Genomic DNA, 40,653 nt, shown 5'->3' with positions numbered 1-40,653 from the left:
TGACTGTGAAGGCTTCAGTCAGCGTTCGCGCAGGGCTTCGCGGGCACGGTTCAGCGGTTTGATCAGGTAATCGAGAATGGTTTTCTCACCCGTACGGATATCCACCGTGGCAATCATCCCCGGCACGATGGCGAAGTGCTTGCCGGCCTTGTTGGTCAGGCTGTCCTGCTCGGTGCGGATGAACACCCGGTAGTAGTAAATCTCCGGTTTCACCTCGTCCTGCAGGGTATCCGGCGAAATTCCCACCACCTTGCCGTCCAGCCCGCCATACACCGAGTAGTCATAGGCACTGATCTTTACCTTGGCCGCCTGGTCGGGGTGGATGAAGGCGATGTCCCGTGGGGCGATGCGGGTTTCGATCAGCAAGCGCTCATCCATCGGCACGATCTTCATCACTTGCCCACCAGGCTGCACCACGCCGCCCAGGGTGTTGACCTCGATATCCTTGACGATACCGCGTACGGGCGAGCGCAGGGTCAGGCGTGTCAGCGAGTCGCTGCGCCCGCGGATCACTTCCGACAGGCTGTCGGCTTCGGCACTGGCCTTGGCCAGTTCTTCGCGCGCGCGCACCAGGTAATCGGAGCGCGCTTCGTTGGCCTTGAGCTCCAGCTCCGAGCGCTGGCGGTTCAGGCGGATCACTTCGACCCGGCTGGAGGCGCCCATCTTGGCCAGGTTCTCAGTAATCTTCAGCTCCGCGCGCACCAGCCGCAGCGAGTCTTCGATGCCGGCCAGGGTCTGCTCCAGGCCCCGGCGGCGGGTTTCGTACAGCGCCGTCTCGGCATCGATCAGGTCGGGCGAATCGCGCAGGCTTTCGGGGAAGCTCAGCGGCTTGCCGGTGACCTCGGCGCGCAGGCGCGCCACGCTGGCCTTGGCCGCCCGGTACTTGGCCTCGCTCTCGCCAACGCTGGAGGCGGTCTTGGTCGGGTCGAGCTGGGCCAGCACCTGCCCGCGCTCGACCAGGTCGCCCTCGGCCACGTTCATCTCGGCGACGATGCCGCCTTCGAACGACTGGATCACCTGCTCGCGTGAACTGGGGATGACCTTACCGGTGCCGGTGGACACTTCCGTCACCTCGAACCAGGCGGCCCAGGCCAGGAACGCGGCGAGCAGGATTGCGCAAAGGGTGATGAGGCGGCCGGCGCGCAGCACGGCCTGGTCGTCCTGGCCGTCCAGGTAGGAGGCGGGGAGTTCGTGGTTGCTCATGCCTGCGCTCCTTGCAGCTTGCCCAGGGCGGCGTCGCGCTTGTCGTCGATGACGATGCGCCCACCGTCCAGCACGATGATGCGTTCGACCCGCTGCAGCACGCTCAGGCGGTGGGTGGCGATCACCAGGGTGCGGCCCTGGCAGAAGCGGTCGAGGTTATCCAGCAGCTTGCGCTCGGTGATGTCGTCGAGCGAGGCGGTGGGCTCGTCGAGCAACAGCACCTGCGGTTGGCGTACCAGCAGACGCGACAGCACCAGGGCCTGGCGCTGCCCGCCGGACAGGCCTTGGCCGCCTTCGAGGATCAGGTGGTCGAGGCCCTTGGGCAGGTGGCGGACGAACTCCAGCGCGCCGGTGGCGGCCAGCCCGGCCACCAGTTCCTGGTCGCTGGCCTGGCCGGCGCCGAGGGTGAGGTTTTCCCGCAGGGTGCCGTGGAACAGCCGGGCGTACTGGGCCAGCAGGCCGACGTCACGACGCAGGTCAGCGGGGTCGAGGTGGTCCATGGCAATGCCGTCGAGGGTGACTTCGCCCTGGCTCAGGTCCATGGCGCCGCCCAGCGCCTGTAGCAGGGTCGTTTTGCCGGCACCGTTGCGCCCGAGCACCGCAATGCGCTCGCCGGGCTGGATACTCAGCTGGCCGATGCTCAAAACCGGTGGCGCCTCCGGGCTGTAGCGAAAGGTCGCCTGGCGCAGCGCGTACTCACCGCGAATGGCTGGCAAGTGCACCCGGGCTTCACCTTCAGGATGGTCGACCGGCGACTGCATCAGTTTGTCCAGGCCCTGCAGGGCCACCTTGGCCTGTTGCCAGCGGGTCAGCACGTGGGTCAGCTGCGCCAGCGGCGCCATCATCCGTGACGACAGCATCGAGGCGGCCACCAGGCTACCGGTGGTGAGGTCGCCGGCAATCACCATCGGCGCGCCGATCACGATGACCACGGCAAACACCGCCCCCTGTACGTTCTGGGTCCAGGTCACCAGGCCGTTGGTCAGGGTGCGCAGGCGCAGGTTGGTGTGCGCGCAGGCGGCGTTGTACTGGTTCCACTGGCGCTCGAAACGTGCCTCGGCCTGCAGCGCCTTGATTTCGTCCAGGCCCTGGATGCTCTCCACCAGCATGGCGTTGCGCAGCGACGACTCGCGCATCGAGGCATTGGCCAGCGCCGCCAGGCGCCGTTGTGCGAGCAGCCCCGGGATGACCATGGCCAGCAACGCCGCCAGCGGGATGAACACCAGCACCCCACCGATCAGCCAGAACACCAACAGGAACAGCAGGAAGAACGGCAGGTCGGCCAGTGCCGTGGCGGTGCTCGACGTGATCAGGTCGCGGATCGACTCCAGCTCGCGCAGCTGCGAGATGAACGAACCGGTGGATTTCGGCCGCGCCGAGTTGCGCAAGCGCAGTGCATGGCCGTAGACCAGGTCGGACACCCGCAGGTCGGCCCGTTTGCCCAGCAGGTCGGTGACCTTCAACCTCAGCAGGCGCATGCTGAAGTCGAACACCAGCGCCAGCACCACGCCACCGAACAGCACATACAAAGTCGGCAGGGACTCGGCAGGGATCACCCGGTCATACACCTGCATCGAAAACAGCACGCCAGCCAGGGCCAGTACGTTGGCCACCAAGGATGCGACCATCACCTGCCCATACGGGCGCAGGTCGCGCAGCACGATGCGGGCGAACCAGTGCCGGTCATAGGGCGCGGTGTAGTCGTCGGTGCGCACATCGCGCAGCGGCCGGGCGGGGCGCATCAAGGCCACGCGGTTGATGCGCCCTTCGAGCGCTTCACGGGGCAGGCGCGAGGTCAAGCGCTGGTCGCCGGCGAAGACCACCGCCAGCTCGTTTTCCTCGGTCACCGCCTCGACCGTGGCCAACTGGCCATCGTCGAGTTCCAGCACCAGCGGCGTGCGCCACTGACGCAAGGCCTTGGCGTCGTAGCGCACGAAGCGCAAGGTCAGGCCGGCCTGGCGCGCCATGTGCCGGAGGATTTCATCCAGCGGGCGCGCATCCTCGACCGCCGCCAGGCGGATGCGCTGGGGCGAGACGTCCAGCCGATAGTGATGGGCGACCTGCAGCATCACTTCCAGCCAGGGGCCCAGATCGGGCCGGTGTTCTACCGGCTGCTCCGGGTTCTGCGCCTGATCGGCCTGGGTCAGCTTGACGGTATCGTTCATGGCTCGATTTCCACCCCTTGCAGGTTGCGCCCTTCCAGCCCGAAGGCGGTACGCAGGGCGCCGGTGTTGTACAGGCAGTCGACATCCAGGCGCAGCAGGTCGGAGCGGGTGCCGGCGAGTTCGAAACGTGACTGATAGATTTCCTGCTCGGCGTTGAGCAGGTCGAGCAAGGGGCGGGTGCCCAGGTCCAGGTACTGCCGGCCATACAGTGCGCGGGCTTCCTGAATACTGGTCTGGCGCGCCTCCAGCGAACTCAGGCGCCGGCCCAGACCGGACGTCTGTGCCATGGCTTCGGCCAGGCCGCGGCGGGCCTGCAGGCGCGCGGCATCTTCGGCGGAGTCGGCGGCGCTCAGGGCATGCCCGGCGGCGCGGGTGCGGGCGCTGATGGCGCCGCCTTGGTAGATCGGCACCTCGACGTTCAGGTAGATGCCCGCCTGGGTGCGGTCCAGGCTGCGGTTGTCGCGGTTGTAGTCGTTGTCCAGGTAATGGTTGACCTGGGGTTGCAGCGACAGCGTGGGGTAGGCTTCGGCCTTGGCCTGGGCCAGTTCGGCCTGGCTCTGGGCGCGCAAGGCCAGGGCCATCAGCACGGCTGGCAGGCGGTCGCCAGCGCCTGAGGAGCGCTTACAGGCCTGGTTCAGTTCTGGTGGCGGCTCCTCGGCCAGGGCCGGCGGCGCCATGCGACCCAGCAGTTCGGCCAGGGTCGAACGCCAGCGTTCGTACTGCGATTGGTATTCCTCGAGGGTGGCGCGGGCGCCTTCAACCCGCGACTCGGCCTGGACCACATCGGAGCGGGTGCTGGCGCCCATGTCGCTGCGCTGGCGGGCCATGCCGGCGATGTCGCCGACGCCACGGATCTGGTCGCGAGCAATGACCATCAGCTGTTCATAGCGGCGGGTTTCGATCCAGGCGTAGGCGGTGTCGCGGGCGAGGTCGTCGACCACCAGCAGGATATTGGCCTGGGCCCGGGTAGCGGCGGCCTGGGCGGCACTGACGGCATGGTCGACCTTGCCGAAGTCGTAGAGCATCTGCTTCAACGAGAGGTTCAGCGCCTGGCTGTTGCGGTCGCCGCCGTAGCCGGTGTCATAACCGGTGCGCAGACCGCCGGAAATCTGCGGGTAGTAGCCGGCACGGGCGACGTTGATGCCCTCGCCCTGCTTGTACAGGTTGCCGACCGCTTCGGCGATGCTCGGGTGCCACTGTGCGGCGGTGAGTACCGCCTCGGCCAGCCCCAGGCGGTCGCCATTATCGTTGGCTTGGCCGGAAGGCGGGCGGGCGGGGATCGCATCGGGCGCGTCGCGCATCAATGACGGCCCGATGGTGCGCAGTCTGGGGTCTATGTCATCGGCTGCCTGGGCAACCGGGTTGGGGTTGAGCACCAGGAGCCCGAAGGCTCCCAGCCACAGCGGTGACAGCGTACTGCGTCGCTTCACGAAATTCCCTTACTGCTGGTCGTCCTTGCCGCCGGGCGGTGTGCCCGGCGGGTTTGCAGTGGCCTCACACGACATGGATGCTGTTCTGCACCCAAAGGTGGTGGCTCGGATCTTCCTGGGCCGTGTATTGGTTATAGTCGATGCCGTCGGTAGTTTGGGTCCCGACCAGGTTCCAGTTGTCCGTCATGTGCACCGAGTCTTTGGCATCCCCCTTGATGATCAGCGTGTCGTTGCCGATTTCGGTGATCGCCACCACGTCTGCCAGGTTGAGGGTCAGCGCCACCGCGCTGGTGTCGTTGAGGTCGATCACCTCGATGTTGTGGATGCGATCGGCCAGGGTCCCCAGGTCGATGCTGGCATCGCCGCCACCCCATAGCAGGGTGTCGGTGCCGGTGCCACCATCGACGCTGGCGAAATGCTGGTCGACCACTTCGAGGATGTCGTTGCCAGCGCCGCCTTCCAGGGTGATATGCCCGCCCTGGCTGCCCACCAGGTGGTCGTTGCCATCGGTGCCAGCGAGCAATTCGCTGGACGCAGCGGCCGCCACGCTGGCTACGGCGACGCTGTCGTCGCTGGTGTCGGCCACCAGCGCGGAGAAGGTGGAAACGCTGGCGGCGTTGTCCAGGTTGACGGTCAGCGTGGCGGTGTCGGTGGTGCCGTTGGGGTGGGTCAGCTCGTAGGTGAAGGTGTCGTGCTGGCCGATCACCGCCGAGGTCAGCCCGCTGTTGAGGGTGTAGGTGTAGCTGCCGTCCGCATGCACCAGCAGCGTGCCGTACGTACCGGCCACGCTGACCCCGTTGTAGCCGGGGATGGTGAAGGTGTTGGCCGCGGTCAGCACGCTGAGCACGGTCAGTGCCGAACCCAGGTTGTCGGTACCGGTCGGGTCGGTGATCAGGTTGCCGCTGGCCACCGTTGCGCTGCTCACCACGAACTCGGTGAGGTGCGTGGTGGTGGTGTTGAGGCTGGTGGTGATCGAGCTGGCCAGGCCGATGCCGCCGGCGCTGACCACGATGCGATAGGCGCCAGCACCCTGGTTCTGGAAGGTATAGCCGGCGCCGCCACCGAGCAGGCTGACCAGCGAACTGCCGCCAACCGTCTGTACCACGGTGTACTGGCCGGTGCTGGTGTTGAGCTTGAGCAACTGGAGGGTAGTGCCGTTGAGCAGGCTCAACAGGTTGGCCGAGTTGACCACCACTTGCAGGTTGGCGGTGGTGTCGGCGGCCACCGTGGTGGTGTAGGTGGCCGAGCGCGAGCCGACCAGCGGCAGGGTCAGCGAGCCTAGCGTGGCGCTGCTGCTGTCGACCCGGTTGGCCAGGGTAATCTGGCTGCTGTCGATGTCGTTGACCGCATCCACCACCGTGGCCGGTGCACTGAGGTTGCTGTCGTTCCAGGTCTCCGTGGCCTGCGGGCTGTCGATGCGCACGTAGAGGTTGGCTGCAGAGGTCAGCCCGTTCGGGTGCACCAGCTCGTAACTGAACACATCGACCTTGCCGACGCTCGATGGGCTGCCGCTGGGCGTGTAGGTGTAGCTGCCGTCGGCATGGATCACCAGCGTGCCGTACTGGCCCTGCACCGTGGTGCCCGCGCCACTGGCTGCGGTCACATAGGTGCCGTTGACCAGTATCTTCAGCACGGCGCCGCTGTCCGGGCCAAGGGAGTCGACCGCGCCATTGGTGCCCGGATCAGTGATGACGTTGCCGTTGGTGGCCGTACCAGTGCCAGTGAACTGGGTCAGGCTGGTGGCTTCGATGTCGAGGCTGGTGGTGACCTGGGTCACCAGGCCGATGCCGCCGCTGGCCACGGTCAGGCGGTAGTCGCCGGCCTGCAGCTTGCCAATGTCTACCTGCAGCCCCAGTGGCAGCACGATCAGATCGAGCAGTCCCTGGGTATTGCCAGTGGCGATGGTCACCCAGGCGCCGCTGGCATTCTTCACCTGCAGGGTAAATGTCGAGTTGTTGAGCAGCGCCAGCACGCTGTTGGTCGTTAATGTCAGGGTCGGGTCGACCGTGGTGCCCGGCGCTACAGTCCAGGTGTAGGTCTTGCTGAAGCCCGACAACAGGGTGGTGAAGCTGTCGGTGTAGGTGGTGGTGGCGGTGACCGGCGCCAGGTTGACGGTGGCGGTGGCCAGGTTGTTGCTGGCGACCACCGGGGCGTTGGCATCGACGTCCGGTGCGGTGATGTTGACGTTGCCGGAGACGTTGCTGCGTGGGTCGGTCAAGGTCACCGACAGCACCTGGCCGTTATCCTGGGCCGGGCTCAGGGTGACGGTGAAGGTACCATTGGCCTGCACCACGGCAGTTTGCAGCACGGTCCCGCTGCTGCTGCGCACGGTGACCGTGGCGCCGACCTCGCCGGTACCTGTGAGGGTGGTGCCGTCGGCGCTGATCACCAGGTTGCTGGCGTTGGCCGGAGGGGTCAGGTCCGGGGCGGTCAGCGCTGTGGCGCTGGAGGTGTTGCCCGCGGCATCGGTGAGGGTGACGCTCAGCGCCTGGAAGTTGATCTGCGCGGTGTTCAGGCTGACCACGTACAGGCCGTTGCTGCCCACCGTGGCGGTGCCGAGCACGCTACCGGCGCTGTTGCGCACGGTGACCGTGCTGCCGATTTCGCCGGAGCCGCTGACCGAGGTGCCGTTGGCGTTGATCGAAGCCACCGGTGCGGTTGGCGGGGTTGTGTCCGGCGCGGTGATGCCGGTGCTGCCGGACAGGTTGCCGGCGGCGTCGGCCTGGCGCACGACCAGGGCCTGGCCGTTGTTCTGCGTGTTGGTCAGGGTGATGCTGAAGGTGCCGTCGCCCTGCACGACGGCGCTACCGACCGTGCCACTTGGGCCTTGCACGGTCACGGTCGCGCCCGGCTCGCCGTTACCGGTGAGCACGGTACCCGCCCCATTGATCGCCAGGTTGGTCGGTGCCAGTGGCGCCTGGACGTCCGGTGCTGTGTAGCGGGTGGCGCCCGAGACGTTCTGCGCGGCGTCGGCTTGGGTCAGGCTGAGCACCTGGCCGTTGAGCTGGGCGCTGCTGAGGTTGATGCTGAACGACCCCGTACCGTTGACCAGGCCACTGCCAAGCACGTTGCCGCCGGCATCGCGCACGGTCACCGTGGCCCCGGCTTCACCGCTACCGGTCAGTACCAGGCCGTTGGCAGACAGCGCAGCAACCACCGGGTTGGCAGGCGCGGTGATGTCGGCGGCGGTGACGAACACCGGTTGCGATTCGCCACCGAGCAGCGACACCGAGGTCACCGACAGGTGTTGCCCATTGAGCTGCGCGGCGCTCAAGGTGATGGAGAAACCACCGTTGCCGAGGTTGGCCGAGCCGCTGCCGATCAGGTTGCCGGCCGCGTCGTAGATACGGATGGAGCTGCCGGTGGCGGCGGTCCCCGTGAGGGTCAGGCCGTCGGCGGCCAGTGTCACGTTGACCGGTGGCTCCGGTGGCGGTACCAGCGGCGTAACATAGGTCGCGCCCGCCGAGGTGTTGCTCGCGGCGTCGGTCTGAGTGACGGTCAGGGAGGCCGCCGAGCCGGGTGCCGGCTGAAGGTTGATCGAGAAGTTGCCACCGCTGTCGACCTGGCCGGTGCCAATGACCACGCTGCCGAAGCTGACGGTCACGGTCGCGCCGGCTTCGCCGCGCCCGGTGAGGATGTCGTAGGTGTTGTTGACCGCGAGGTTGGTCACGATAGCAGGCGGCGAGGTGTCAACGGTCTGGTACGAGGCGGGTGTCGAAGTGTTGCCGGCGCTGTCGCTGGCGATCACCGTCAGCAGTTGGCCGTTGTTCTGCGCCGAGTTCAGGGTCACGGTGAAGTTGCCGCCTGCCGGCACAGTGACGGTCCCGACCTCGGTACCGGACGGATCGCGCACACTGATCACGCTACCTACCTCACCGGTGCCGTTGAGCAGCGTGCCGTTGCCGGTCAGGGTCAGGTTGGCAGGCTGGGCTGGCGGTGTCAGGTCGGGGGCGGTGAGTTGCAGCGGTACAGATGGATTACCGGTGGCGTCCTGGGCAATGACGCTGAGCACCTGGCCATTGATTTGCGCTGACGTCAGGTTGAGCACGAAGGTGCCGGCGGGGTCGATGGTGCCCTGGCCGAGCATATTGCCCTGGCTGTCCATCACCGTGAGATGAGCTCCGGCTTCACCGACACCGGTCAGTTGAGTGCCACTGGCGTTGAGACTGGCGACTACCGTGGCCGGTGGTGTGCTGTCGATGGCGGTGACGGTGCTGATAGGCGAGATGTTGCCGCTGGCGTCTGCGAGGGTCACTTGCAGAACCTGGCCATTGAGCTGCGCCGCATTGAGGTTGACCACGAAGGTGCCGTTGGGCCCGACCGTGGCGGTGCCGATCTCGGTAGTGCCGGCATAAACACGCACGGTGCTGCCCGCTTCACCGGTACCGCCGAGCTGGTCGCCAGCAGCGTTGAGCCGCAGGTCGAGCGCCGCGGCCGGTGGCGTCAGGTCCGGTGCGTTGATCGTGACCGGCTCGCTGATGTTGCCGGGTGGGTCGGCCTGTTGCACCGACAGCACCTGCTGGTTGATTTGTGCAGGGCTGAGCTCGACCCGGAAGTTGCCATCGGCGAGCACCGTGGTGGTGCCCAGCAGCACGCCGGCGGCGTTGTTCACGGTGACTGTCGCGCCCGGCTCACCGCGGCCAACGACTACGCTGCCGTCGGCATTGATGACCACATTGGTGAGGAGGTCTGGTGGGGTGAAGTCCGGTGTCTGCAGGGTGGCCACCGGCGAGAGGTTACCGGCGCCGTCGGTCAGGGTGAAGCTGAGCACCTCGGCGTTGCCCAGGGCCGGGTTGAGGGTGAGGGTGAAGTGGCCGCTGGCGTCGACCAGGGCCGTGCCGATCTGCTGGCCCGCCGGGTTGGTCACGATCACCGTGGCCCCGGCTTCGCCACGCCCAGTGATGGTCGCGCCATCGCTGGAGATGGCCAGTTCGCTGGGGGCATTGGGCGGTGTGGTGTCGGGAGCGGTGATGGAGCCGGCGCTGGACTGGTTGCCAGCGGCATCGGTCAACACCACCTGCACGGCCTGGCCGTTGGCCAGTGGCGTATTGAGGGTGACCTGGAAGCTGCCGTTGCTCATCACCGTGGCGGTGCCCAGCACGGTGCCGTCGGCCGCGATGACCTTGACCGCGGCATTGGCTTCGCCAGTACCGTTGAGCAGGCTGCCGCCACCGGCGAATGCCAAATTGGCCGGCGCATTCGGCGCAGTGATGTCCGGTGCGGTGAGGCTGACGCTGTTGGACTCGTTGCCAGCCGCGTCAGTCTGCGCGGCGCTGAGCTGCTCCCCGTTCACCTGGGCGGCGGCGAGGTTGACGCTGAAGTTGCCATCGGCGCCAACCACGGCGGTGCCGAGGTCGGTCCCGCCGATACCGAGCACGGTCACGGTGGCACCTGGCTCACCGTGGCCGGTGAGCACCAGGCCGTCGTTGGACAGCACCAGGTTGCTCAGCGGTTGTGGCGCAGTGCTGTCAGGTGCCTGCAACTCGCCCGGCAGCGACGTGCTGCCGTCTGTGCCGGTAGCGCTGACCTGGAGAATTTCGCCATTGGCCTGGGTGCTGCCGAGGGTGACGCTGAAGGTGCCATTGTTGTTGACCGGGGCGCTGCCCAGCAGCACACCGTTGGGGCCGACCACGCTGATCGTGCTGCCTGGTGTGGCGATACCGGTGACCACCAGGCCGTCGGCGGACAGCACCAGGCTGCCGGGGACATCGGGTGCGGTATTGCCCGGGGCGGTGACGTTCTGCACCGGCGAAGCGTTGTTGGCGGCGTCAGCCTGCACGACGGCGAGTTGTTCACCCGCCGTTGCAGCCGGGGCGAGCGTGACCGAGAAGCGGCCGTCGCTGCCGACCTGCGCCGTGCCCAGCGGGGTGCCGTCCGCTGCGCGCACGGTGACCGTGGCACCGGCCTCGCCGGTGCCGGTCAGGGTGGCACCATTGGCCGAGACGGCCAGGTGGGCGACAGCGGCCGGAGGCGTGGTGTCGGCTGCGGTGTAGGCGGCCACGGGCGAGACGTTGCCGGCGGCATCGGTAGCGGTTACCTGCAGGGCCTGACCGTTGGTCTGCGGGCTGCTCAGGGTGACCTGGAAGGTGCCGTTGGCGGCAGCCACTGCAGTGCCCAGCACATTGCCCGCAGCATCGCGGACGGTGACCGCGCTGCCGGATTCGGCACTGCCGCTCAGTTGCAGACCGCTGCCGGCCAGGGCCAGGGCGGTGGGCGCCGCAGGCGGGGTATGGTCGGGGGCAGTCACCGCGACGGCGGCAGAGGTGTTGTTGCCAGCGTCGGTCTGGGTCACGCTCAGGCGCTCGGCGTTAAGCTGCGCGCTGGTGAGGGTGAGGGTGAAGCTGCCGTTGGCAGCCACCAGGCCGCTGCCGATGATGGTGCCGTCCGGGCCGCGCACGGTCACCGCGGCGCCGGCTTCACCCAGGCCGGTGAGGGTCAGCCCGTTGTTGTTGAGCACCACATTGGTCAGCGCCGCCGGGGCGCTCAGGTCGGTGGTGACGACAGTGACTGCCGGCGAGGTGTTGCCCGCAGCATCCAGCTGGGTCACGCCGAGCGCCTGGCCAGTGGCCTGGGAGGTGGCGAAGGTGACCGTGAAGCGCCCGTCGGCGCCCACGGTGGCGCTGCCAAGCACGGCGCCGCTGGCATCGCGTACCTGCACCGTGGCGCCCACCTCACCGCTGCCGGACAGCTGCCGGCCATCATTGCTGAGGGTTGCGTTGGCAATGGCTGCCGGTGGCGTGCGGTCAGGGGTCGCCAGGCTGGCCGGGCCGGATACGTTGCCGGCAGCATCGCTGAGGGTGACCTGCAGTGCGCTGCCGGTGGTCTGTGCGCTGGGCAGGGTGATCTGGAACTGGCCGCTCTGGTTCACCGTGCCAGTGGCGAGCACGGCGCCGCTGGCGTCGCGCACGGTAACCAGCGCACCGGCTTCGCCCTGGCCGCTGACCACGGTGGCGGCAGTGTTGAGGCTCAGGCCGGTGGCGGCATTCGGGGCCTGCAGGTCGGGCGCCTGCAAGGTTGCAGCCAGCGAAATATTACCCGCCGCGTCGGCCTGGGTAATGGTGAGGTTCTGCGCATTGGCCTGCGGTGGCACCAGGCTGACATAGAACAGGCCGTTGCTGCCGACGGTGCCGGTGCCAACCACGGTGCCGCTGGCGTCGGTCACGCTCACGGTCGCGCCGACTTCGCCGTGGCCGGTCAAGGTACTGCCGCTGGGGTTGATGGCGACCTGGGTCGGCGCATCGGGCGGGGTGTTGTCGGTGGCGACGATGGTCGCCGGCACCGAAGGGGCGCCGCTGGCCGACGCGCGGGCGCTGACGTGCAGGGTCTGGGCATTGAGCTGGGCATTGGCGAAGAAGATGCGGAAGATGCCGTCGCTGCCGACCGTGCCGGTGCCCAAGGTGGTGCCGGCGGAGGTGACGGTGATCAGCGAGCCGACCGTGCCCGCGCCGGTGAGCAGGAAGCCATCAGCGCTGATGGCCAGGTTGGTGGGTGCTGCGAGTTCGCTGCCGTCTGGCCCGTTGACGGTAATGCCGGTCTCGTTGTTGCCGGCGTCGTGCACCACCAGTTGCACGCTGTCGCCAGCGGCCAGCGGTGGGTTGATCTGAACTTCGAAGGTACCGTCCGGGTTGACCGTGGCGGTGCCCAGTTCGGTGCTGCCGTCGCGGACGATGATCGTGGAGCCGGGTTCGGCGGTACCGCTGATCAGGCTGCCATCGGGGCTGACCGCGAGGTCGGTGGCCGGTGCGGGGGGCGAGGTGTCTGCTGCGGTGATCGGGGTCGGCTCGGTGCTGTTGCCGGCGGCATCGGCGACCACCACGGTCACCGTCTCGCCATTGAGCAGGGCTGGCGACAGCGGCACGCTGAAGCTGCCGTCGGGGTTGACCGAAACCGTGGTTTCGACGCCGGTCGGGCTGATCACGGTGACAGACGCCGCGCCGGGCGCGTTGCCGCTCAGTGCCAGGCCATCGGCGCTGATCGCCAGGCCCGTGGGCAGCGCCGGCGGGGTGAGGTCTGGAGCGGTAGCCTGGCCTGCACCGGAGGCATGGCCTTCGGGGTCGGTCTGGGTGACGTCGAGGGTCTGGCCGTCCAGTTGCAGCGGGCTCAGCGAAACGCTGAAGCTGCCACTGGCCGGTACCACCACGCTGCCCAGCAGGGCGCCTGCGGCATTGCGCACTTCCACGGTGGCACCGGGCTCCCCGGTGCCCTGGACCTGGCTGCCGTCGGCGCTGACCTGCAATCCGCCCGGGGCGGCAGGGGCGCTGCTGTCGTCGGCGGTGAACGGTGCCGACGGCGAGGCGTTGCCAGCGGCGTCGGTGAGCACCACCGACACGGTTTCGCCGCTGGTTTGCGCAGGTGTCAGGGTGATGCTGAAGCTGCCGTCGCCATCGACCACGCCGCTACCGAGCAGTTGCCCGCCGGCACCGCGAACCTGCACAGTGGCACCCACTTCGCCCTGGCCGGTAAGGGTGATGCCATCGGCGCTGAGCCCAAGGCCTTGGGCGGGGAGCGGCGCTTCGCGGTCACTGGCGGTCAGGGTGTCGGCGGGCGAGGGGTTGCCGGCGCCGTCGCTCTGGATCACCGTCAGCACCTGGCCATTGAGTTGTGGTGGGTCGATGGTCACACGGAAGCTGCCGTCGGCTTCGACCGTGGCGGTGCCCAGCACTGCGCCGCCGGCGCCGGTCACCCGAACCTGCGCGCCGGGTTCGCCGCTACCGGTGAGCACCGTGCCGTCGGTGGACAGCGCAAGGCCTGTGGTGATGGCTGGCGCCTGGGTGTCCGGCGCCGTCAGGCCGACGGCGGCCGAGACGTTGCCGGTCGGGTCGCGTTGTTCGACGGTCAGGGCCTGGCCATTGCTCTGGGTTGGGTTCAGGGTTACTTGGAAGCTGCCGTCGCCGTTGACCACGGCGGTGCCCAGCACAGTGCCGTTCGGGCCGCGCACGGTGACGGTGGCGCCTGGCTCGCCAGTGCCGGAGACGCTGGTACCGCTGCCGTCGACGCTCGGGTTGCTCACGGCTTGTGGTGGCGTGGTGTCGGGGGCGGTAAAGCTGACCGGCCCGGCGCTGTTGCCCAGCGAGTCGGTGGCTTCGACGCTCAACGGTTCACCGTTGCGCTGGGGCACGTTGAGGGTGATGTCGAACTGCCCGTTGGCGGCGACGATGGCCGTGCCCAGCACGCTGCCGTCGGCAGCGCGCACGGTGACGATCGAACCCGCCTGGCCGGCGCCGGTGAGATGCAGGCCGGTGACGTCGACGGCCAGCGCCGAAGCTTGTAGCGGGCCATCCAGGTCAGGCGCGGTGAGGGTGGCGGTGGAGCTGTTGCCGGCGGCGTCGCGCAGCACCACGTCGAGCGCCTGGCCGTTGACCTGGGCGGGCGACAGCGTGACGCTGAAGTAACCGTTGGCCCCGACCGTGGCGGTGCCCAGTACCGTACCCTGGACATTGGTGACCTGCACGGTGGCGCCAACCTCGCCGCGGCCGGTGAGGGTCACGCCGTCGGCCGCCAGGTTCAGGTCGCTGGCCTGGTTCGGCGCAGTGATGTCCGCAGCGTTGATCTGGCTAGGCAACGAACTGTTGCCGTCGGCGTCGATGGCCACCACGTCGAGCAGTTCGCCATTGGCCTGGGCCGGGGCGAGCGCGATGGTGAAGGTGCCATCGTTACCCACCTGCCCGCTGCCGATGACCGTGCCGTTGGCATCGCGCACTTCCACCAGGCTGCCCACCGGGGCGGTGCCGCTGATGGACGAGCCGTCGGCGTTCAGCACCAGCCCATCAGGGCCTTCAGGCACAGCAGTGGCGGGGACGATGACAATGAGCGAGACCGAAGGGTTGCCGGCGGCATCGGTCTGTACCAGCGCGATGGCGTCCCCGGCGCTGACCGGGCCATTGAGGTCGACCAGGAAAGTGCCGTTGGCTGTTACCACGCCAGTACCGATGACCACGCCGTTGGCATCACGTACTTCCACCGTGGCCCCCGGCTCGCCTCGGCCGGCCACGACCAGGCTGCCGGCACCGATGATGACGTTGCTGATGATCGACGGTGGTGTGGTGTCCGGCACGGTGTAGTCCAGCAGCGGCGAACGGTTGCCAGCGGCATCGATTACGCTGATGGCCAGGTGTTCACCGTCGGTCTGGGCCGGGGCGAGGGTGAAGCTGAAGCGGCCATCCGGCCCGACGATGCCGCTGCCGATCAGGGTGCCGTCGGCATCACGCACTTCCACCCGGGCGCCTGCTTCGGCGCTGCCGCTCAGGGTCACGCCATTGGCCAGGTCGAGCCCGCTGGGTTGCCCTGGCGGCACCAGGTCCGGTGCGGTCAGCGGGTTGGGCGTCGAGACGTTGCCGGCGGCATCTGTGAGGGTGACCTGCAGCGATGAGCCATCGACCACCGGCGCGGTCAGTTGCAAGGTGAAGCTGCCATCGGCTTGCACGGTGCCGGTGCCGATCAGTTGGCCTTGGTCGTTCAGTACCTTGACCGTGGCACCGACTTCGCCACGGCCCGACACGGTGCGCCCGTCGGTGCTGATAATCACATCGCTGGGCGGGAGAGGCGGGGTGGTATCGCCACCGTTGTCGATATCCGGCGCGGTGACGGTGCTCGCAGCGGACGTGTTTTGTGCAGCATCGGTAGCCGTGACCTGCAGCGCTTGACCGTCGACCTGGGGTGGGTTGAGGGTAATGCTGAACTCACCGTTCGCGCCGACCACGACACTGCCCAGCACCGTGCTGCCATCGGCAGCCAGCACGCGCACGGTGCTGCCAGGTTCGGCACGGCCGGTGAGCACGGTGCCGTCGGGGCTGACGGCCAGGCCGGAAGGTACGGCCGGCGGAGTAATGTCGGGGGCATTGAACTGCAGCGCTGGGGACACGTTGCCTGCGGCATCGACCAGGCGAACACTCAGCGTTTCACCGTTGGCCTGGGCAGGGCTGAGGCTGACGTCGAAGTTGCCACTGCCATCGACCACACCGCTCCCGATCAGATTGCCAGCAGCATCGCGCACCTGCACGGTGGTGCCGGGTTCGCCGCGACCTGTGAGGTGTTGGCCAGCCTGGCCGACCGCCACGTCGGTGGGGGCATTCGGTGGCGTGGTATCGGGCGGGTTGCCGACGCCATCGTTCGGCGCGGTGATGTCAGCGGCAGATGAGGTGTTGCCCGCTGCGTCGGTGGCAGTCACTTCCAGCGCCTGGCCGTTGGTTTGCGGGGGTTGCAGGGTGATGCTGAACTGGCCGTCGTTGCCGGCCACGGCGGTGCCCAGCAAGGTACCGTTGGGGCCGCGCACCTGTACGGTGGAACCCGGCTCGGCGCGCCCGGTCAGGCGCAGGCCGTCGGGCGAAACCAGCAGGTCGATGGGTGTGGCCGGTGCTGTGGTGTCGCCAGGCGTGCTGCCGCCGCCACCGCCACCGCCACTGCTGTTGTTTGCCGCTGCCGCCACACCGCCGACGCCGAGCAGGCTGAGACCGGCGATGGCAAAGGTCGAGGTCTCGCTGCCAGCGGTGCCGATGCCGGCCACCAGCTCGTCGAGCGAGTTGACTTCCTCAAAGGTAAAGCCGGTGAAGGCCGTTGCGTCATAGTTGGCGTGCCACAGGGTGCCGTCTTCGCCGACGAACACCATGTCGCTGCCGACGCCTGCCTGGTCTACGGCAAAGAAGTTGCCGACGGTGATCTTTTCTCCGGATTTAAGCGTGACGATCAGGTCCTGGCCATGCCGGGTGACGGTGGCCACCTGGTCGGGCGCGACGGGCATCTGCACCACGCCTGGGCTTTTGAGGGTGAGATTGCCCCATGCATTCTGGGTGGCTACCGCGGTTTGCTTGTCGGCGACGACGATGTTGTCCATGAGTGCTCCCTGCTGGATTGCGGCACACGGGATCGCCCTCGCGATCCTTGGCTGGCGCAACCCGCCCGATGGGCGGAACGTGTTGCCCGCAGCTTGGCCAGGTAGCGGCCGCGTCACCGAAGATTAGGGAGATATAGCAGTCCAGCAGATTGCCACCAGATGGCTTTACGCATAGTCCTTTAGTGAATGTCGGCTCAGCGAAGCCCAAGGCGACGAGCCAAGCGGCTAAGGTTGGCGCGGTCCAGGCCGAGCTCGCGGGCCGCCGCGGCCCAGTTGTCCTGATGGCGTTGCAGGCAGGCATCGATCAACTGGCGCTGGTAATCATCGAGCGCTTCGCGCAGGCCACCTGCCGGTACCGCCAAGGCGGCAGGCGTGGCCTGGGAAAGGGGGGCAGTCGTAGCGGGCTGGGCGACATGCAAATCGAGGTCGCTGGCTTCCAAGGTGAGAATACGCGGGCGTTCCGGGTGTTGGCCCATGGCCTTGAGAGCCGAGCGACCGATCAGGTGTTCGAGCTCGCGCACGTTACCTGGCCAGTCATACGCCAGCAGGGCCGCTTGCGCTTCACTGCTCAGTCGGAGGCTGTTCAAACCTAGCCGCGATCGGTTCTGTTCGAGGAAATAACCGGCAAGAAGCAGCACATCGCGGCCACGTTCGCGCAGCGGCGGGACCTGCAGCGGGTACACGCTGAGGCGGTGGTAGAAGTCGGCGCGGTAGTTGCCGGCGCGCACTTCGGCGGCCAGGTCACGGTTGGTGGCAGCGATCAGGCGGACGTCGACGCGGTGCTCGCGGTCCGAGCCCAGGCGTTGCAGCTGGCCACTTTGCAGCACGCGCAGCAGCTTGGCTTGCACGGCCAGCGGCAACTCGCCCACCTCATCGAGAAACAGCGTACCGCCGTTGGCCAACTCGAACTTGCCACGCCGCTCGCCGTGGGCACCGGTGAAGGCGCCGCGCACATGGCCGAACAGTTCGCTTTCCACCAAGGTGTCGGGCAGGGCTGCACAGTTCAGGCTGACCAGGGGTTTGTCGGCCCGGTTGCTGGCTTGATGCAAGGCCATGGCCACCAGCTCCTTGCCCACACCGGTCTCGCCGGTGATCAGTACGGTCAGTTCGCTGCCGCCGACCAGGCGTATTTCTTCCAGCAAGCGCTTGTGTGCCGGGCTCTGGCCGATCAGTTCCTTGTCCTGGCCGCTGGCCTGTCGGTAGATCTCGGCGCGGTGGTGCTCGTCTTCTGCACGCAAAGCCAGGTGCTCGATGCGCTCGGCCACGGTCACGGTGGCGGCGGCCAGGCTGGCGAAGGCCTGCAGGGCATCCAGCTCCAGGCTCTGAAACTGGCCGGGGCTGAGGGCGTCGAGGGTTACCAGGCCCCACGGGCGCTCGTCGACCATCAGCGGGCAGCCCATGCAGTCGTGCACTTCAAGATCGGCATCAGGGGCGTTGACCAGACCATCGTAAGGGTCGGGCAATTCGGAATCGCTGGCAAAGCGAGTCGGTTCCGGGCGGCTTAGCAGAATCTGGAAACGCGGGTGCTCACTGACCTTGAAGCGCCGGCCCAGGGTATCGGGAGACAGCCCATCGACAGCCAGCGGCACCAGCCATTCGCCATCCAGACGCAGCAGTGCGGCGGCATCGCAGGGCAGCAGCCCGCGCATGGCCTGCAGCAGCCGACGGTAGCGCTCCTGGTCGGGCAGGTCGCGGGACAGGTCGCTGACCAGGGGCAGCAAGGTGGTGAGCAAGGGTTTTGTAGTCATATGGACTCCTGTAGGTCGATTTGACTATACGCTCGGGCAGGTCAATTTGACATGGCCGGCGTCAATGCCTTGATTTCACTAACGAAAAAAGTTGGCACGATTGCTGTAATAGCAAGGGCAACCATTTGAAGCCTCAGGCTCAGGAGTTGTCTAAATGCTCAATGCCGAACAACGTGCAATCATCAAAGCCACTGTCCCTCTGCTGGAAACCGGTGGTGAAACCCTGACCACCCACTTCTACAAGATGATGCTCAGCGAGTACCCAGAGGTCCGCCCGCTGTTCAACCAGGCCCACCAGGCCAGCGGTGACCAGCCGCGCGCCCTGGCCAATGGCGTGCTGATGTATGCCCGTCACATCGACCAGCTGGAGCAGCTCGGTGGCCTGGTCGGCCAGATCATCAACAAACACGTTGCCTTGCAGATTCTGCCGGAGCACTACCCGATCGTCGGCAGCTGCCTGCTACGTGCCATCGAAGAAGTGCTGGGCAAGGAAATCGCCACCCCCGAGGTGATCGCTGCCTGGGCTGCTGCCTATGGTCAGCTGGCCGATATCCTGATCGGCGCCGAGGAAAGCCTTTACAAACAGAAGGAAGAGGCCGCCGGCGGCTGGCGCGGTACCCGCGAATTCCGCCTGGCCCGTCGCGAGCAGGAAAGCAGCGAGATCACCTCGTTCTACTTCGCCCCAGTGGATGGCCAGCCGGTACTCAAGGCTGAGCCTGGCCAGTACATCGGCCTGCAGCTGTTCATCGACGGTGCCGAACAGCGCCGCAACTACTCGCTGTCAGCCCTGTGCGACGGCCAGGAGTACCGTATCAGCGTCAAGCGCGAGGAGGGCGGCAAGGTCTCCAGCTACCTGCATGATGAGCTGGTGGTGGGCGATACCCTGCAGCTGTTCCCGCCAGCGGGTGATTTCACCCTGGCAGCCAGCGACAAGCCGCTGGTGCTGATCAGCGGTGGTGTCGGCATTACCCCGACCCTGGCGATGCTCGAAGCGGCACTGCAAACCCAGCGCCCGGTGCATTTCATTCACTGCGCACGTAACGGTGCAGTGCACGCTTTCCGCGACTGGATCGATGGGCTGGCCGAGCGCCACCCGCAGCTCAAACGCTTCTACTGCTATGCGGAGGACGACGGCGCGCAGAAAGCCGACGCGGTTGGCCTGCTGAGCCAGGACCTGCTGGGTGAATGGCTGCCACGCGAGCGTGATGTGGATGCTTACTTCCTTGGGCCGAAAGGCTTCATGGCGGCAGTCAAGCGCCAGCTGAAGGGCCTGGGTGTACCGGAGCAGCAGAGCCGTTATGAGTTCTTCGGGCCGGCAGCTGCCCTGGAGTAACTTGCCACGCTGGACTGTAGGAGCGGCCTTGTGTCGCGAAAGGGCTGCGCAGCGGCCCCGGCAATTTCAGCGGCGAAGCTGAAGCCCGGGGCCGCAGCGCGGCCCTTTCGCGACACAAGGCCGCTCCTACATCCTATATATAAGGAAAGATGAAAGCAGCCTCGGCACCTTTCATCTTTAATCCTCCTTTAATCACTGTATCCTTCACTCCCGGGTGTCGAGGGGCTTGCTCCTGCGCGGCACCCGGGCAGCCGCTTTTTACCGGCCGACGTTGAACCGACGTCGCTGCAGCCGGTCTCAGCATCTCCGGATAGCCTCGTGCAGGGCTGTCTCGCCGCTTCCTCGGCACGCTAAAGGGCCATGCCTGCGTGTAGAATTGCACCCAGGCGGGCGGACCACGCTGCCACCTATCCATCGAAGGAATCGGCAATGAACGAACAAACATCGCGCCTGAACCGCGAACGGCGCTTCCTGGTACTGCTGGGGGTGATCTGCCTCGCACTGATCGGCGGTGCGCTGTACATGCAGGTAGTACTGGGTGAGGCACCTTGTCCGCTGTGCATCCTGCAACGCTACGCCTTGCTCTTTATCGCCCTGTTCGCGTTCATTGCCGCGGCCATGCCCGGGCGCCGCAGCCTGACCCTGTTCGAGGGGTTGGTGGTGCTCAGTGCCATTGGCGGAATCATTGCGGCTGGCAACCATGTGTATATACTCGCCAACCCCATGGTCAGTTGCGGCATCGATACCCTGCAGCCGATCGTCGACGACCTGCCCCTGGCCAAGCTCTGGCCGCTGGCGTTCCAGGTCGACGGTTTCTGCAGCACGCCGTACCCGCCGATCCTCGGCTTGTCGCTGGCGCAGTGGGCACTGGTGGCGTTTGTCCTGACCGCCATCCTGGTACCGTTCGGCATCTACCGCAACCGGCGCCAGTCTTAGACATAAGTCCCGATTTCGGTGTGGTCTTTTGCACCGGACGAGAAGAGTAAAAAGTCCTCTCCCGCTTGATCCAGATCAACCTCAAAGCCTTGTGAAATACGGGTTTGAGGGCTAGCAAGCGGGGTGCGACAAACTGTCGCGAAGTTGATTTGTAGCGCGCTATTGTTGCAGATTCTGTAAAGGACTGTTGCTCAATAAGTCATAGTCAAGGGTTGGCGACCTATCTACAATCGCCCCCAATTTCCGTTCGGCACTGCTTGCGAGTCGCAGGATTGAAGGAAGCCCCAGCGCTCCTTTTTGCTGACTTCGTCAAGTTTCGCCCAACGGCGATACCGGGCGGACCCCCCTCCGCGTTTTCCCGCACCAAATGGACTTGGTCTGAAGTACAGGCCTGTTGCCTACGAAACCATAAGCACCGCTAACACGCTTTGCGCCAAGGTCCTGCAGTCGGGCCCGGGCAGGAGCGAGTACGGGCGCGAAATGCCTCACTTGGCAGGACGAAGTGTTGGCTACCAAAACACAAATTGCATTGAAGCAAGCTGATCTAGAGGTCGTGAGATGAGTAAAAAGCGTTACCCCAGACTGTTTGGCATATTGCCCTTTTTAGGCATGCTTTTACTCAGTGGGTGCAACTGGACCCTGCTCGACCCGAAAGGTCAGGTCGGCATTGAGCAAAAGAACCTGATCCTGATCGCTACCGGCCTGATGCTGCTGGTGGTGATTCCGGTCATCATCATGACCGTGGCATTCGCCTGGAAGTACCGTGCTTCCAACAAGGCCGCCACCTACACCCCAGACTGGTCGCACTCGACCAAGATCGAACTCGCGGTGTGGATCATCCCGATCATCATCATCATCGCCCTGGGTTACGTCACCTACAAGTCGACCCACAAGCTGGACCCATACCGTCCGCTGGATTCCGACGTGAAGCCGATTCAGATCGACGTGGTCGCGCTGGACTGGAAGTGGCTGTTCATCTACCCGGAGCAGGGCATTGCTACCGTCAACCAGATCAACTTCCCGGCTAACGTCCCGGTGAACTTCCGCGTCACTTCCGACGCCGTGATGAACTCGTTCTTCATCCCGGGCCTGGGTGGCCAGATCTACGCGATGGCGGGCATGACCACCAAGCTGCACCTGATCGCCAACGAAAATGGCGTGTTCGACGGTATCAGCGCCAACTACAGCGGTGCTGGCTTCACCGGCATGAAATTCAAGGCCAATGCGACCTCTCAGGAAGACTTCGACAAGTGGGTCGCCGAGGTCAAGCAGTCGCCGTTGAAACTGGGCAAGGCCGAATACGAAGCCTTGGCCAAACCAAGCGAAAACAACCCAGTCGCGCTGTATGGCGAGGCCTCGCCTGACCAGTTCCAGCTGATCGTCGACAAGTACGAAGGCATGAACCGCGGTCGTCCGAGCCACGAAGAAGCAGGCAGCAAAGATCTGGCCACCACCGAGTCGAGTGTGCAACCAGCTGCCGGTGCAGAGGAGTAAGAGATGTTCGGTAAATTAACTCTGGAGGCGATACCCTTCCACGAGCCGATAGTCATGGTGACCATTGCCATGATCGCGCTCGGGGGTCTCGCTGTCGTCGGTCTTATCACCTATTTCCGCAAGTGGACTTACTTGTGGACCGAGTGGTTGACGACTGTCGACCACAAGAAAATCGGGGTGATGTACATCGTCGTCGCGATGGTCATGCTGCTGCGCGGCTTTGCCGACGCCATCATGATGCGTACCCAGCTGGCTGCCGCTACCGGTGGCTCCGAAGGCTACCTGCCGCCTGAACACTATGACCAGATCTTCACCGCTCACGGTGTGATCATGATCATCTTCATGGCGATGCCGTTCTTCACCGGCCTGATGAACCTCGCGGTTCCTCTGCAGATCGGTGCACGTGACGTTGCCTTCCCGTTCCTGAACTCCCTGAGCTTCTACCTGCTGCTGGCAGGCGTGCTGCTGGTCAACATCTCGCTCGGCGTTGGTGAATTCGCCAAGACCGGCTGGGTTGCCTATCCGCCGCTCGCGGGCATTCAGTACAGCCCTGGGGTGGGTGTCGACTACTACATCTGGGCGCTACAGCTCTCAGGCTTGGGTACGACACTGACCGGCGTGAACTTCCTCGTCACCGTGATGAAGATGCGCGCACCTGGCATGAAGCTGATGGACATGCCGATCTTCACCTGGACCTGCACCTGGGCCAACGTGCTGATCGTGGCTTCGTTCCCGATCCTGACCGCTGCACTCGCTCTGCTGACTGTTGACCGTTATCTGGACTTCCACATTTTCACCAACGAGCTTGGTGGGAACCCGATGATGTACGTCAACCTGTTCTGGGCGTGGGGTCACCCTGAGGTTTACATCCTGATCCTGCCGGCCTTCGGCGTGTTCTCGGAAGTAACTTCGACCTTCTCCGGCAAGCGTCTGTTCGGCCACCACTCGATGATCTACGCATCGGGCGCCATTGCCGTGCTGGGCTTCGCTGTATGGCTGCACCACTTCTTCACCATGGGTGCCGGCGCCAGCGTCAACACCTTCTTCGGCCTGGCGACGATGCTGATCTCCATCCCGACCGGTGTGAAGCTGTTCAACTGGCTGTTCACCATGTACCAGGGCCGCGTGCGTTTCACCGCACCAATGCTCTGGACCCTGGGCTTCATGATCACCTTCTCGATCGGTGGCATGACTGGCGTTCTGCTGGCTGTTCCAGGTGCTGACTTCGTGCTGCACAACAGCCTGTTCGTCATTGCTCACTTCCACAACGTGATCATTGGTGGTGCGGTATTCGGCTACATCGCCGGCTTCGCCTACTGGTGGCCAAAAGCGTTCGGCTTCAAGCTGAACGAGAAGTGGGGCAAAGCTGCCTTCTGGTTCTGGATCTCCGGTTTCTACGTTGCGTTCATGCCGCTGTACGCCCTGGGCTTCATGGGCATGACCCGTCGTCTGAACCACTCCGACAACCCACTGTGGGAACCCTACCTGTACGTAGCCGTTGTCGGCGCCGTGCTGATCCTGTTCGGTATCGCCTGCCAGCTGATCCAGATCGTTGTTTCGATCCGCGATCGCGAGCAGAACCTGGACGTGACCGGCGACCCATGGGGCGGCCGTACCCTGGAATGGTCGACCTCGTCGCCACCTCCGTTCTACAACTTCGCCCACATGCCAGAGAAAGTTGGCCTGGACTGCTGGAACGAAGCCAAGGAAGCCGGTGTTGCCTACAAGGTGCCGGGCAAGTACGAAGCGATCCACATGCCGAACAACACCGCTACCGGTCTGTTCATGGGTATGTTCCTGACTGTCTTCGGCTTCGCCTTCATCTGGCACATCTGGTGGCTGGTTGGCGCGAGCCTGCTGGCAACCATCGCGGTCTTCGTTCGCCACGCTGCGCGTGACGACCAGGGCTACATGGTTCCGGCCGAAGAAGTGGCGCGCATCGAAGGCGAGCGTCTCAACGCGCTGGCCAAAGCAGGTGCTCTGCCTGCCGGCGCACGTGTCGAATCGTTTGAACGGGTGTAATCAATGTCCAGTCAAGTAATCCACGGTGGCGCGCATGGTCATGACCATGCTCACGATGACCACCACCACGACTCGGGCCAGATGACCGTCCTCGGTTTCTGGCTGTACCTGATGACCGACTGCATCCTGTTTGCGTCGCTCTTCGCCACCTACGCGGTGCTGTCCGGCAGTTTTGCCGGCGGCCCGTCGGGTCACGACATCTTCCAGCTCGACTTCGTAGCAGTTGAAACGCTGTTCCTGCTGCTGTCCTCGATCACCTTCGGCTTCGCCATGCTGAAGATGTTCGACGGCAAGAAAGCGGGCGTACTGGGCTGGTTGGCCGTGACCTTCCTGTTCGGTGCAGGCTTCATCGCGATGGAAATCTATGAATTCCATCACCTGATCGGCGAGGGCTTCGGCCCAACCCGCAGTGGCTTCCTGTCGGGCTTCTTCGCCCTGGTAGGTACCCACGGTCTGCACGTGACCGCCGGCCTGATCTGGATGGCAATCATGATGTACCAGATCAACAAGCACGGCATCACGCCGACCGCCAAGACCCGCATGAGCTGCCTGAGCCTGTTCTGGCACTTCCTGGACGTGGTCTGGATCTGCGTATTCACCGTCGTCTACCTGCTGGGAGTTCTGTAATGGCTAACGCACACGACACTCATCACGAAGGTAACCACGGCAGCGTCAAGTCGTACCTGATCGGCTTCATCCTGTCGATCATCCTGACCGCGATCCCGTTCGGCCTGGCCATGTCGCCAAGCCTGCCGAAGAACCTGACCGTTCTGATCATCGTGGCCATGGCCGTGATTCAGGTGGTGGTACACCTCGTGTACTTCCTGCACATGGACCGCTCGAAAGAGCAGCGTTCCAATGTGTCGACGTTCCTGTTCACCACGATGGTAATCGCTCTGCTGGTCGGCCTGTCGCTGTGGATCATGTTCAGCATCCACTTTGAAATGATGGCCAAGTGAGGTAAGACTGCATGTCCGTTAAGCACTTTATCCAAATCACCAAACCGGGGATCATTTTCGGTAACGTGCTTTCCGTGGCAGGCGGTTTCTTCCTTGCCTCGAAGGGCCATGTGGACTTCGCCCTGTTCCTGGCGGTGGTGATCGGTACTTCACTGGTGGTGGCGTCCGGATGCGTGTTCAACAACTGCATCGACCGTGACATCGACCACAAGATGGAGCGCACCAAGAACCGCGTCATGGTGCAGGGCGGTATGTCGCTGACCCTCGCGCTGGTCTACGCCACCCTTCTCGGGGTGGCGGGCTTCAGCCTGCTGTACGTCCAGGCCAACCCGCTGTCGGCGTTCTGTGCGCTGATCGGCTTCGTGGTCTACGTCGGTTTCTACAGCCTCTGGCTGAAGCGCAAATCGGTGCACGGCACCTTGGTCGGCAGCCTGTCCGGTGCCATGCCTCCGGTGATCGGCTACTGCGCCGTGAGCAACAGCTTCGACCTGGCTGCAGTGACCCTGCTGGTGATGTTCAGCCTGTGGCAGATGCCGCACAGCTTCGCCATCGCCATCTTCCGCTTCAAGGACTACAGCGCTGCCAATATTCCGGTCCTGCCGGTGGCACGCGGTGTCCTCGCGGCGAAAAAGCAGATCGTGCTGTACGTGCTGGCCTTCCTGCTCGCCACCTTGATGCTTACCCTCGGCGGTTACGCCGGCCTCGGCTACCTGGCCGTGGCAGCCGCCATGGGCCTGTACTGGCTGTACATGGCCTGGGGTGGCTACAAGGCTGAAGACGACAGCAAGTGGGCACGCAAGGTGTTCGGTTTCTCCATCCTCACCGTTACTGCCCTGAGCGTGATGATGGGTGTGGATAGCCAGACCGCAGCGGACGTGCTGATGACCTACGCGCGCTGATCGAGGCGAGTGCTTCACTAAAACCCCGGCCATGTGCCGGGGTTTTTTATGCCTGTTTTCCTGCGTCGTCGATGGAGGCAGGCCTGAAGGCATAAATCTTTTATTTTCAAAAAATACATCTGAAAAGTTTTATCAAAACGGGAAATTACCCTTTACAAGATTCCTGTTTCGGCACTATCTTCTGATTCAGGCCGCCACAGCGGCCAGCGTCGCTCGGACGGTTCCGGGCGCTTACGTCTCTAGAGGAAACCATGGCCAATCCAGGTTCGCCGCGCCGCTTCGCGCGCATCGATCGTCTTCCCCCTTACGTCTTCAACATCACCGCCGAACTCAAGATGGCCGCCCGCCGCCGTGGCGAGGACATCATCGACCTGAGCATGGGCAACCCCGATGGCGCGACCCCGCCGCACATCGTCGAGAAGCTGGTGCAGGTCGCCCAGCGCGAAGACACCCATGGCTACTCCACCTCGCGCGGCATCCCACGCCTGCGCCGGGCCATCTCCAACTGGTACAAGGAACGCTACGAGGTCGACATCGACCCGGAAAGCGAAGCTATCGTCACCATCGGCTCGAAAGAGGGCCTGGCGCACCTGATGCTCGCTACCCTCGACCAGGGCGACACGGTGCTGGTGCCCAACCCCAGCTACCCGATCCATATCTACGGAGCGGTCATTGCCGGCGCCCAGGTGCGTTCCGTTCCGCTTGTACCGGGCGTGGACTTCTTCAACGAGCTGGAGCGGGCGATCCGCGAATCGATCCCCAAGCCGAAGATGATGATCCTCGGCTTCCCGTCCAACCCCACTGCCCAGTGCGTGGAGCTGGACTTCTTCGAGCGCGTGGTGGCCCTGGCCAAGCAGTACGACGTACTGGTGGTGCACGACCTGGCCTACGCCGACATCGTCTATGACGGCTGGAAGGCCCCGTCGATCATGCAGGTACCGGGCGCCAAGGATATCGCGGTGGAGTTCTTCACCCTGTCCAAGAGCTACAACATGGCCGGCTGGCGGATTGGCTTCATGGTCGGCAACCCCGAGCTGGTCAGCGCCCTGGCGCGGATCAAGAGCTACCACGACTACGGCACCTTCACCCCGCTGCAGGTGGCTGCCATTGCCGCCCTGGAAGGTGACCAGCAATGCGTGCGCGACATCGCCGAGCAGTACCGCCAGCGCCGCAACCTGCTGGTCAAGGGCCTGCACGAGCTGGGCTGGATGGTCGAGAACCCCAAGGCGTCGATGTACGTGTGGGCGAAGATTCCAGAGCCGTACGCGCACCTGGGTTCGCTGGAGTTCGCCAAGAAACTGCTGGCCGAGGCCAAGGTCTGCGTGTCGCCGGGCATTGGTTTTGGTGATTACGGCGACGACCATGTGCGCTTCGCCCTGATCGAGAACCAGGACCGCATTCGCCAGGCGATTCGCGGTATCCGCCAGATGTTCCGGGCTGACGGGTTGGCGCGCAAGTAAGTGCATAGCTGAGTGCTGCAAGCCGCAAGGGTAATCCTTGCGGCTTTTTGCGTTTAGGGTGGGCTGTTTCCAGCTGTGAGCCACCCTCACGAATCACTACTTTGGCGCCCCATTGTTCAGTCGAGGTGCGCAAATGAGTGTGTTTACGGCTTACTTCTGCGGTACTGGTTCTCATCGCTTCGATGAAGCCAACCCCAACTACTGGAACGGCGAGCTGGTTTCGACACTTGCCGGCAACGATCAACGCCGCGAGTTCGCGCACTGGGTCGCCGTCGATGGGCCCGGTAGCGGCAACCTCCAGGATGACCAGTTGTTCGTCGAACCTGGTGGTTTTTTCAACTGGACGGGTCAGCTGTTCGGACGAGGTTGGGAGCAGAACGTTGCCCATGTGCTGCAGATGATCAAGGGCGAGTGCAACTGGCAGCGTACCCAGCTGAGTGAAGAAGAGCACAACCGGCTGAGGGCCGCCGGGGTTCCGATCCCCGCCGCGACAAGTACGGGATCCTGGTTCTGGCGCACCTATGAATATGGCGACCGCCAGGTGACCCCTCAGGCCTTGCAGCAGCAGATCATCAAGCAGTTCCGCAAGCCGCGTATTCCGACCCAGGTCAATCTGATGGGGTGGAGCCGGGGCGGCATCAGCTGCCATATGCTGGCCAACGCAATGGCCGCCGACCCCGAACTTCGGCACATCCCGGTCAACATTTTCGCCATAGACCCGGTGCCTGGCATCGGTAACCTCCAGGCACATCGCCTAGCGCTGGCGGATAATGTCAGGGAATACGTCGGTTTTTACTCGCGCGACGAGCGTTCGAAAGGCTTTGCCTGCGTGATCCCCTCGGCAGCGCCCGGCACGCGCATGTGCGTCTACCCGATGCCCGGGCGCCATGCCACCCTGGTCGGCAACGCGTCTGTCGATGGCGGGGGAAGCGGCAAAGTACTGCCCGAGCCGGGGCTGATTGTCCGGCATTTTGCCGAAGTCTGCCTCACGCGTTGGGGGGTGGAGCTGAATGATCGATTGAACCTGAGCGACAGTCAGTTGATGGCCCATCACAGGGCAATCCAGGCTGCTGATGACACTTATCAGGCGATGCGCGATGAGTCGTATACGCTGATGACTGAAGGAAGCAAGGCCGAGCGCCTGGTGCACCATGGCACTACCCAGACTCAATTCAGCAACGTGCGTGGTGAAGACCTTGAGCCCAGTGACGGCTTGGGCAAGGTGAGATGGGCCAGCGACAGCTACAAAGCCATCTCTTGATGGGCAGGGGAGGCGGACATGGCAGGTGGCCTCCCATTGAGCGTTGCTTCGGGCGGATCAACGGCGAACTATTTTTGCGTGCCCCTCTTCTCAGCCGACCTGGCTTCGATTACAAATGGCGCGCGGGCTCAGCCCCGATAACAACAACCTTCCCTCCGTGCCATCATGTCCGAATATAACCCTTGCCTTGACTGCGGCGCCTGCTGCGGGTACTTCCGTGTGTCCTTCTTCTGGGGCGAATGCCAGTCTGCCGGCGGCCTTGTGCCGGATGACCTGGTGGTACAGATCAACCCCACCCGCGTTGCCATGATCGGCACCGACGCCAAGCCATGCCGCTGCGTGAGCCTGCAGGGCGAGATCGGTAGCGAGGTGGCGTGCACCATCTACGCCAACCGTTCCAGCCCGTGCCGCGAGTTCGAGGCGTCGTGGGAGGGTGGGGTGCATAACCCCAGCTGTGACGATGCGCGGGCAGCGTATGGGCTGCCGCCGCTGACTCCGCCGGGGGCCAACGAGCCGCATTGGCCGGATGATGGGGCTGAGGTGGCCTGAGTCACTTTCGCTAGCCTGTGCCGGCCCTTTCGCGGGTAAACCCGCTCCCACAGGTACTGCGCAAGTCTCACGGCTGGTGATATCCCTGTGGGAGCGGGTTTACCCGCGAAAAAGCCATCATCCGTAAGAAAATTCTGAAACTGAAACCAAATGCTTCAGTGGGGCAGGGGGGGTGAATTATCCTACAACCTCTGTCGGATGCCGTCTGATAGGCAAGCCAGTCCCTCCTAGGTAACTTTTCGCCGTCGCTGCTGTTTGGCGATCGGGTGTGAGAAGCCCGTTTTCCGTTGTTAGAGGTGGCTTGCCAGTTATGGCAGCCGTGCGCGTGCAGACTTCGGTCTGGCCGTGGATGCCTCCAACACGGTCTTCTCACCTCGCGTACGGCTGCCACCCAATCTGTGAGAAGGATTCGAGTGGTTGCTTCTTAAAAATACTTATGAGGCTACCTATGAAAAAGCTCGTTCCTGATCCACCACCTTCATTTCCATTTCCCTACATTTCGATCATTTCCGACTTGTCCCTCGAAGACGCCAAGCCCCACGCGGCCGCACTCATGGACGCCCTTTCCAACACCATCCAGCTCTATCTGAACACCGAAGACAAAGAGCAGCGCAAAGTCGTGCAGGAAAACCTCGCCATCCTCACCGAACTGCTCCGAGCGCTGTTCGCCCATATGGCGAATCTCGAGGTGGCCCATGACTGATGCATTGAAGTCGCGAACTACGGCAGGCACAGAGACCTTTCTCGACCTGTACGCCATCCAGCCCGGTATCCCGCTTGACCATGCCTTTGATGAGTTGTCGGTGTTGCTGGGGTGTATTCGCCACCTGAGCGAAGAGGCCGAGATGGAGAGCAACCTGATCGCGGGCAGTGCCACGCGGATTCTCAGTGCCATGGCCAAGGCGCTGATCAATGACATGGAAATGGGCCTGAACCGCAGCGCCTGAGCTGTTGGGGGCCGCTTTGCGGCCCTCTGCTTAATCGAGGGAACATCAGTGAGAACGCCTATCCCTTGGTAAAGATTAAATTATTTCTTCTCTAAGTAACGTGGGGCCTGCGAATTCCGATGTTTTGAGCTTGCAGAGGCGGAGTGTTATTCGTTTGAAACGGTTGGGGTTGTGGGGGCTGAGCAAGGGCTGGCGGAACATTTTCTGCTTGGCTAGTCAGTAGCTGATAATTCTCATTATTTAACCTGTGTGCATGTTCAAGGTGATGTTCTTCTCTCCTTAAATGCTGTTCCGCTACTTCAAGAAATTCCGCGGCGCGGGCCATGTCTTGGCTCGCTGACGCTACGTGCCTGATTTGACGTTGTGGGTTTGTCGATACGGCGGCTCTACGCTGAAACTGCTCGGCATTTTGATTAGATCTTAATGAGGCCTCATACGCATCTGTAGCAAGCGCTCTAGCTTGCTCTGCTCTCAGATTGCGCACTCGGGCACGGTGAATAAGTCTACGAGACTGGTTCAGCGTCGGATTGCCTGAGTAACGAGGTGGTTGATGCGAGGCGATGCGTTGCAACGGGATTCGGTATTGAGCGGAAGGATCCTGATAATTGATGGGATCTCCCGAACAATAACTGTAACTGTTCAGCCCACCTTGCAAAAAGGGGCTCGCTGCATCGGCAGAGCAAAATCTCATGACTCCAGGGCTATAGGTGCGGTGTCCGATGCCAAGGAAGTATCGCTCGGTCGATTTGTCCAGTTTCTCCCCGTTAAAAGCAAGGATGGGTATATCTTGCCCGGAACGAGGAAGATGGCCGTAGGGGCTGTAACTCAATACTTGTCTGATGCTTGCATCTTGTGTTCGTACAATCGATCTCATTGAGTCGATTGCGAGGAGCAATCGTCTGATTGGAACCGTAGTTTCGTGTAATTCTGCGATGGCGGAATTTTTAACCCGCAAGATGCAGCAATTCTGGCCGTCACGCAGTACCTGCTGCAGATGGTTCATTTGGTAGAAGAGTCTAGCTTTCATGAGAGGCAGGCCGCTTTGACGTGGTAGTGAAGTCAAAGACTGCTTGACTACTGACAGGGTGCAACTGTCATTTTTACCAGGGGGCAGTCCACCCTGTGGGAGCCGCGCTTGCCGGCGATGGGCTGCAAAGCAGCCCCGGGATGCTCGAACCGGTCACATAACGTTAAACTGTCAACTCCCCAGCAATGGACAGGAGATCCGGCGTGACCCCACCCCGCAGTTTCCCGACTGACCTCTGCCTCGACAGCCCGCGCCTGCAGTTGCGCCCGATGCGCCACGCCGACGCTGCGCAGTGGCTGAAGATCATGGCCGACCCCGAGGTCATGCGTTACTGGCACCATGCCCCCTGGCAAGACCTGGCCGAAGCTGAAAGCGCCCTGGCCGCCGACCGCGAAGCCTACACCAATGGCGACCAGCTCAAGCTCGGCATGTACCGCCGAGACAACGGCGAATTGATCGGCATGGTCCAGCTGTTCAACATCGACGAAGTCTCACGCCGTGGCGAAATTGGCTATTGCCTGGCCAGCGCGGTGCAGGGCAGGGGCTACATGGACGAAGCGCTGACCTGCTTCATCGACTACATCGCCCACACCCTGCACATGCGCCGCCTCGAAGGCGAGATCGACCCGCGCAACCAGGGTTCGGCCCGTACCCTCGAACGCCAGGGCTTCGTCCTCGAAGGCACGTTGCGGGCGCGCTGGTGCGTGGCGGGCGAGCTGACCGACTCAGGTATCTACGGCCTGCTGCTTGAGCCGCCAGTCGCATGACCCTGGGCGCCCGTTTACCGGCCTTCTACCTGACCCTGAGCCTTGCCCTGTACCTGCTCAGCCTGGCCTTCGACGGCGCCTTGATGAGCGCTGGCCGGCACATGCCGGCGCTGCAGATGTTCCTGTATGGCCTCTGGGGCATCCCCTTCGGGCTGTTCCAGTGGTTTGCCAACCCGCTGCTGGCGGTGGCCATCCTTTGTCATCGACGCTTGCGTCGGCTGGCGTTGCTGTTTGGATTGGGGGCGTTGTACCTGGCTGCGACCAGCTTTGGCATCGAACGCCTGCCAGACAACATCAGCTACGAATTCACCAACCGCACCGGTTTCGGCGCAGGTTTCTACCTGTGGCTGGCGGCGATCGCGGTATTTTGTCTGGGCCAGGCCTGGCAGTGCTGGATTGCACGCAGCAGCGACGATGTGCCGGGCTGGAACTGGCTGGATGTCGCCCTGATCGCGGCGCTGGCCGTGGCCGCTTATGCGGCGACCCAGATGCCAGCGCTGCAATTCGAGCCGTGCAAGGTGTTGATGCCGCCTGAGCATGGTCAGGTGCTTTAGCGCTCACATCCCCAACCTTTCGCGAGCGAGACGAGCGATTTCCGATCCACTTCCGTTGCGTATAGCTGTTCGAAAATCACGTAGCCATGCGTTCTGTTCGGGTTGTATGTTCACGTCGCGGGACGGTTGCAATCCACGGATCGTGGGGGATTGGTGCGAGATTGACGTTTGAGAAAGCAACGGCGCATCCTGAGGTTTCTTTTCGATTAACAGTCCGAATTCGAGTCGGGCATCAATCTCTTCAAGTGCCAGAAACATTCGGTCTACGCGTCGCCTGCTGAATTTTAGATCTTGTTTTGCATGCAGCTGGTCGGTAGCGAGCTGTTCAGCGAGCAACGGCTTGTTACTTAGCTTTTGATAGGCTTTTTGTGCGGAACGCAACTGTTTGGGCAGGGCAAATGTTGAGTTTTGACTTCGCGTAGGGAGGCTGAATTTCGTCTGATACCTTGATCCACTTCTCACGAGGAATTTCACCTGACCCGACGGATCCACATGGTTAAGTGGATCATTTTCGCAATAGGCATAGCTAATATTGCCGCCTGCTCCGAAGGGGCTGAGTCTGTCAGGCGAGTGGAACCGCATCAGAAAAGGGCTGTAAATTCGATAACCGTTACCTAGTGGATAACTATCCGTCACAGGATCCTTTCTTTGGCCGTTGAAAGCTAGCATCGGTGATGCCGTCTGTGCATGAACAAAGCCATACGGCGTATAGACTTGCGAACTTGCCAAGCGTGATTGCCTTTGCTTCATGGCTGGCCTCTAGTTGTCACTTAAGTGATTCTGAGTCTGGCGTATGCGAATAACACTCGGGGCTGATCTTTCGACGTGTGTACTTGGCTGTGCTGGTGTTTCCAGACGGTTGAGCTCGGCGCGTAGTTGTGCAATCCGTTCTCTTCTCGCTTGTAATATCGAGTTTATCTGGTGAGTGGTTTGCCGCTGTTGCGTTACGACAGGCTGAGCCTGTTGCAGTCGTTGCGCAGCCATTTGGTTGAACCGTTGCACTTGTGCATGAGGTGTCATGTTCGTTGCACCCGCAGCAGGTGGGGCGGGAGGTACTGCTTGCGGCATTTGGGTGGCAAGTGCCCGGATCAGCTGGCCGCCGCGTGATGGGTCTGGCGGAAACCTGATTTTCTTGAAAAACAAACCTGTTATGTCGGCGTGTCCATCAGGGTCTGTTCGGTTCACTGGATCGCCGGTGCAATATGCGTAGGCATTGATCCCACCTCGTTCAAACGGGCTACAGCTGTCTGCTGACCTGAACCTCATCAACGTAGGGCTGTAGCTTCTGTAACCTTGCCCGAGCATGTAGCCGTCGATGGCTGTATCGAAATTCTCTGCTTTGAAGGCGAGCGTGTGCAGCGCCGGGGTAGAGGCGTGGCCGTAAACAGAGTAGGCCGTCGTCGCTGCCTGCATTGGCGGCGAGCCTTGCCAAGAGGGTGTCACGCTCGTGCTCATGTTGCTTCAGCGCTTGTGGTCTTCGCCATTACTGTCATAGCCTTTGACCACCGCTACAACTGTCAGAAATACCAGTTGCCCGATGCTGTCAGGCGTGACAGCCCATCACCGGAAAGGACACATCATGTTCAACTTGAAATTGGCAGCCGGTGTGGCGGTCACCCTTTTGATGATTGGCCAAGCGCAAGCGGAAGAGGCGTCTCAGGCCTACATCCAATGCATGGACAAGGCTTCCAGCACGGTGGCTATGAGTAGTTGCATTCAGACTGAAACCCAACTTCAGGACCAGCGACTGAACCGGGTCTACAAGCAACTCACGACCAAGCTCGACGCCGGGCCGCAGAAGAGCCTGCGCGATGTGCAGCGGCAGTGGATCGCCTATCGCGACGCCAACTGCAAGTTTCATGTGCAAGCCACTGGCGGAACCATGGCGCAGCTGGAAGGTGGCATGTGTGTGCTGGACATGACCCGCGAGCGGGCGGCGGAGCTGGAGCGGGTGCTCAGCCCTGGGCAGTGAGGTCGCCTGGGCTGGCCCATTCGCGGGCAAGCCCGCTCCCACAGAGACCGATTTACTTCCGGTGTTTACGCAGTGCCCGGGCCTCGAGGTATTCGCGCACTTCCACACCATCCCCGGCAAACTCGATCCGTTCGGCCTTGGCTTCGCGCTGGTAGGCATACATCGGGTCGTAGTATTCCTTGAGTAGCCCTTCGATCCAGCCCCGGTGCAGGTCCACCGCGCCGCTGCGCAGTTGCTCGTCCAGCGCCTCACTCAGCATTGCACTCAAGCGCTGGAAGCGTTCTCCGCCAAGACGCTTGTGGATGTTGCTCATGCTTTGCATCATCCGCCCGGCAAACTTCAGGCGGCCGTCTTCCTCGCCGTGCACATCGATGAACTCGGCGCACAGGTTGATCACGTAATCGCGCAGGATGCGTTCCACGCGATTCTCGAAACTGTCCTCCAGCCACACCATCGGGTACTGCTGCATGCCCTGGTACAGCTCCAGCGGCACCGAGCAACTGCCGACGATGCGACCTTCATCTTCCAGCACGAACTGTTCGATGCCACGGGCGCGCTTCTTCAGCACATCGATGGCCAGCTTGTTCTCGAAATCGATCTGCGCCGGCTGGCCGGTGGCGCGCTTGCCGAAGCTCGAGCCCCGGTGGTTGGCATGGCCTTCAAGGTCAAGCACGTTGTTCAGCTGGTGCAGCACATCGGTCTTGCCGGTGCCGGTGAGGCCGCCGACCAGCACGAAGTCGCATTGCTCCACGGCCTGCTGGGTGGTTTCCAGCAGGAAGGTGCGCATGGCCTTGTAGCCGCCCTTGATGCGCGGGTAGTCGATGCCGGCCTCGTCGCGCAGCCATTGCTGCACGATCAGCGAGCGCAGGCCGCCGCGGGCGCAGTACAGGTAACCATCAGGGTGGGCCTTGGCAAAGCTGGCCCAGGCGTGCAGGCGCTCGCGCTTGGTGGCGCCGCTGACCAACTGGTGGCCAAGGGTGATGGCGGCGGCCTGGCCTTGCTGCTTGTAGCAAGTGCCGACTTTTTGCCGCTCCTGGTCAGTCATCAGGGGCAGGTTGACGGTGCCGGGGAAGGCACCTTTGATGAATTCGACCGGCGCGCGCATGTCCATCATCGGCGCGTCGTCGAGGAACAACTGGCGCAAATCGGTGCAGTCGGGGCGCATCAGTTCACCTCGACCGCGTGGCTCTGTCGCTCGACCAGCTGGCCGATCGGCGACAGCTTCAGGCCCAGTTCGGCGGCCTGCGCAAGGAACTCGGCTTCGCCTTCAGGGGCAACGGCAACCAGCAGGCCACCGCTGGTCTGCGGGTCGCACAGCAGGTGCTTCTGCTCGTCGGTCAGCGCACCGAGCTTGTGCCCGTAGCTGTCGAAGTTGCGCAAGGTACCGCCGGGAATACAGCCCTCGGCCAGGTAGTGGTCGACACTCGGCAGGCGCGGCACGGCGGCGTAGTCCAGCTTCGCGGTCAGGCCACTGCCCTCAGCCAGCTCGACCAGGTGGCCGAGCAGGCCGAAACCGGTCACGTCGGTCATTGCCTTGACCCCGTCGAGCTTGCCAAAGCGGCTGCCCGGGGTGTTCAGCGTGCACATCCAGTCGCGTGCCAGGCCTTGGTCCTGTTCGCGCAGCTTGGCCTTTTTCTCAGCGGTGGTGAGGATGCCGATGCCCAGTGGCTTGGTCAGGTACAGGCGGCAACCGGCGGTGGCGGTGTCGTTGCGCTTGAGGTGGCGCTTGCTGACCACGCCGGTGACTGCCAGGCCGAAGATCGGCTCCGGCGCGTCGATCGAGTGGCCGCCTGCCAGCGGAATGCCTGCTTCGGCGCACACGGCGCGGCCGCCGCGGATCACTTCGCGGGCGACTTCCGGTGGCAGCACGTTGACCGGCCAGCCGAGGATGGCAATGGCCATCAGAGGATCGCCGCCCATGGCGTAGATGTCGCTGATCGCGTTGGTGGCGGCGATGCGGCCGAAGTCGTAGGGGTCGTCGACGATCGGCATGAAGAAGTCGGTGGTCGATACCACCCCGCGCTCGTCGTCCAGGGCATACACGGCGGCGTCGTCACGCGAGGCGTTGCCGACCCACAATTTCGGGTCCAGGGCCTGGGCGCCGCTTTCGGCGAGGATCACATCCAGCACCTTGGGGGAGATCTTGCAGCCACAGCCGGCACCGTGGCTGTACTGGGTCAGGCGAATTGGCTCGCTCATGTGTACCTCAGGGGATCAATTTGTTGCGCGATTGTAGCAAAGCTGGCCTTTGCGCCTGCGACTCTTATAATTCCCACGGTCGGCGCGTCGCCGGCACTTTCCCCGCTATTGAACCGGAGAACTCCCATGCTCAAACGCCCCCTGGCGCTCGCCGCCGGCCTCGTGCTGTCCTGTTGTGCCGTTGTCGTCCAGGCTGCCGACACCTTGCGGGTCAGTGCCATTCCCGATGAAGCGCCGACCGAGCTGCTGCGCAAGTTCGAGCCACTGGGCAAGTACCTGTCCAAGCAACTGGGCATGGACGTGAAATTCGTACCGGTGGCCGACTACCCGGCGGTCGTCGAGTCGCTGGCCAGCAACCGCCTGGACATGGCCTGGCTGGGTGGTTTCACCTTCGTCCAGGTGCACCTGAAAGACCCGACCGCCACGCCGCTGGTGCAGCGTGAGCAGGACGCCCAGTTCACCTCCAAGTTCATCACCGCCAACCCGGCCGTGAAGAGCCTGGCCGACCTCAAGGGCAAGTCGTTCGCCTTCGGTTCGATCTCGTCCACCTCGGGCAGCCTGATGCCGCGTTACTTCATGCTCAAGGAAGACAACATCAAACCTGAGAGCTATTTCAGCCGCGTGGCCTATTCCGGTGCCCACGATGCGACCGTGGCCTGGGTGCAGGCCGGCAAGGTCGATGGCGGCGTGCTCAATGCCAGCGTCTGGCAGAAGCTGGTCGATGCCGGCAAGGTCGATACCAGCAAGGTCAAGGTGTTCGCCACCACACCGGCCTACTACGACTACAACTGGACCGTGCGCGGCAACATGGACCCGGCGCTCAAAGAGAAGATCAAGAAGGCCTTCCTCGCCCTTGACCCGGCCAACCCGGAGCAAAAGGCGATCCTCGACCTGCAGGCGGCCAGCCGCTTCATCGAGACCAAGCCTGAGAACTACGCGGGCACCGAGCAAGCCGCACGTGAGGCCGGCCTGCTCAAGTGACTATTCATGTACACGGCGCCGGCCTGCGCCACGGCCAGGTCCGCGCGCTCGATTCGATCAGCCTGAGCATCGCCAAGGGTGAGCGGGTAGCGATCATCGGCCCCTCGGGGGCCGGCAAGTCCAGCCTGCTGCACCTGATGGCCACTGCCGTGCAGCCCAGCAGCGGGCACCTTGAAGTGTTCGGTGAGCAGCCCTGGGCGCTGTCTGCCGGAGCGCGCCAGCGCTTGCGCGCGCGCATTGGCCTGGTGCACCAGGCACCGCCACTGCCACCGCGTCAGCGGGTGGTGACAGCCGTCCTTGCCGGGCGCCTGGGGCAGTGGGGCCTGCTGCGCGGCCTGCTCAACCTGGTGTATCCGACCGATGTGCCGGGGGCGCGCCAGGCCTTGGCCGAGCTGGGCCTGGTCGACAAGCTGTTCGTCCAGTGCGGGCAGTTGTCCGGCGGGCAGTTGCAGCGGGTCGGCATTGCCCGGGCGTTGTATCAGCGCCCGGAAGTGCTGTTGACCGACGAACCGGTGTCGGCCATGGACCCGGTGCTGGCCGATCACAGCCTGACGCTGCTCAATCGCCATGCCCGGGCCAACGGCGTGACCCTGGTGGCCAGCCTGCATGCGGTGGACCTGGCGCTGGCGCACTTTCCACGGGTAATCGGTATTCGTGAAGGCCAGGTGGCGTTCGATTGCCCGGCCGAGGCGGTGACCGAGCAGTTGCTGGAGGCACTTTACGCCAATGAGCAACTGGGCTCGCCGGCGCAAGCCCAAGGGCCGACCCTGACCGTGCAGATTCCGCGATGCTGAAAGCCGATGCCCGTGACCCGGCCGCCTTGCCGCGGTTGCTGCTGACGTTGCTGGCACTGGCCGTGTTGTGGCCAGGGCTGCAATTGAGCGAACTGAACCCGGGTGTCTTGCTGCAGGCGGAGAACCGCCAGCAGATCGCCAGCTTCACCAGCGCCTTCTGGCCGCCGGCGCACAGTGCCGAATTCCTCACCTTGTTGTATGAATCGACCTTGCAGACCTTGGCCGTGGCGACGGCCGGCATGGCCCTTGCGCTGTTGCTGGCGGTCCCGACCAGCCTGCTGGCCAGCCGTGCGCTGTCATTGCGCGCCGCCTCGCGGGGCGGCCGGGCAGGGCCGTGGTCTCGTTTGTTGCGCCTGCCCGTTCGCGGCTTGCTGATTTTTCTGCGCAGTGTGCCGGAGATCGTCTGGGCGCTGCTGTTTGTGCGGGCCGTGGGCCTGGGGCCGACAGCCGGGGTGCTGGCGATCGCCATTACCTACAGCGGCATGCTCGGCAAGGTCTATGCGGAAATTTTCGAATCGGTCGACCAGCGCCCGGCGCATGCCTTGTTGCAGGCTGGCAGCGGCCGGTTGGCTGCATTCTTCTACGGCATCCTGCCCAGTGCGGCGGCGGAAGTGGTGTCCTATACGGTCTACCGCTGGGAATGTGCCGTGCGCGCCTCGGTGGTGATGGGCTTTGTCGGTGCCGGCGGCCTGGGGCAGCAGATCGACCTGTCGATGCGTATGTTCGCCGGAGGCGAGGTGGCGAGCATGCTGTTGGCATTCCTTGGCCTGGTGCTGCTGGCCGACCTGCTCAGCCGCTCCCTGCGCGGGAGGCTGGCATGAACCGGGTGATCAATTTGCTGGTGATCGTTGCCATCGTCGCGGCGGTGGTGGCGTCGTTCGGTTATCTGCAACTGGACCTGCATGCCTTGGTGGGCGATGGCGGGCTGGGGCAAATGGGCGAGTACGCTGGGCGTTTTCTGCATCCGGACTTGTCCGGTGAGCATTTGCAGGCTGTTGGCCGGGGGGCCATGGAGACCCTGGCCATGTCTGGGCTGGGTACCTTGCTGGCGATGGTCCTCGGCATGTTGCTGGCCTTGCCGGCAGCGGGGCGTTTCGGTTGGCCGCTGCAATCGCTGGCGCGGTTGCTGCTCAATGCGCTGCGGGCCATCCCAGAGCTGGTATGGGCGGCATTGACGGTACTGGCGGCAGGCCTTGGGCCCAATGCCGGTACCTTGGCCTTGGCCTTGCACACGTCCGGGGTGCTCGGGCGCCTGTTTGCCGAGGCGCTGGAGAATGCACCGGCAGAGCCTGCTGCGGCTATTCGCCTGCAGGGTGGAGGGCAGGTAGCGGCGTTCTGCTTTGGCACTTTGCCGAACTTGTGGCCACAATTGCTGGCCTACAGCCTGTACCGCTGGGAGAACAACATTCGCATGGCCAGTGTGCTGGGCTTTGTTGGGGCTGGGGGGTTGGGGCAGATGCTTTACACCACCCTGAGCCTGTTCCAGGAGGCCCAGGCCAGCACGGTCATCATCGCAATGCTGGTATTGGTGTTGCTGGTGGATGCCTTCAGTGACGTGTTGCGCCAGCGGTATGTACGGGCCTGACCGATAGCCGGGGCCGCTTTGCGGCCCTTTCGCGACACAAGGCCGCTCCTACAGGGGAACGCGATCTTCTGTAGGAGCGGCCTTGTGTCGCGAAAGGGCTGCAAAGCAGCCCCCTACTGCACCAGCTCCCCACACTGAGCTTCCCGCTGCATCGATTCCAGATTTCGCTCGATGGTCTCGCAAATCGTATCCATCTGAATCTGATGCTCACTGAAGCGAAACGGACTTTGCAGATCCGTCCCGATCCGCTCGATCGCCAGCAGCATGAAGCCGACCACCGTCGACGCCAGCGGCGTGAACCAGCCCAGCGATTCCACGAGTCCGACCGGCACGATCAGGCAGAAGAGCGTGATGAACAGCCGCGGAAAGTACACGTAAGGGTAGGGCAGCGGCGTATTGGCGATCCGCTCCATACCGCCCTGGGCGTTGGACAGGTCCACCAGCGTCGACTCCAGCCGAGCCAGGCGAATACTGTCCAGCCGCCCGGCCTGGTATTCCCGTGCCAGCAACGCTGCCGAACCACTGAGGATATCGTTGG

At 63.7% G+C, this 40,653-nt stretch carries 30 protein-coding genes (1 of these 30 running past the window's edge); 19 read left to right on the top strand and 11 right to left on the bottom strand.

What is annotated here, in order from left to right; translation table 11 throughout:
- Positions 1–18 precede the first annotated feature (18 nt).
- The 5 genes from APH28_RS17565 to norR all read right to left on the bottom strand — a co-directional run bounded on the left by APH28_RS17565 (position 19) and on the right by norR (position 18,376).
- Positions 19–1,203 (bottom strand): HlyD family type I secretion periplasmic adaptor subunit, encoded by a 1,185-nt coding sequence (locus APH28_RS17565; protein ID WP_060511491.1) that lies wholly within the window; start codon positions 1,201–1,203, stop codon positions 19–21.
- The gene (locus APH28_RS17560) at positions 1,200–3,368 is read right to left on the bottom strand and encodes a type I secretion system permease/ATPase (RefSeq protein ID WP_060511489.1); all 2,169 of its coding nucleotides are present in this window, start codon (positions 3,366–3,368) and stop codon (positions 1,200–1,202) included. The genes APH28_RS17565 and APH28_RS17560 overlap by 4 nt, the downstream gene beginning before the upstream one ends.
- Complete coding sequence (locus tag APH28_RS17555) at positions 3,365–4,798, bottom strand: TolC family outer membrane protein (protein ID WP_060511487.1); 1,434 nt, start codon at positions 4,796–4,798, stop codon at positions 3,365–3,367. Before APH28_RS17555 ends, APH28_RS17560 begins: the two co-directional genes overlap by 4 nt.
- 64 nt (positions 4,799–4,862) lie before the next feature.
- On the bottom strand, positions 4,863–16,628 hold the full coding sequence (locus tag APH28_RS17550) for a BapA/Bap/LapF family large adhesin (RefSeq protein ID WP_060511485.1): 11,766 nt from the start codon (positions 16,626–16,628) through the stop codon (positions 4,863–4,865).
- Between the two features lie 194 nt (positions 16,629–16,822).
- Entirely contained in the window at positions 16,823–18,376 is a 1,554-nt protein-coding gene (norR, locus tag APH28_RS17545) for a nitric oxide reductase transcriptional regulator NorR (protein WP_060511483.1), read from the bottom strand.
- 154 nt (positions 18,377–18,530) lie between these two features.
- Here norR and hmpA point away from each other — a divergent pair, with 154 nt between their 5' ends.
- The 12 genes from hmpA (at position 18,531) to APH28_RS17485 (ending at position 30,236) form a co-directional block, all read left to right on the top strand.
- The gene (gene hmpA, locus APH28_RS17540; protein WP_060511473.1) at positions 18,531–19,709 is read left to right on the top strand and encodes an NO-inducible flavohemoprotein; all 1,179 of its coding nucleotides are present in this window, start codon (positions 18,531–18,533) and stop codon (positions 19,707–19,709) included.
- A 429-nt stretch (positions 19,710–20,138) separates the two neighbouring features.
- Positions 20,139–20,645, top strand: a complete 507-nt coding sequence (locus APH28_RS17535; RefSeq protein WP_060511471.1) for a disulfide bond formation protein B — start codon at positions 20,139–20,141, stop codon at positions 20,643–20,645.
- A 558-nt stretch (positions 20,646–21,203) separates the two neighbouring features.
- Positions 21,204–22,139: a ubiquinol oxidase subunit II gene (cyoA, locus tag APH28_RS17530; protein ID WP_060511469.1), complete on the top strand. Its 936-nt coding sequence runs from the start codon at positions 21,204–21,206 to the stop codon at positions 22,137–22,139.
- Positions 22,140–22,142: 3 nt separating this feature from the next.
- Positions 22,143–24,161: a cytochrome o ubiquinol oxidase subunit I gene (cyoB, locus tag APH28_RS17525; RefSeq protein ID WP_060511467.1), complete on the top strand. Its 2,019-nt coding sequence runs from the start codon at positions 22,143–22,145 to the stop codon at positions 24,159–24,161.
- A 3-nt stretch (positions 24,162–24,164) separates the two neighbouring features.
- Positions 24,165–24,788, top strand: a complete 624-nt coding sequence (gene cyoC / locus APH28_RS17520) for a cytochrome o ubiquinol oxidase subunit III (protein ID WP_027920308.1) — start codon at positions 24,165–24,167, stop codon at positions 24,786–24,788.
- A complete protein-coding gene (gene cyoD / locus APH28_RS17515; protein WP_060511465.1) occupies positions 24,788–25,120 on the top strand; it encodes a cytochrome o ubiquinol oxidase subunit IV in 333 nt (110 codons plus the stop codon). Before cyoC ends, cyoD begins: the two co-directional genes overlap by 1 nt.
- An 11-nt stretch (positions 25,121–25,131) precedes the next feature.
- Entirely contained in the window at positions 25,132–26,019 is an 888-nt protein-coding gene (cyoE, locus tag APH28_RS17510) for a heme o synthase (protein ID WP_060511463.1), read from the top strand.
- A 251-nt stretch (positions 26,020–26,270) separates the two neighbouring features.
- Complete coding sequence (gene alaC / locus APH28_RS17505; RefSeq protein WP_060511461.1) at positions 26,271–27,479, top strand: alanine transaminase; 1,209 nt, start codon at positions 26,271–26,273, stop codon at positions 27,477–27,479.
- Positions 27,480–27,612: 133 nt separating this feature from the next.
- Positions 27,613–28,740, top strand: coding sequence for a hypothetical protein (locus tag APH28_RS17500; protein ID WP_060511459.1), 1,128 nt, complete (start codon positions 27,613–27,615; stop codon positions 28,738–28,740).
- Positions 28,741–28,905: 165 nt separating this feature from the next.
- A complete protein-coding gene (locus APH28_RS17495; RefSeq protein ID WP_060511457.1) occupies positions 28,906–29,289 on the top strand; it encodes a YkgJ family cysteine cluster protein in 384 nt (127 codons plus the stop codon).
- 448 nt (positions 29,290–29,737) lie between these two features.
- Positions 29,738–29,992, top strand: coding sequence for a hypothetical protein (locus APH28_RS17490; RefSeq protein ID WP_060511455.1), 255 nt, complete (start codon positions 29,738–29,740; stop codon positions 29,990–29,992).
- Positions 29,985–30,236, top strand: coding sequence for a DUF3077 domain-containing protein (locus APH28_RS17485; RefSeq protein WP_060511454.1), 252 nt, complete (start codon positions 29,985–29,987; stop codon positions 30,234–30,236). The genes APH28_RS17490 and APH28_RS17485 overlap by 8 nt, the downstream gene beginning before the upstream one ends.
- A gap of 91 nt (positions 30,237–30,327) precedes the next feature.
- Here the strand turns inward: APH28_RS17485 and APH28_RS28185 are convergent, their stop codons facing one another.
- Positions 30,328–31,263 (bottom strand): RHS repeat-associated core domain-containing protein, encoded by a 936-nt coding sequence (locus APH28_RS28185; RefSeq protein ID WP_082432321.1) that lies wholly within the window; start codon positions 31,261–31,263, stop codon positions 30,328–30,330.
- 203 nt (positions 31,264–31,466) lie between these two features.
- On the opposite strand from APH28_RS28185, the gene APH28_RS17480 reads away from it, so the two are divergent.
- Both APH28_RS17480 and APH28_RS17475 read left to right on the top strand, forming a co-directional pair.
- The gene (locus APH28_RS17480) at positions 31,467–32,030 is read left to right on the top strand and encodes a GNAT family N-acetyltransferase (RefSeq protein ID WP_060511452.1); all 564 of its coding nucleotides are present in this window, start codon (positions 31,467–31,469) and stop codon (positions 32,028–32,030) included.
- Entirely contained in the window at positions 32,027–32,584 is a 558-nt protein-coding gene (locus APH28_RS17475; protein WP_060511450.1) for a hypothetical protein, read from the top strand. The genes APH28_RS17480 and APH28_RS17475 overlap by 4 nt, the downstream gene beginning before the upstream one ends.
- Before the next feature lie 3 nt (positions 32,585–32,587).
- Here the strand turns inward: APH28_RS17475 and APH28_RS29540 are convergent, their stop codons facing one another.
- Entirely contained in the window at positions 32,588–33,334 is a 747-nt protein-coding gene (locus APH28_RS29540) for an RHS repeat-associated core domain-containing protein (protein WP_082432320.1), read from the bottom strand.
- A gap of 9 nt (positions 33,335–33,343) precedes the next feature.
- Positions 33,344–33,997 carry an RHS repeat-associated core domain-containing protein gene (locus APH28_RS29535; RefSeq protein ID WP_371263098.1) on the bottom strand — a complete coding sequence of 218 codons (654 nt, stop codon included), beginning with the start codon at positions 33,995–33,997 and terminating at the stop codon, positions 33,344–33,346.
- Positions 33,998–34,208: 211 nt separating this feature from the next.
- Here APH28_RS29535 and APH28_RS17470 point away from each other — a divergent pair, with 211 nt between their 5' ends.
- Positions 34,209–34,556 (top strand): lysozyme inhibitor LprI family protein, encoded by a 348-nt coding sequence (locus APH28_RS17470; protein ID WP_371263097.1) that lies wholly within the window; start codon positions 34,209–34,211, stop codon positions 34,554–34,556.
- 52 nt (positions 34,557–34,608) lie between these two features.
- Here APH28_RS17470 and mnmH read toward each other — a convergent pair whose 3' ends face one another.
- Both mnmH and selD read right to left on the bottom strand, forming a co-directional pair.
- Positions 34,609–35,721 carry a tRNA 2-selenouridine(34) synthase MnmH gene (gene mnmH, locus APH28_RS17465; RefSeq protein ID WP_060511446.1) on the bottom strand — a complete coding sequence of 371 codons (1,113 nt, stop codon included), beginning with the start codon at positions 35,719–35,721 and terminating at the stop codon, positions 34,609–34,611.
- Positions 35,721–36,755, bottom strand: a complete 1,035-nt coding sequence (gene selD / locus APH28_RS17460) for a selenide, water dikinase SelD (protein ID WP_060511444.1) — start codon at positions 36,753–36,755, stop codon at positions 35,721–35,723. Before selD ends, mnmH begins: the two co-directional genes overlap by 1 nt.
- 126 nt (positions 36,756–36,881) lie before the next feature.
- On the opposite strand from selD, the gene APH28_RS17455 reads away from it, so the two are divergent.
- The 4 genes from APH28_RS17455 to phnE are packed head-to-tail and all read left to right on the top strand — an operon-like array spanning position 36,882 to position 40,115.
- The gene (locus tag APH28_RS17455; protein WP_060511442.1) at positions 36,882–37,736 is read left to right on the top strand and encodes a putative selenate ABC transporter substrate-binding protein; all 855 of its coding nucleotides are present in this window, start codon (positions 36,882–36,884) and stop codon (positions 37,734–37,736) included.
- A complete protein-coding gene (locus tag APH28_RS17450; protein WP_060511440.1) occupies positions 37,733–38,530 on the top strand; it encodes a phosphonate ABC transporter ATP-binding protein in 798 nt (265 codons plus the stop codon). The genes APH28_RS17455 and APH28_RS17450 overlap by 4 nt, the downstream gene beginning before the upstream one ends.
- Positions 38,524–39,351: an ABC transporter permease gene (locus APH28_RS17445; RefSeq protein ID WP_060511438.1), complete on the top strand. Its 828-nt coding sequence runs from the start codon at positions 38,524–38,526 to the stop codon at positions 39,349–39,351. Before APH28_RS17450 ends, APH28_RS17445 begins: the two co-directional genes overlap by 7 nt.
- On the top strand, positions 39,348–40,115 hold the full coding sequence (gene phnE, locus APH28_RS17440) for a phosphonate ABC transporter, permease protein PhnE (protein ID WP_060511436.1): 768 nt from the start codon (positions 39,348–39,350) through the stop codon (positions 40,113–40,115). Before APH28_RS17445 ends, phnE begins: the two co-directional genes overlap by 4 nt.
- Before the next feature lie 113 nt (positions 40,116–40,228).
- Here phnE and APH28_RS17435 read toward each other — a convergent pair whose 3' ends face one another.
- Positions 40,229–40,653, bottom strand: the end of a protein-coding gene (locus APH28_RS17435) for a bestrophin family protein (protein WP_060511504.1). 466 nt of this gene lie beyond the right edge of the window; 425 of the gene's 891 nt are visible here — the last part of the coding sequence; its start codon lies off the right edge, out of view; its stop codon occupies positions 40,229–40,231.

Source organism: Pseudomonas sp. NBRC 111124, from assembly GCF_001320245.1.
Taxonomy (GTDB): Bacteria; Pseudomonadota; Gammaproteobacteria; order Pseudomonadales; family Pseudomonadaceae; genus Aquipseudomonas.
The sequence above is the reverse complement of the archived record's forward strand: the minus strand, read 5'-3'. Positions and strand labels throughout refer to the sequence as shown.

Coding starts and splice junctions, on each gene's coding strand:
- APH28_RS29540 (WP_082432320.1), bottom strand. CDS start 33,334: ATGAAGCAAAGGCAATCACGCTTGGCAAGTTCGCAAGTCTATACGCCG.
- APH28_RS17490 (WP_060511455.1), top strand. CDS start 29,738: ATGAAAAAGCTCGTTCCTGATCCACCACCTTCATTTCCATTTCCCTAC.
- APH28_RS17445 (WP_060511438.1), top strand. CDS start 38,524: ATGCTGAAAGCCGATGCCCGTGACCCGGCCGCCTTGCCGCGGTTGCTG.
- APH28_RS29535 (WP_371263098.1), bottom strand. CDS start 33,997: ATGCAGGCAGCGACGACGGCCTACTCTGTTTACGGCCACGCCTCTACC.
- alaC (WP_060511461.1), top strand. CDS start 26,271: ATGGCCAATCCAGGTTCGCCGCGCCGCTTCGCGCGCATCGATCGTCTT.
- APH28_RS17470 (WP_371263097.1), top strand. CDS start 34,209: ATGATTGGCCAAGCGCAAGCGGAAGAGGCGTCTCAGGCCTACATCCAA.
- APH28_RS17500 (WP_060511459.1), top strand. CDS start 27,613: ATGAGTGTGTTTACGGCTTACTTCTGCGGTACTGGTTCTCATCGCTTC.
- cyoE (WP_060511463.1), top strand. CDS start 25,132: ATGTCCGTTAAGCACTTTATCCAAATCACCAAACCGGGGATCATTTTC.
- APH28_RS17535 (WP_060511471.1), top strand. CDS start 20,139: ATGAACGAACAAACATCGCGCCTGAACCGCGAACGGCGCTTCCTGGTA.
- hmpA (WP_060511473.1), top strand. CDS start 18,531: ATGCTCAATGCCGAACAACGTGCAATCATCAAAGCCACTGTCCCTCTG.
- APH28_RS17485 (WP_060511454.1), top strand. CDS start 29,985: ATGACTGATGCATTGAAGTCGCGAACTACGGCAGGCACAGAGACCTTT.
- cyoB (WP_060511467.1), top strand. CDS start 22,143: ATGTTCGGTAAATTAACTCTGGAGGCGATACCCTTCCACGAGCCGATA.
- phnE (WP_060511436.1), top strand. CDS start 39,348: ATGAACCGGGTGATCAATTTGCTGGTGATCGTTGCCATCGTCGCGGCG.
- APH28_RS28185 (WP_082432321.1), bottom strand. CDS start 31,263: ATGAAAGCTAGACTCTTCTACCAAATGAACCATCTGCAGCAGGTACTG.
- norR (WP_060511483.1), bottom strand. CDS start 18,376: ATGACTACAAAACCCTTGCTCACCACCTTGCTGCCCCTGGTCAGCGAC.
- cyoD (WP_060511465.1), top strand. CDS start 24,788: ATGGCTAACGCACACGACACTCATCACGAAGGTAACCACGGCAGCGTC.
- APH28_RS17565 (WP_060511491.1), bottom strand. CDS start 1,203: ATGAGCAACCACGAACTCCCCGCCTCCTACCTGGACGGCCAGGACGAC.
- cyoA (WP_060511469.1), top strand. CDS start 21,204: ATGAGTAAAAAGCGTTACCCCAGACTGTTTGGCATATTGCCCTTTTTA.
- APH28_RS17455 (WP_060511442.1), top strand. CDS start 36,882: ATGCTCAAACGCCCCCTGGCGCTCGCCGCCGGCCTCGTGCTGTCCTGT.
- cyoC (WP_027920308.1), top strand. CDS start 24,165: ATGTCCAGTCAAGTAATCCACGGTGGCGCGCATGGTCATGACCATGCT.
- mnmH (WP_060511446.1), bottom strand. CDS start 35,721: ATGCGCCCCGACTGCACCGATTTGCGCCAGTTGTTCCTCGACGACGCG.
- APH28_RS17475 (WP_060511450.1), top strand. CDS start 32,027: ATGACCCTGGGCGCCCGTTTACCGGCCTTCTACCTGACCCTGAGCCTT.
- APH28_RS17560 (WP_060511489.1), bottom strand. CDS start 3,368: ATGAACGATACCGTCAAGCTGACCCAGGCCGATCAGGCGCAGAACCCG.
- APH28_RS17495 (WP_060511457.1), top strand. CDS start 28,906: ATGTCCGAATATAACCCTTGCCTTGACTGCGGCGCCTGCTGCGGGTAC.
- selD (WP_060511444.1), bottom strand. CDS start 36,755: ATGAGCGAGCCAATTCGCCTGACCCAGTACAGCCACGGTGCCGGCTGT.
- APH28_RS17550 (WP_060511485.1), bottom strand. CDS start 16,628: ATGGACAACATCGTCGTCGCCGACAAGCAAACCGCGGTAGCCACCCAG.